Consider the following 57,671-nt stretch of genomic DNA (forward strand, 5'->3'; position numbering starts at 1 on the left):
CAGCCAACGGAGCGCGCGGTGGAGAACAGGTCAATCCGGCCGATGTGAAGCATTTTGAAATTCTGTTCTTCGGTCAGGGCATATTCGACGGAAAGCCCGGCTTCCTCAAACCATGGCTGATAATAATATCCCTGTATCCCGCCAAGGCGGTAGGGTTTGAGATCAGAGAGTTCTTCATAGTGAATGGCCGGTTTGCGACCCTTTGCGTTATAGGCAAAAAACGGGGAATCTTCGATATAGAGCGCATCAGAGAAATTGAATTTTCGCGCGCGTTCTTCGGTGCGGCGATAGGGCAGCGTGCCCCATGCTTCGAGATTTTCAACATCCTGTTCGCCGCGTTTCCAAGGTTTGAAATGAAATTCGAACGTGACATTCATTTCATGGCCGATGGCATCAAACAGATCGGGCAGGAAGCTTCCATCCGCGTCGGCGTGCGCATAGGGCGGGTAATCGTTGGTGACGATGACCAGCGTTTCGGTTGCGTGTGCCGATGGCAGTTCATGCGCGTTGGCGTGCGTCTGAGCGTTTGTCTGGGCGAGCAGCAAAAGGGCGGCTGCGAGCCCGATTTTGCGAAAAAATGTCATCCGCGTCCTTTTCCCGATGCCCCGGGGCGATTGGTTGCGGTGTTCTGTGGCGGTCGCAATTCAACCGTGTGTTTCATTGTATATGGGTAGGGCAGAAGAACTTTGCAGGGGGATGCAGGTTTGGCTTTGAGGTATCGGGCATAAAAAAAACGCGCCGCATGGGGGATGCGGCGCGTGAAGTCGGGCAGATGTTGAGGGAGGCAGGGGTTGAAGATCAGTTGGTGTTGGCGGCCTTCAAGATCAGGTCGGCAACAGCTTTGGGGTGGGAAACCATGACGACGTGGGAGGCACCATCAATCACGACGGTTTCCTGTGAATTGGCGCGTTGCGCCATGAATTCCATTGCCGCCGGCGGGATGTTTTTATCGGCCGTGCCATAGATGTGGTAGGACGGCAGGTCTTTCCATGCGGTATCGCCAGACGGCTCGTTCAATGCAAAGTCGGTGACCGGGCGTTGGGCAATCGCCATCAGGCGGGCCTTTTCAGCGGGCACGTCGGCGGCAAATTGCGCGTGGAATTTCGCCGGATCGATATAAAGATCATTCACACCGTTGCCGAGCGGAACCGGGGCTGCCAGGGCTTCGCCCAATGTGCCGCCGGGGAATTTTCCGGCCAGTTCGGCAATGGTTTCACCCTTTTCCGGGGCGAAAGAGGCGACATAGACCAGCGATTTCACATTGGCTGCACCGGTTGCGGCGTTGCTGATGACCGGCCCGCCGTAGGAATGACCAACCAGAACCACCTCACCCGGAATGCTGTCGATAAGCGAGCGGGTATAGGCGGCATCGCCCGAAACACTGCGCAGCGGGTTGGCAACGCTGATCACGCGATATCCTTCGTCCTGCAGGATCGGTGCGACACCGTCCCAGCTGTCAGAGGCGGCAAAGGCACCATGGACCAGAAGGATGGTCGGTTTGGTGTTGGCGGCGGCGGTCGCAGCAGTGTCGGCGGCAAAGGCCGGAGATTGAGCGGCCATCAGGCCAAAAGCAAAAGCGGTCGCCTTGAGCAGGTTTTTCACATTCAGCATTTTCATCTTCCTTTTCCCGGTTTCGCCGATGACCGGCCAAACGTTGTTTCGATGAAATGCTTGTAGCTGTGAATTTATGATCGCGCAATATTAAATCGTGTGCGATTAAATCACGTGCAATCACATAAGCGTGAGGTCGGTGTTATGGCCCGTGAGCGGGCGGGGCGGGTTCGAGGCCGCAAATCCCAAAGTTTGGGGATTGAAATTGCAGGGGGATCAAAAGGTCGGCAAAAGCAAACAGGCCCGGAGAGTTTGTCCGGGCCTGTTGCAGTTTGCGCGTGTTTTATATCGTTGCCTGTCTTTACGTCAGGCCGCTTTCACGGCGTTCAAGAACGTCTCGACTTTCTGGCGCAGGGTTTCGGCCTGTTCGGACAGGTCCCCCGATGCGGCAAGCACCTGTTCGGCCGCCGCACCGGTTGAGGCTGCGGCTTCGTTGACGCCGTGAATGTTTGAGGTTACCTCGGTGGTTCCGTCAGATGCTTCCTGAACATTGCGGTTGATTTCCTGGGTGGCGGCACCCTGTTGTTCAACGGCGCTTGCGATGGTGGCCGAAATTTCGCTGATTTCGGCAATTGTCGTGCTGATGGAACCGATGGCAATCACCGCTTCCTCGGTTTCGGACTGGATCATTGTGATCTGGCTGGTGATTTCGTCCGTCGCCTTTGACGTTGCATTGGCGAGGTTTTTGACCTCTGCGGCGACCACGGCAAACCCTTTTCCGGCCTCGCCCGCGCGGGCGGCCTCGATCGTGGCGTTAAGGGCCAGAAGATTGGTCTGGGCTGCGATATCGCTGATCAGGCCGACAACATCGCCGATTTTCTGGGCTGCTTCGGCAAGGCCGCGGACCTGGGCGTTGGTGCTTTGGGCTTCGGCAACGGCTTTGCTGGCGACCTGTGCGGACTGGCTTACCTGATGGCTGATTTCAGAAATCGAGGCGCTCAGTTCCTCGGAGGCGCTGGCCACCGTCTGTACATTGTTTGATGCCTGTTCGGCCGCGGCGGCGACAACCGTGGACTGGCGGCTGGTTTCCTCGGCAGTTGCGGTCATGGATGTTGCAGTTGCCTGCATTTCGGTCGCGGCAGATGCCACGGTTTTCAGGACTGTCGACACGTCGCTGTCGAAATCGTTGGTCAGTTTTTCGATCAGTCTGGTTCGCGCTGCCTGCTGTTTCTGGGCCTCGGCCTCTTGGGCGGCAAGTTCGTCGGCCTTGATCATGTTTTCCTGAAACACCAGAACGGCTTTGGCCATGTCGCCAATTTCGTCCTCATGATTCTGGCCGGGGATCAGGATGGTTTTATCGCCATCGGCAAGTTTGCGCATTGTCGTCGTGATCGCCACAATCGGGCGGGATATTCCGGCCCCGATGAACCAAGCGGCAACCATACCGACAATAACAGCGACAACGGCAATTATTTCGGTAACCACGATCTCGAACTCGATGTCGTTGATCGTCTGGTCCGCAAGTGCATTCTGTTCCTGCTTGCTGGCAATCCGGATCTCTTCGATTGCCGTTGCAATTCGGGCACCAATCACGTCAAGCTCACTTTCGATGATTTCCTGGCGCTCGGATGCATCATTGCTTGCGCTGAATTTATTCAAAGATGCAAGGAAAGCCTGAAAGTCCTGCTCTGCCTGACGGGCAGCCGCGATTTTGCTTTGACTGTCAAGGATGGCGATAAGCTTCTTGTTCATGTCAAGTGCGGTCGACAGCTTGCCGACGGCTTGCTCTCTTAGCGCGCTTGACGAATTGGTTTGATAGGTCGCAATGCTGATACGCGCATCCTGAATATTGGCAAGCACGTAGGATGACTGGTTCGATATTTCCGCCAGCTCGTGATATTTCGCGAAGTTATTTTCTGCGCGATAAAGGGAGAAGACGGAAATAATCGCCAAGACCCCCAAAAGCACGAGAATGATCCCGAACCCGCCAAATACTTTGTGGGATATCTTGATTTTACCCAAAAACGACATTTTAACTCACCATAGGTTTCGAGGTCCGAATTCATTGCGCACACCCTTTTAGTATAGTATTTACATCCATATGGATAGTGAAACAATACTTTGGTAGGTTTGGTTTATCACTGTGTGATGTTATTCACCTTTGGGTGAGGGCGAAAAAAAACGCGCCGCAAAGAAGGATGCGGCGCGTATGGGATGGCCCAAAGGACAACAGGTTTTTGAGAGATCAGAATTTCATCCTGAACCCGGCACCGAGGGCATGTTCGCGGCGGCTTTTGGAGATCGAGGGCTGATAATCGGCATAGAAGCTCCAGCCGTCGTCATCGGCAAGGGTCATGCCGAGATTGCCGACCAGTGTATCGCGGTCGGTTTCGCTGCCTGCGACCGTGAAGGAGGATGTGCCGGTAAAGGCCAATGTGGTGCTGTTGGCTGTCGGGCCAAGGTGATGGTCCCAGCCAAGCCGGAATTGCGGGATCAGGGTTTTGCCATTGCCGGTTTCAAACATGCCCGCCATCCTTAGCCCAAGGCTTGCGGTGCCGGTCAGGGTGCTGTCAGATGCGCGTGACAGATTGGCCGATCCGGCCCCGGTTTCGGTAAAGCCGTCATGATTGTTCCACAGCATGCCCAGCGCGCCATAGGGCGCAACCCGCCAGTTATGGGCAACGTCAAATCCCCTTGCCAGTTCAAGATTGGCATTGAGCGCGTTGTCGGTGTAATCCGCCGTGGCGGTACGATCAATGCCGCCAAAAACAAGGTTACGGCGGCTGTCATTTGCCGTTCGGGTCCATCCGGCCTGCCCGGAAAGCCGCAAATCATCCCCAAGGTCACGTGTGCCATAAAGCCCGGCCATGAAATTGCGACTATCGAGGGTGGCGTCCCGGCCAGCCTGACGGTTCCTGGCGTCGGCATAACCGAAATAGACCCCCAGAATGGTGGTGTCGGAAAGCTGTGTGTCAAAGCCGCCAACCATGCCGGTCCATTGGTAATCGGTGGTGTCGGCATTGCCATCACCATCGATCCGGCCGGTTGCGCCGATGGCCTGAAGCCAGATGGCGGAGGCGGACTGTGGCGCATTTTCAGTGCCCAGCGACAGCATGTTTGCGTCACTTGCCATCGGACCGGAACGGGCAAAGCCGGTAAGTTCGGCGGGGGACAGGGTGCTGGCGGCGACAAGGGACCCGCTGGTGGTTTGGGCAATGGTGCGGCTGCGGTTCAGATCGGCAAGGCGTGCGCCGATCTGGCCGGTGGCCTGATGGGTGATGCGGGCATTCATGGTGGGGGCAGCGGCAAAGATATCGCCCGAGAGCTGTTGATAGGCGTGCTGTGCCCCGGCATTCGTCAGGCCAAGAATGGCGTTGCTGATGGTGGTGCCGTCCGTGCCCGAAAGGTTGCCAACCTGGCCAGCGACGGCTTTTTGATTGGGGGTTGTGGCAATGTCGGTAAAGCCACTGGCGTTGCGGGTCAGTGTCAGGGAGACATCATTGCCGGTGCCGCCGACGGTGGAACGGGCGGCGTCATAAAAGGCGAGCTGATTGTCAATGGTTGCGAAATCGCCGGTAACCGCATCAACGCCGTCATTTTCGATGATCACGTAACTATAGGTGGTTTGACCGGTGAAATTGTTCCCCGATACGCCTTTGACCCGCAGGGTCGAGCCGGTGATATCGACCGTGCCATTGACAATGACCTTGTCGGAATTTCCGGCATCGTCCACCTCGATCTCGAGGATGGAACCGGCATTGAGGAGATAGGCACCATTGACGGTTTGTGTGCCGATGGAATTGCCCGGCGCATGAATGCCGCCCGATGAAATGGTGGTTGCCCCGACGGTTCCCGTGCCGCCAAGGGTGGCACCGTTCGCGACCGTGACGGCAGAGGCAATTGATCCATTGACCGCAAGGCGGCCCGCAGAAACGGTCGTGGTGCCGGAATAGGTGTTGGCGCCGCTGAGTGTGACGGTGCCGGTGCCGGTTTTGGTCAGCGCGCCGGTCCCGGCCAGAACGGCACTGATGGTGCCTGATTGGGTATCGAAGGTGCCCGATGATGACAATGTGCCGTTTGATACGGTTGCGCCATTGAGTGTGATGGTGCCGGTGCGGGTCTGTGTCGTCGTGCCGAGATCAAGCGTTCCACCGGTCAGGTTAAGTGCGCCTGCGGCATTTCCGAGTGTTCCCGATCCGGACAGGGATAATGTGCCCGCCGAAAGGTTTGTTGCGCCGGAATAGCTGTTGGCGGCACTGAGTGTCAGGGTGCCTGCGCCGTTTTTGGTCAGTGCCCAGCTTCCGGTGCCGCCCGATCCGGCCTGATCGGTGATGGTATTGGCAAGGGTTTGTGTATCGCCGGTATCAGGATTGAAGGTCAGGGTGCCGCTGCCTTGCAGGAAAACACCATCGCCAAAGGCAGAGCCGTCCTCGGCGGTGCCCGCCGCACCGGTTCCGCCGTTTCCGCCGGTGACAGTGTTGTTATTGACGGTCAGGGTTCCGGCGATGGTCAGGGTTGCGCCATCCATCACAAAGATGGCACCCCCGGCACCAAGGCCACCACCCCCGGCCGCCTGAGAGATGGTACCGCTTGAGACACCGTTGCCCGCGCCAAATCCGCCCTGACCGACATTGGCGACGCTGCCAAGGCCGCCACCACCGCCGCCGCCGCCAAAACCGCCATCGCCCCGGAATGCGCCACCCCCGCCGCCAAAACCGCCATTGCCGGCTTTGCCGCCGCCGCCGCCAAAGCCGCCATCGGGGTCGTCGGTGAACGTGCCATCAATGCCGTTGACACCGCCGCCGCCGACCGATTGGTCGCCGGAACCCCCGCCGCCGCCATTGTTGCCGCCCGTACCACCCCCGCCGCCAGAATCGGTGCCATCCCCACCGGCACCTTCGCCCTGGGCGATCCCGTCACCGCCATTGCCACTATTTGATCCACCGGTTGCCCCGCTGCCAAGGCCGCCGCCGCCGCCGTTAGTCGCCACTGACAACCGTGCCGCCATCGACCCCCCATGCCGCCGCCCCCGCCGGTGACCCCACTTGCGGTTTGTGCACCGCCATCACCGCCGGTTGCGGCGTTGTTTTGCGCGACAAGGTTGCTGATGGTGACATTGGCGCCATCCTTGACGAACAGGGCCCCGCCAAGCCCGGCACCGCCGCCTGCGGCCTGGCCGGCATCGCCGCCAGATGCAACCGCATTCTCGATGGTCAGGTCGTTGATTGCCACGGTGCCGGAATACACAAACAGGCCGCGAAAGGCGTTATTGCCACTGAGTGTATTGCCATTCCCGTTCAGCGTGATGTTGCTGTTAAGCGCGTTCAGGTCGCCGCTGGTCAGCGTGATGGTGCCAAGGCCATTTTGGACATCAATGGTGTTGGTGCCGCCCGCAGCATTGGCATCAAAAATCGCCTGACGCAGGGAACCGGCACCGCTATCGGCGGTGTTGGTCACATTGAACGTTGCGGCCTGTGCCGATCCTGCTGGTGCGGTGCATGACAGGATCAGGGGGACAAGGCCGTACCGGGCATGCGCAAAGATACCACGCCAGCAGGAGAATTGACGTGCCCGCCGGGATGGTTGATGCGGATCCATATGACAGCACGCCTTCGGTCATGAGAAATGATGATTTCTCAATCCTTTGGGCGACTTTTGCCAAGGGGACAACCCGCTATCTGGGGCCTTAGGCTTTATTCTGCGCAATCTGGATAAGGGGTTGCGCAAAGTGGATATTTGGCAGGTTTTTAAAAGATAAAAAGACCATCCGCCGGGCCGGATCATTCGGGATCAGTTTGCCGGTCTGGCATCGGCCCGTTGGGAGAGATCATCCATATAGGCCAGAAGATCGGCGATGGTTTCCGGCGTGAAGGTGAATTCCGGCATGGTCAGTTGATCGTGCGACACGGTGATGCCTTCGGCCAAGGCTTCTTCGAGGTTTTCAATCGGCCAGCGCTGGCCGAAGCTTGCGAGCGGTGGGGCGGTGGTGATTTCGGGGTCGGGATAGGGATCACCGGCAAATTCCATATGGCAGCGCAGGCAGGTCTGTTCTGCAATCGATTTGCCGCGCGCGATATCGCCCTGTTCCTCGCCGCGATGGGCCAGCTGGTTGCTGACGATCAGGAAAGTGGCGGCGGCGGCCCCGGTGATCAGGACGACGAGGCTGCTTTTGCGGATTCTGGTTTTCATGGCGGTTTCCCCTTTCTTGCTTGCGCGGAGTATAGCGCCATTTGGTAAAGGAACGTTTTCGAATGTGGCGGGGAAGATTGCGAAAGATATTGATAATCAGTCTTAATATCTGCTAGTGACGTTTCCGGTTTCCGATACGCCATTGTTTGTGCCGGTCCAGAAGGAAGATACGGCTTTGTCCGCGAACCCCAATGCCCTTGTTCTTTTCATGTCGCACCGTCCGGCGCTGGTGAATTATGCCAGCAGCATCACGGGCAATCGCGTGCAGGCCGAGGATCTGGTGCAGGAAGCGTGGTTGCGGTTTGACGCGGCATCGGACGGGCGGCTGATCGAGGATGCGACGGGGTATCTTTACCGGATCGTGCGCAACCTGGCGCTCGATAGCAAACGCAGGCTGGTGCGTGAAAGCCGCCTGACATCGGCGGGGGATTATGACGAAGCCGCCCGGACATCTCCCGATGTTGCCCCGGACCCGGAAACCGTCGCCCTTTACAAGGATGAATATGCGATTGTGATGGCGGCGATGGATGAATTGCCCGAACGCACCCGCATTGCATGCGAGATGCATCGGTTTGGTGGCGCAAAGCTTAAGGAAATTGCCGCCTTCCTTGGCATATCCGTGCCGCTGGCGCACAAGCTGGTGGCGGACGGGATCGAGCATTGCAAGCAGCGGCTGGATCAGGCATGAGCCGGGTTCACAATATTTATAGAAAAAAGTTCCGCAAATGCGTTTAGTAGTTGCAGGGATTTTGGCTTTGGTTTTTTTCGGGGCAGGCCGGTCCGCACCCGCAATTTGCGAGACCGACCGGGGATAGAGACGAGAATGGCAGCGAACACAGATGCGATCCCGCCGCAGGCCTCACGGGAGGCGACCGACTGGCTGATCCTGTTGCAGGAAGAGCCGGACGATCAGGATATTCTGCGTGCATTCGCGGCATGGTGTGATGCCGACCCGGCCCATATGCAGGCATGGAATGCAACCCGCCTGGCAGCCGATGTGATGGCGGCAGGTCTGCCCGAACATGCCGACCGATGGCAGCCATTTGTGCATGAGATGCGGGCGGGCGGTGAAGGATCATCTGTTTCATCATCATCGCGTAAAGACAATATTGTCCGCCCAACGTTCGGACGGCGAAAGATGCTGCTTGGTGGCGGGCTTGCAATTGCCGCATCGCTTTTTGCCGCCGTGGTCGGGCCGGGGATCGTTAGCCGTGCCGTGACCGGCTGGCAGGCCGATTATGTGACCGACACCGCCGAAATGCGGACCATCACCCTTGCCGATGCCAGCACGGTGACGATGGCACCGGAAAGTGCGATCCGGGTGCGGTTTGAGGCGGGGGAGCGCCATATCGCGCTTTTGGGCGGTGAAGCGTTTTTTGACGTGACGCCCGACCCCGAGCGGCCATTCCGGGTATCGTCGGAGGATGTCGATGTCACGGTGCTGGGCACCGGGTTTGATGTGCGGCGCAATGATGCCGGTACGCTGGTTGCGGTCGAACATGGATTGGTGCGGGTCGGATTTGATGCGATTAACCCGCCGGTTCATGAAATGCTTGAAGCCGGACAAAGTGCCAGTGTGACATGGCAGGGGGCGGTGGCGCGTGGCAGCCTTCCGGCCGGGCAGATCGCGAGCTGGCGACAGAACCAGTTGATTGCACAGGATCAGCCGTTGGGCACCGTGATTGACGGGTTGCGGCGTTATTATCCGGGCCGGATCATCATCACCGATGATGCGCTGGCGACCCGGACGGTGACGGGGGTTTATAACCTTGCCGATCCGCTGGCAGCCCTTCGCGGGATTGCGCGGGCGCAAAATGCCGTGGTGCGGCAGGTGACACCGTGGATTTTGCTGGTGTCGGCATCCTGAGAACGGCCTGAAACAGCCCGTTTGACAAAAATCTGAAAAATTTCCCGAAGTTTTTTTGAAAAAAATCCCCTCAGGCGCGTTTTGTGTTTTAAGCGCAAATGAGAAGCGTTTTTATTCTCATTTGCGATCATGGATATGACGCAGAACGGAGATGACGGAATGACCACAGGGGGTAAGGCGGGCATGCGGAGCCGCAGCAGACAGACGGTTTTCGCAGGCGCGCTTTTGGTGACAAGCGCATTGGTGCCGGTATTGATTGCGGCACCGGCGATGGCACAGCAACAGGTGGCGCAAAGCGGGGCGGGGGTCCTTGGCGCGTCACATGCGTTTGATATCCCGGCGCAGTCGATGACCAGTGCGCTGACGCAGTTCGGGCAGCAGTCGGGGCTTCAGATTACGGTGGATGGGGCGCTTGTGCGCGGGATTGATGCGCCTGCGGTCAGCGGCAGCATGACATCGCAGCAGGCGCTGGACCGGCTGTTTGCCGGAAGTGGCCTGAGTTACAATATTTCCGATGACGGCACGGTGGTGGTCGAGCAGATCGTAACCGGTGGGGCGGCCGAAGGCGAGGTTCTTGACCCGATCCGGGTGGAGGGCAATGCAGAGGCGGCCTATGGCCCGATGGGCCCGACACGCGACAGCGTTGTTGCCAGCCGGTCGCGCACCGCATCGAAAACCGATACGCCGATTCTGGATGATTCCGCGGCTGTTTCCGTTGTGACGCAGAAGGAACTGGAAACGCGCAATGTGCAGGATTTACAACAGGCCCTAGCCTATACATCAGGGGTTAATGTTGCAGAATACGGTGCAGATGTTCGATATGATTATTTCCGTATTCGTGGTTTTTATCCGGCAGGTGGGTATGGGAGTTTTACCGATGGTCTGGCGCGGCGCAGCTACAACTGGACCGCAAGTCGTTCTGAACCTTATGGCATGCAACAGATTGATGTCTTGAAAGGTTCGACATCCAGTCTGTTTGGCATGAATGCGCCTGGCGGTTTGGTCAACATGATCAGCAAGCGACCGCAGGACGAAGCTGGTGGCGAGGTTTTCACCACGTTTGGGCAAAGCCACCTGACAGTCGGGGGAGATGTGACAGGGCCGGTTGCGGAAGATAGCAACTGGACCTATCGCCTGACCGGACTTTGGCAGGATGCTGATCGGGCGGGAAGGGATTATTCACAGGATGATCGTACCTATATCGCGCCAGCTTTCACTTATAAGCCGAAAGCCGGAACCGAACTGACGATCCTGACCAGTTACAGCAAACGCGACAGCAATGTCGGACATGCTTTTCCTCCCGGTGTTGATGTCGATCCCGATACGTTCCTTGGCGAGCCGGATTTCGATGAATTCGATACCGAGCAATATGACCTTGGATATCAGATATCGCACCAATTGAGCGACCAGTTGCAGTTCCGTCAGAATGCCCGCTTTACGCATCTGACACTTGATCAGCAACAGGTTTATGTCAGTTCTTCCAATCCGGCGAGTAATCGTTCAGCGTGGTCGCTTGAAGGGGAAACGAACAGTTTTCTAATCGACAACCAGCTTGAATATGACACGGCATTTAACGCCTATCTTGATAGCAAGACGTTGGCTGGTCTTGAATACAGTTATGCTGATACGCAGGAGACGGCCCTGTCTGGCTCGGCGCCGCCGGTTGATTTCAATAATCCGGCCTATTGCGGTGTTGGCTGTATCACGCTCAGCCCGTGGACCGATCACGAGATCAAACAGCGCAGCTATGCCGCCTATGCGCAGGAACAGCTGACGATTGATCGGGACTGGATTGTGACCCTTGGTGGTCGTTACGATTATGTCCAGTCCGATCTTGAGAACTATTTCGGCACGAGCGAGGAGCATGACATGCATGCATTCACCTCACGTGCGGGACTGACCTACAAGGTGACGGAAGAAGTTTCTGTCTATGGAAATTATTCGGAATCCTTCCAGCCGGTGTATAGCAATGCAGCCGGGGTTGAGGGTGACCTTAAGCCACAGGAAGGCACGCAGTATGAAGTAGGCGTCAAATATCAGCCCAGTGAATTTGATGCCCTGTTTACCGTTGCGTTGTTCGACCTGACACAAACCAATCTGGTCAAATCGAATGGGGGTCTGCTGCAGGAGCAGATTGGCGAGGTTAATTCCCGCGGTGTTGAAGTTGAAGGCAAGATGAGCCTTACGGACCGGATGAACGTCACGCTAGCCTATACCTATCTGGATGCGGAAATTACTGAAGATGGAACTTCGGGGAATGAAGGAAACCGCCCCGATCATGTGCCGGAACATGCCGCTTCTTTGTGGATGGACTATACCATTCCTGAGCATGGGATGTTTGGTGATCTCACACTTGGTGGTGGGGTGCGCTATGTCGGTCAGACTTACGGGGATTCCGCCAACCAGTATTCAATGAGTTCCTATGCGGTGGCTGATGCAATGATCAATTATCAGGTAACCGACAGTGTCAGTCTTGCGGTCAATGCGAACAACCTGTTTGACCGGGAATACGTAGCATCGAACAATGGATTTTCGTCATTCTATGGCGATGGCCGCACGGTTCTGGCGACGTTGAAATATAGCTGGTAGGCCAAGGTGCTTTGAAGCATCCGCCGGTTTGCAAAAGACGGTCGTCCCATCGGGGCGGCCGTTTTTGGTTTGCGCATTTTCGCGCCGGGAGGAGGGAGGAGGTGAACTGGTTCACCGATAGCGGATTTGTGATTTGCCTGCCGATGCGGATTGCCGAAAACTTTTCGCATTCCTGCCACCAATCTCATGATTTCCGCCCCGGTTAATACCGAAGGGAGCCTGTGATGAACCGTTTGACGGCCAAAGATTTCTCGCCGCAATTGCTTGAGCTTTATGATTTTTATGCGCACGGGATCATTTCGCGGCGCGAATTTCTTGACCGGGCTGCGAAATATACCGTCGGCGGGGTCACGGCGATGTCGGTTCTGGCGTCGCTTAGCCCGGATTATGCGCTTGCCACACAGGTCGAGTTTACCGATCCCGATATTGTCGCGGAATATATCATGTATCCGTCGCCCAACGGCCATGGCGAGGTGCGCGGCTATTTCGTCAAACCGGCGAACGCGACCGGCAAGCTGCCCGGTGTGGTGGTGGTGCACGAAAATCGCGGGCTTAATCCCTATATCGAGGATGTCGCGCGCCGGGTGGCCAAGGCGGGCTTCATTGCCCTTGCCCCGGATGGTTTGACATCGGTTGGCGGATATCCCGGCAATGATGACAAGGGCCGGGAATTGCAGCGCCAGGTCGACCCGACCAAATTGATGAATGATTTCTTTGCCGCCATCGAATTCCTGACCGCGCATGAGGCGACCACTGGCAAGATCGGTATTACCGGTTTTTGTTATGGCGGGGGTGTTTCGAATGCGGCGGCGGTGGCTTATCCCGAACTGGGGGCGGCGGTGCCGTTCTATGGACGTCAGGCGGACGTGGCCGATGTGCCGCGCATTCAGGCGCCGTTGCTGTTGCATTACGGCGAACTGGACGAGCGGATCAATGAAGGATGGCCTGCTTATGAGGCGGCATTAAAGGAACATAACAAGGTCTATGAGGCCTATATCTATCCCGGCGCCAATCACGGGTTCCATAATGATTCAACACCTCGCTATGACGAGGAACAGGCGAAGCTTGCATGGGATCGCACGATTGCGTGGTTTAATAAACATCTGAGCTAGGCTGCGGTGCAGCCCGCACATTCGCAGCAGCCCGGCGGCCAATATTCCGCCGGGCTGTTTTGTTTTCGATCTGTGCTTGACGGGGACTGCTTTTACGATACATCATAAGTTACGTGATTCGATGTGGTTTGTGATGAAGGAGCATTTCCGATGCAGAACGCGACCGAAAGGGCGGAAAACCCGGTTGAATTCTGGGAAGATCATTACCGGACAAAAAAGACCGATTATTCCGGCAATCCGGGGGAGTTGCTGGTGCGGTATGTGGCCGACCTGACGCCGGGGCGGGTATTGGATATCGGCTGTTCGCACGGGGATGATGCGCTTTGGCTGGCCGGGCGGGGGTGGGATGTGACGGGGGCGGATATTTCGCAAACCGCGATAGAGCGGGCGCAGAAACGCTTGGTGGGGAGTGATTTTTCTGGCCGGGTTCTGTTTGTCGCCTGCGATCTGGAACGCGAAATACCGGACGGGGAATATGACCTTGTCACCGCATCCTATTTTCAGTCACCGGTCGCGCTTGCGCGGGCCGATATTCTTCGGCGTGCAATGGCAAAGCTGGTGCCGGGCGGATATTTCCTGTGTATCGCGCACGCATCGGCCCCGCCGTGGCGGAAGGGAAATGGCGAACATCAGTTCCCGACCCTTCAGGAAGAGCTCGACGGGCTTGATCTTAGACCCGATGAGTGGATTTTGCACAAGGCCGGGTACGCGGTGCGCAACGTTACCGGGCCGGAGGGGGAGAAAGCGGAAGTGAAGGATATCGTGCTGTTTTTACAGCGTGGTTGATTTCTGGCGACATGGAAAGGGCGGGGCCAATTGACCCCGCCCCAGACTGCTGACAAAGTCCTCGCCATTGGCGGGGACTTTTGATTCAATGGGGAATGCTTAAGAAACCCAGCCCACATCAAACCGAACTTGAGATGGTGACACTCGACAGTTTGGTCCCCAGCGATCATTTGCTTCGTAAGATCGATGCCGTGATCGATTTCAGTTTTATCCATGCGCGCGTGGCCGATTTGTACTGCGCGAACAATGGCCGTCCCGCCCTTGATCCGGTGATGATGTTTAAGGCGCTGTTCATTGGCTATCTGTTTGGCGTGCGCTCGGAGCGCCAGCTTGTGCGCGAGATTGAGGTCAATGTCGCCTATCGCTGGTTTTTGCAACTCAAGCTGACCGACAAGGTCTTTGATGCCTCGACCCTGTCGCAGAACCGGCGGCGTCGATATCATGATGCCAGTGTTGCGCAGGATATTTTTGACGAGATCGTCGAGCAGGCGATCAGGCACGGGCTGGTGGATGGTAAGGTTCTCTATACCGACAGCACGCATTTGAAGGCCGATGCCAACAAGAACAAATGGGACCGCGAAGTGGTTGCCAAATCGCGCGCGGCCTATTGGGATGATCTGGATCTGGCGATTGAGGAAGACCGGGCGGCTCATGCGAAAAAGCCGCTCAAAGCCAAGGAACGCCAGCCGGTTGAGAAAGAAACCAAGATCAGCCGAACCGATCCCGACAGCGGATATATGGTGCGCGACGGCAAGCCCAAGGGCTTTTTCTATCTCGATCACCGCACGGTCGATGGCAAGCTTGGGATCATTACCGACAGTTACGCCACCCCGGCCAATCTGCATGACAGCATTCCCTATCTCGACCGTCTTGACCGACAAAGGCAGCGTTTTGACCTTGATGTTATCGCCGTCGGACTGGATGCGGGCTATGCGACCGCCGCGATTGCCAAAGGCCTTGAAGATCGTGACATCCTTGGCGTGACGGGCTATCGCCGCCCGAACCTTCGGGAAGGCTACATCCCCAAACGCAAATACGTTTATGACCCTGAACGTGATGCTTATCGCTGCCCCGAAGGTCAGCTTCTGTCTTATGCGACAACCGACCGAAATGGATACCGCCATTATCACAGCGACCCGGAAAAATGCCGCACCTGTCCTGTGCTGGCTTCCTGTACCGCCAATGCCCACCACCGAAAAACTGTCACGCGCCATGTCTGGCAAGACGCCAGAGACCGGGCTGACGCCTATCGTCTGACAGAGTGGGGCAAGCGGGTTTACAAGCGCCGAAAAGAGACGGTCGAACGCTCTTTTGCAGATGCCAAACAGCTTCACGGTCATCGATATGCAAGGTTCCGGGGACTGATCAATGTCAAATGCCAATGTCTGCTGGCCGCCGCCGCCCAAAACATCAAGAAAATAGCCCTGGCTTTGGGCCCCAAGGGGCCAATCGCCGAGGGATAATCCCCTCGGCACACTCAAGCCAGCTTTCAAACACCTCTAAAAGCAAAACCCCGCCAAAATATGACGGGGTTTGTCAGCGGTCTGGGGCGGGGCCAATTGACCCCGCCCGTTGTTTTTCATTCGCGGAACTTTTCGTGGGCGGGGGCACCGCCACGACCGCGTTTGAGGCTGGGCAGGGCCAGCATGGCAAGCACGAAAAGGCCGGTTGCCAGTTTCAGATCGGGCGGGGGCATACCGGCGGCCAGGCAGAGCGACACCAGTTGATAATAGATGATCGCGCCGACAAACGGGGCGAGGAGCTGGCGAAAGATGCTTTGTTTGCCAACGATGGCCTCGCCGATCATGAGGGCGGCCAGACCGTTGATCAGGATGCCAAGGCCCATATTCACATCGGCAAAGCCCTGTGACTGGACCATAAGCGCGCCGCTGGTGGCCGAAAAGGCGCTGGCAAGGCCAACACCGCCGATGGTCGAAACCCAGACGGAAATGCCCTGGGCCTCTGCCATGGCCGGGTTGGCACCGACCGCGCGCATGGCTGTGCCCTTTTCGGTTTTGAAAAACCAGTTAAGCGCCACAAACACCGCCGCCCCGATGATCCCGGCAATGATGATCTTGGCCGCCGGGAAACCGGGGGTGACAAAGGGCGCCCAGTCAAACACCGAACCGGTGCCAAAGATCGACAGGTTCGATTTGCCCATGATGCGCAGATTGATGCTGTAAAGCATCGTCATCATCAGGATCCCGGCCAGAAGCGTGTGAATGCGAAACCGCAGATGGATGAGTGCCGTACAGCACCCGGCAGCAAAACCGCACAGAAGGGCCGCGATGATGGCGAGTGCCGGATTGACCCCGGCGGCAATCAGAACCCCGGCAACACAGCCGCCCAGCGGATAGGCGCCTTCGCTGGTAAGGTCGGGGAAATGCAGGGTGCGGAACGGGATCATGATGCCCATGACGACGAAAGCCAGGATCAGGCTTTGTGCCAGCGTGACCGGCACGAGCGCCACATAGCTTGTGAAGGTCGAAGAAAGGAATTCCATCATCAATCAGGCCCCCAGCAACATGGCGTCAGACTTGACCGAGAAATGATCGATCAGCTTTGCCACCGTGACACCGGCCTTTTCTTCGCCGCCGATTTCCAGTTTGACCTTGCCTGCGTCAAGCATGATGACGCGATGGCCGTAATCGACCGCGTGCTGCATGTTGTGCGTGACCATCAGGGTGGTGAGTTTAAGCGCATCAACCGCGCGCACGGTTGCCCCCATGACAAGATCGGCGGTGCGCGGATCAAGGGCGGCGGTATGTTCATCAAGCAACAGCAGATCGGGCGATCCGCCGACCGCCATGATGAGGGATAGCGATTGACGTTGCCCGCCGGAGAGCAGTTCAACGCGGGTATCAAGCCGGTTTTCAAGCCCAAGACCCAGGATCGACAGGCGTTCCTTGTAATCCGAAAGGCGTTTGGCATTCAGGCCACGGGCGAAGGTGCGGCTTTTGCTGCGCAATTCGGCCAGAAGCATGTTTTCGGCCACCGTCATGCTGGCGGCAGTGCCGAGCATCGGGTCCTGAAACACACGCGCAATGCGCATGGCGCGTTTATGCACGGGCATATTGGTGACATCATCGCCATTGATCAGGATCTGACCGCGATCAAGGGGCATTGCGCCGGAAATGGCATTTAGCATCGTGCTTTTGCCCGCCCCGTTGGAGCCGATGACAACACCGAATTCGCCGGTCTGGAGAGTAAGCGACAGGTCGTCCAGCGCGATCTTTTCGTCGGGCTGGCCTTTATAAAAGGTTTTTCGTGCAGACCGGATTTCAAGCATCCGTATCCTCCGTAAAGCAAAATTGGCGCCCCCCGGTGATGCCGGAATGCGGGGCGCCAACAAAAAGACGAGGCCGGAATTTATTCGACGATGCAGCCGCAATCGTTGAATTCGGCCGGGATTTCGATGCCAAAGGCGGCGGAGGCCTTTTTCGAAATCATCGGGGCGTGGTTTTCATAGGATGGTGCGGATGGCGGAATGGTCGCCGGGTCCTTGCCATTGAGGATTTCAGCCGCAATCTTACCGGCATTCAGGCCGACCTGTTCATAATCGACCGAGAAGCTGGCGGGTACGGTGCCATTGGCAACCGCCGAGCTATCGGAATTGACAATCGGAACGCCGATCTGACGCGCAGCGGCGGAAACCGCAGCAATTGCCGGCTGGATCAGGTTTGAGGCCGGGGTATAGATGACATCAGCCTTGCCCGCGACGGCGGTGATGCGTTGCTGAATGTCATTGACGTTATCGATGCCGACCGGAACAACGGTAAAGCCCGCGGCGGGGGCGAGTTCCTGAACCTTTTCAAGCAGGGCAACATCATTGGCTTCGCCCGGGTTATAGGGCACGGCAAGGCGTTTGGCATCGGGCAGGAATTTGTGGGTGAATTCAAGAACGGCTGCGATGTCCTGAAGATCGGACGCGCCGGTCATGCCTTCGTCGCCCTTATCCCATGACGGGACCAGTTTGGCGGCCACCGGATCGGTCACGGCGGAAAACACGATTGGAATGCCCGAACCCGCCAGTGCCTTTTTGGCGATCTGGGAGACCGGGGTGGTGATGGTATAGATCAGTTTGGGGTTTTCGGCCTGCAATTTCGCGATCATCTGGGGCACCAGAGACGCATCAAAATTGGTGTGGCTTTCGGAATAGACAACGTCCGTGCCCTCGGCAAAGCCGTTGGCGGCCATGGCTTCCTTGAAGCCCGCGATGGACGCGTTAAGCTGCGGATGTTCGCCGAAATTGGCAATGCCGACCCTGATCGGTTCGGCGGATGCGCTGTTCATGGCGGCAATCATTGTACCCGCGATCAGAAGGCCTGAAAGCGCACCGGATTTGAAAAGTTTCATTGAATGAGGCTCCCTGATTTATTGGGTCGGCATGTGGCAGGCCGACCGTGCCACCGGATCATGCGAAGTTCGGCATTATCCGTCAACAGGATGTCGCACAGGGCGCAAAGCATTGCCGGGAATGAGGGAGCATACGGACAGGGTATCTGAGCCCGGTCAGGAACGGATTGCAAAGGCCCGGCTGGAAATCGAAACCGGATTTCCGGACGGGTCTTTCATATTGGCGAATTGATAGCCATCCGCCTGATGGATCGGGCCGACATCAACGCCACGGGTCACCAGTTGCTTGCGGAAGGCGTCGACATTCTTGACGTCAAAGACCAGTTTGATCAGCGACTGGCCTTCTTTCTGGCCCTTGCCCGCGGGATGGAGCATCAGGATCAGCCCATCAAGGGCAGGCCTGAGTTCGACGATGCGGTCACCTTCGAGGCGGATGGCCTGATAGACGAAAAGATCGCAGTAGAAATGGACCATTTCGTCGATCTTTTTCGTGTAGATCACGATCCGGTTGCAGGTCGTCGGCATCAGGTTTTCCGTTGTTATCAGCTGCCACTTGCGGCGCTGAATACCGTTACGCCATTCACGACAATCCGGCCATCGCGCAACAGTTCGACATCGTAATTCGTCATGCCTTGTTGGCCGGGTTCACCGGCGGCAAGGCCATCGACGGCAAAGGGCACCAGCGCGCCCAGCAGGGTCGGGCTTTGCGGGGTGCCGATCAGGTCCTGAAGGCGTTCGCGTCCGATCAGGTCAAGGTCAAGCTGGCCTGCAAAGCCGTAGCGCGCGGCCTGCTGGGCGATGAATTCACCCTTGCCCAGTGCTTCGAGGCCGCGGCCTTCGACATAGATTTCATCAATCTTGACCGGGGCACCGTTATCGGCGGCCTTTTGCCAAAGCTCGTTGGCGATCTGGCGGCGGGCAGCGCGCGGCGCAAGACCGGTCAGCATATCATTGAAGCCCTTTTCAATGATGGGTTTGGCTTCGAGCCAGGGCAGGCCGGTGCTGCTGCTTTTGATGCGCACGGTGCGCGGTTGCAACAGGCTTGGCAGCCAAAGGCCATCATGGGCGTAGTCAAGATGGGTTTCGCCATTTTCGCCGGGATAGAGCAGGAAGCTTGTCGATTTTACCGCGCCGCGTTTTTCCCGGTTCGGGCCGGTCCATTCGGCGGCCTGCCAGGAAATCCGGGCTTCGTCAGGCAGCCATCGAATGACAAGTCCGTTCATCAGCCAGTGTTTGCGCGTGATCGGTTCATCGCCAATCAGGAAATCGGCGCCGCCGGTGAAATTGACCGCCGTGCCGTTTATATAGTTCCAGCGCAGGCTGCCGAGTGCCTTGCGCATGGTCAGTTCGCGCTGGTCACTGGTGGCATCGGCCAGCATCTTGCCGCGTTCGGGCAGGGCAATGTCGATATCGACCTGATTGGCGATATCGGTATCGCTTAGCGTTACCCGGACATCTTCAAGGGCCAGTTCACGCGCGGTGCTGTAGCCGCTGAGATCAAGGCGCACACCGTCATAGGTGAAGGTGACCGCACCGTTGCTGTTTTCCGCGGATGTTTCGGTTGCGGAAATGCCGTTTTGCATCAGGATTCCATCCATGATTTCGCGCGCCTTTTGCGTTTCAAGCGCAAAGGCATTTGCACCGGCGGCGCAAATGGAAATCAGAGAAACACCAATGCCGATGACAATACGGCGTACAGGCATGATCAAGACCCCTATGGGTAATGGTTTGAACGGTTCCATTGTTTAGCGCAAATTTGGTGAAGATGGGGCAGGGATTGTGGCGAGGGCAGGCGAAGCACAGCAGAAGGACACAAGTATGACATGGATCACATCTTGTCCTGGCTGTCATCTGGAAAGCATGGGGGCGTTGCCGGTCAGTCGGTGGCGCAGCCGATTTTGTCACGCTTGCTTTCGACGGTGACCCCACACAGGAAGACGTCGACGGCGCGTTTGACCCTTTTTGTGATCTCTTCCTCGCTGAGTTTCGGAGGAGAGATCATTTTCATCACCTGATTCTGCCAGTCGCCGACAATCATCGCATCGAAAATTTCGGCATAATGATCGGGATCGTCGATGACAAGATTACCAAGGTCATTCTGGCGTTTCAGGTAGTTTGCAAGGTGTTTGCGCGTGCTTTCGGGGCCGACTTCAAGGAACTTCTCAACCATTGGTATGAAATGCTGTCCTTCGGAGAACAGAATCTGCGTGAAGCGAACGGCTTCCTCGGTTAGTATCTTGGTCGATAGTTTAAAGGCGAAGTCGGTCAAAGCGTCACGAGGGGGGAGATTGGATTCCAGCGAAATATGCAATTCCGCGGAAAACGCCATGCACCGTTCTGTCATAACGGCAGTCAGCAACCCATCCTTTCCGCCAAATGCCTCGTAGAGAGTTGTACGGGAGCCACCGGATCGAGAAATTACGTCATTTAGCGTAACGCCAGAAAAGCCTTTCTCCAGCAGAAGCTGCCATGCAGCATCCATCATCGCGCGTCGCCGTGCGAAGCCGCGACTGGATTGTTTTCCTTGGGTTTCTGACGTTTCGCTCATGGTTTTTCGATCTTTTCTGTCGACGTTGTTTTTGGCTCTTGATCGTGCAGTGCACAATGTGTACTGTACCGTACAGTATTTAATAATTCAATGGCAAAGCTGCCTGATATTCCCCGGCACGGCAGCGCTGCTTACAGGACTGTGAGAAGGAAAATCATTTTGTCGATGCGATCTTGTTTGAAACTTGCAGGCGTTGCTGTGCTTGCATTGATGGTTGCGGCCTGTGACGAGCAGAAAGAAGCGCAACAGTCGGATGCCAGCGCACAGCAGCAACCGCAGGCAACGCCGGTTGGTACCGTGACACTTGAAGCGCAGACCGTCGGTCTGATCGAGGAAATGCCGGGTCGTACCGTTGCCTTCCGCAAGGCTGCGGTGCGCCCGCAGGTCGATGGTATCATCAAGGAACGCAACTTTACCGAAGGCGCGTTTGTTGAAGCCGGTCAGCAGCTTTATATGATTGATCAGGCCGTTTATATGGCGGAACTTGACGCGGCACAGGCGGAACTTGCCAAGCAGCGCGCGACACTTGATCAGACGACCAAAACCCGCAAACGATACGAAAGTCTTGTGAAAACCCAGGCGGTTTCCGAGCAGACCTTTGACGATGCGATTTCGGCAGAAGCCCAGGCAAAAGCCGCGGTTGCCGCCGCGCGTGCGCAGGTCGATCAGGCGCGGATCAATGTGGAATACACCACCGTAACCGCCCCGATTTCCGGCCAGATCAGTTCGTCTGATGTGACCGAAGGTGCGCTTGTGACCGCCAACCAGACCGAAGCACTGACCACGATCACCCAGCTTGACCCGATCTATGTCGATGTGACGCAGGCCGGTGGCCGGTTAATGAAGATCAAGCAGGCGATCCAGAACGGCCGCATTCAGGGTGTTGAAAACGGCAAGATCGAAGTTGCCCTGATCATTGATGCGACCGGTGTTGAATATCCCCATACCGGGACGTTGCAGTTTTCCGACGTATCGGTGAATGAAACCACCGGAACGATCCGTCTGCGCGCGGTTTTCCCGAACCCGGATGGTGTGTTGCTGCCGGGCATGTTCGTGCGTGGACAGGTGCGTCAGGGCAAGCTTGATGGGGCCTTCCTTGTGCCGCAGAAAGCCGTGATGCGCCGTCCGGATGGCACGGCATATGTTTACACCATCGGTGACGGCAAGGTCGTTTCCAAGGATATCCAGATCGAACAGTCGCAAGGCGAGAACTGGGTCGTGACAGACGGTGTTTCGGATGGCGAACAGCTGATCGTCGATGGCATTCAGCGTATCGCACCGGGGGCGCCGGTAACGGCGCAGCCTGTCGAGAATGCGAATGCTGGCCAGGGTGCCGCCCAAGGTTCAGCCCAGTAAGCTGACGATTAAGGACGATTTCTAATGGCAAAGTTTTTTATTGATCGCCCCGTCTTCGCCTGGGTTGTGGCCCTGGTGATCATGCTGGCGGGGGGGCTGTCCATTTTGCAGCTGCCGATCGAGCAATATCCGTCGATTGCACCGCCATCGGTGCAGATCGAGGCGACCTATCCGGGTGCTTCGGCGGAAACTGTTGAAAACACGGTGACGCAGGTCATCGAACAGGAAATGAACGGGCTGGATTACCTGCGCTATATGTCGTCGAACAGTAGTGCGACGGGGAGTGCATCGATCACCCTGACCTTTGAACCCGAAGCCGATCCCGATATCGCGCAGGTGCAGGTGCAGAATAAGTTGCAGGCCGCCATGTCGCGTCTGCCAAGCGAAGTTCAGCAGCAGGGCATCACGGTTTCGAAATCAAGCGGTTCGTTCCTGATGGTGGCGGGCTTTGTGTCGGCCGATGGCTCGATGAATGCCGAAGACCTTTCGGACTTTGTGGTATCGACCATCGAAGACCCGATTGCACGTGTGAACGGTGTCGGTTCGGTTCAGGTGTTTGGTGCGCAGCATGCGATGCGCATCTGGCTCGATCCGAACAAGCTGATTTCCTATAACCTGACGGTTTCCGATGTCAGTTCGGCAATCGAAGCGCAGAACACGGAAGTCACGGCCGGTCAGATCGGCGGTGCGCCATCCGTGCCGGGACAGCAGATCAACGCGACGATTACGGCGCAAAGCAAGCTTACGACCGTTGACGAATTCGCCAATATTCTGCTGCGTGTGAATACGGATGGTTCGCAGGTCCGTCTGGGCGATGTGGCGCGCATCGAGATCGGTGGCGAAAGCTACGAGGTCGTTGCGCGGTATAATGCACAGGCCGCTACCGGTATCGGTATCAACCTTGCGACCGGGGCCAACGCGCTTGACACCGCCGAGGCGGTGAAAGCCCGCCTTGAGGAGCTTAAACCTTTCTTCCCGCAGGGGATGGAAGTTGTTTATCCGTATGACACGACCCCGTTCGTCAAGGTTTCGATAGAGGAAGTGGTCCGGACCCTGTTTGAAGCCATCGCGCTTGTTTTCGTCGTGATGTTCGTGTTCCTGCAAAACTGGCGCGCGACCCTGATCCCGACGATTGCGGTGCCGGTGGTTCTGCTTGGTACGTTTGGCGTTCTGGCGGCGTTCGGATACTCGATCAACACGCTGACCATGTTTGGCATGGTGCTGGCGATTGGTCTGCTGGTCGATGACGCCATCGTTGTGGTCGAAAACGTCGAACGCGTGATGCATGAAGACGGCTTGCCGCCGCGTGAAGCAACGCGCAAATCCATGAGCCAGATTACCGGTGCGCTTGTCGGTATTGCGCTGGTTCTGTCGGCGGTGTTTGTGCCGATGGCGTTCTTTGCCGGGTCGACCGGGGCGATTTATCGCCAGTTTTCGATCACCATTGTTTCGGCGATGGTGCTGTCGGTGATCGTGGCGATTGTCCTGACACCGGCCCTTTGCGCGACCATGCTTAAGCCGTCCAAGGGCGATCCGCATGCCAAAAAGGGTTTCTTTGGCTGGTTCAACCGCGGGTTTGATAAAACCAACAATTTCTATCAGGGCAGTGTCGGCCATGTTGTGAACCGCAAATGGCGTTACCTGTTCGTTTATGGCATTCTTGTCGGGGCTTTGGCCTTCCTGTTCGTGCGTCTGCCGGGCTCGTTCCTGCCGGAAGAGGATCAGGGGATCATGTTCTCGATGGTTCAGCTGCCGGCCGGTGCCTCGCAGGAGCGGACGGTCGAGGTTCTCAAGAAGCTCGAAAAGCACTTCATGGAAGACGAGAAGGAAGTGGTGAACGGTATCTTTACCGTGGCTGGTTTCTCGTTTGCCGGGAGTGGTCAGAATGCGGGTATCGCCTTTGTGAACCTGAAAGACTGGTCGGAACGGACATCGCCCGGTCAGTCGGTTGAGGCGGTGATCGGGCGGGCCTATGGTGCCTTTGCCCAGATCCGCGAAGCCATGGTCTTTGCCTTTGCCCCGCCTGCGATTATCGAACTGGGCACGGCGAACGGCTTTGACATGCAGTTGGTGGACCGTGGCGGTGCGGGGCACGATGCCCTGATCGCGGCACGAAACCAGTTGCTTGGCATGGCGGCACAGGATCCGCGTCTGGTCGGGGTGCGTCCGAACGGCCTGAATGATACACCACAGTTCGACATCAATATCGATCAGGAAAAGGCAAGCGCGCTGGGTGTCAGTATTGCCGACATCAACCGCACGCTGGCAACTGCCTGGGGCTCAAGCTATGTCAACGACTTCATCGAGAAGGGCCGTGTCAAGCGCGTCTATATGCAGGCAGATGCGAAATACCGCATGATGCCCGAAGATATGGATCATTGGTATGTGCGCAACAGCCACGCTGAGATGGTGCCGATTTCGGCCTTCTCGACCACGCAGTGGACTTATGGCTCGCCGCGGTTGGAGCGCTTTAACGGTCTTTCGTCTGTCAATATTCAGGGGCAGGCGGCACCGGGCGTTGCATCGGGTGATGCGATGACGGCAATGCAGGAAATCGTTGCCAAGCTTCCGGGCGGCATCGGCCTTGAATGGCAGGGGCTTTCCTATGAGGAACGCGAAGCAGGCGAACAGGGCCCGGCCCTTTATGCCCTGTCGATGATCGTGGTCTTCCTGTGCCTTGCCGCACTTTATGAAAGCTGGGCCATTCCGGTTTCGGTGATGATGGTCGTGCCATTGGGCGTTTTGGGGGCCGTGATTGCAGCGCTGCTGCGCGGGCTTCCCGATGACGTGTACTTCCAGGTGGCGATCCTGACCACGATTGGTCTGTCGGCCAAGAACGCCATTCTGATCGTCGAGTTCGCGCGCGAACTTTATGATCAGGGGATGGGCCTGCTTGAGGCAACGGTCGAGGCCGCGCGCCAGCGTCTGCGTCCGATCATCATGACCTCGATGGCCTTCACGCTGGGCGTTCTGCCGCTTGCGATCAGTACCGGTGCCGGTGCGGGGGCGCGTATCGCGGTGGGGACCGGGGTGATGGGCGGCATGATTGCGGCCACGATCCTTGCGATCTTCTTCGTGCCGCTGTTCTTTGTGCTGATTGTTGGCACCTTCGCCAAAAGCCGTTCGAAACGCGGTGATGTGAAGGCGGCCCACGAACATCCCGCGGAATAAACCAAAAAGCAAAGCCGGTCTGAATTAACAGACCGGCTTTGTCGGCGCGCTCGCGACGGTTGCAGACTTGTCTGCGCAGTCCCCCGACCCCGCCGTTGCGCGTGCGTAAGAAGGGCTGGTGCATTGCACCAGTCCTTTTGTTTTGTCCCGACATGGTCATAAGGTCAAGCGGGTAATTTTCCCTACTCATTCGAATGGGTTTCAACTTTCAGGTGCTATTCCTTTGTATTGGATAGGCAAATTGGCGATTTCTGTTTCACTGATCTTGGTTTTTTTCAAGCAATTTAATTGCTTTTGCGTGTGTTCAAGTTGCATTGACATCTAAAAGTTTAGTTCGATAAATCTTTATTAGGGACAGTCGTTTGATTTGCTTAACAGGGGCATACTTTTATGAATAAAGCAGTGTTACGTGGCACGACCGCGCTCGTTTTGATGTCTTTACTTGCCCTTGGGGGATGTAACAAAACTACCGGCCAGACCGTTGGCTCCATCGTTGGGGTGGTTGGCGGAACGATACTTGGTGCACAATTCGGGAACGGCACGGGGCAGCTTGTTGCGACAGCGATTGGGGCAACAGCGGGTTATATGATTGGCGATTGGATCGGGGGAATGCTGGACCCGGCGGACGCCGAAGCCGTGCAGCAAAGAACCAATCAGACACTTGATGCCGGAAATGATGGCGAGGTGGTTACCTGGAACAACCCCGATACGGGGGCAAGTGCGGAAATTGTTCCGACCAACACCCGCCAGGTTGCAGCCAAGGTGGAAGTGCAGCGCCCGAAAGTCGTGGCAAGCCCGGTTGGTATGACGATTGTCGGTGAAGAGCGTGTGGTCACCAAGGGGGCCAATGTGCGTTCCGCGCCTTCGACGGATTCTGATGTCCTGACAGGATTGCGGGCAGGAGACCGGATCAATGCGGTTGGTAGTGTTGCCAACGGTAACTGGTATCTGGTGGGGCGTGATGGCAAGGCCATTGGGTATGTGTATCACACGCTTCTGGCAGAGCCGAATGTGATCCCCGATATGCAGATGGCCGCAGCAGATACGGCACAAGATCCCGAAGCAGCGAAGGTCGCCGAGGAAAAGGTTGTAGAACGCGATAGCGATGTCATTGATCTTGACGCAGAGTTTGAGACCGAAACCCTTATCGTGCAGACGACCTGTCGCGATGTTTCCATGACAGTAAGTGACGGCAGCGAGAGCGAGCAGAAAAACTATTCTGCCTGCAAGTCGCCGGATGGTGTCTGGGAGCTGGGTTGATGGGATATCGGCGTTTTATTTTGGCACCGCTGATGATATCAGCGGTGGCTTTGTCATTGCCGTTTGACGTTGAAGCGGCAGAAACGAAGCAGATCGCGCGGTCCTCGAAGCTTGGCATTGAGCTGTTTGGTGTGGGGGGTGATAATTGGTGCAAAGCGGATGCGCATTTGAAGCTTGCACGCAACGCCGACAGTCCTTTGGTCGATAAGGAAGAAACCCTTTTTCCGACAATCGCAAAGGTATTTGATGCGGAATGCCCGCAGATGGAAACCGCAAGGATCGAGGTAACCGACAGCGCCGGGACTCTGACTCGCGACTTCCGAATTGCGAAGGCCAGTGGGTGGGCTATTGCGCCTGAGGCTGCGGTGGGTGATCCCGCGCAAAAAACTGCGGAGGATGTGACGCCGAAAGACGATGCAGCGAAAGAAATAACCGAAGTACCGGAAGCGCCGCCAGCGCCGACTGTTGCAAAGCAGGAAAAGCCGGTTGTTGTTGAGAAGAAGCAACCAGATGTTAAGCCGGTTTCCTTGACGGCCGAGAATGTCTTTTGGCTTGCAGCGAAATATTACCCGGAAGCTTTAAATGATGATCGTGTGATTGATCAGTTAGCGTCAATAGATGGCTGCAAAGAATATAACGCGGTAAAAAACAATGAATTTGATTATCGGGACTGGCGGGAAAAGGTCAGGCCGGGGGTTTTGGTTAGTTCATTGGCCGCCGGTGACGTCTTTGAGTTTACCCTCGATTTTCGCGTCGACCGGGGCTACGACTTTGATACCTCTATGTTGGATATTGGAAGCTTTACTCCTCGGGCGAAGACTTACTCTCTGACTTGCAGGTATGATAACTTCAATGACAATGTAATTGCAGGGAAGGTGTCCGTTAGTTTCGAAGGGCTACCAGATAGTTTTAACCAAAAAATCTATTTGCCGGATGATTTAGGGCGTAGCGCGGTTGATCGACTGCAGGAAACGCGCAATGAAGTCCATGTTACTTATCGTGCACGGTTAAAGGATGGTGGGCTTGAAGACGAGCGTTGGAACCGGTTTTACAAGCTTAAAGCCGAATTCATTGATGTTAAAATCTATACCGGAAAGCAAAAGGATTATTTGCTGGTCCATCATGATGAGGCGAAGTTTGTTGCGGCGCGTGAACAGCATATGGCCGAAGTGAGGAAGGCCGCAGAAGAGCAGCGTCGGGCCGAGGAACAGCGTCTTGCTGCCCAGCGCAGCCATGAAGAAGAGCTGCGCCGTGTTCAGCAGGAACGCGAGGATGCGCAAGCGCAAAAGCTTTATGAAAGTCTTGCCGGAGATGGTGTCGTTCCGGCCAAGCTTGCGGCCCTGCATCACGATGGCAATCCGTCTTTTGACAATCCCTATGATATTGCCGCCACTGCATTTTCACGCGGGCGGAAATTCCCGGTTCGGGCTTTTGTGGAGGTCGGGGAGCGCGACAGTGTCGGTTATCGCGCCAAATGGCCATCGCGTGTCTATCTGACGGGGGAGGGGCTAGAAGAAGGTGATTGGTATTTTGTTTCCGGCATGGGGGACGGCCAGAAGATCGATGGCGCGCTTTATAGCGTTATATCAGTTGATAAGGCGACGAAATGTGATGGCCGGATTTGCATGAATAAAGAAGATGTTGCGGCTTATGTCCGGTCACAATATCCACAATGGTCAGGCGCAAGGGAATAGGTGTGGATATGGAACAGAATAATAATCATATGTCCGAGCCTTCCCGGAAAGGTCGCAAAAAAGTCGGGCTGATTGCAGCGTTGGTTGCGATTGTGGTTCTTGTGGGGGGATATTTCGCCTTTCAAAGTCATATCGCGAATGAGGCAGAAATCGAGATCGCCCGGTTCCTTCGTGAAAACCAACTTGATCGCGACATCCGTTATCGTGAAATCGATGCGTCCCTCATTGGGCAGAGCGTGACTTTGTATAACCTGCGACTGAGTTTGCAGGGAACAGAGGGCACTGTTGGGGCATTAACTGTTTCGAACTATGATTTGGACGAACGTAGCGGCCAGTTGAGAAGTGTCGATCTTCTGCTGGAAGACGTTGATTTTCCGATTGCAGCAAGTCCGTTCGGACTATTTGGCGGACCGTCGCCGTTTCTGATCGGAATGGACGCTATGCGAGGCGATATTGGTATTGAGTATGAGTATGATATCGCCAAAGGTGACGTGTTGGCGGCCGTTGAGGTTTCGATGCCTGATTTACTTGATGGTGAGTTCGAAGTCAGTATCAGCCGTTTCACGGCCCCACCAGTGGAGCGTTTTTCTGCGCGTGGCTTTAATACAATGGGGCGGATGCTTGATGACATGGGGAAGGCCGATTTGAATTCGGTTTCTCTGCGTTTGACGGATCGGGGGCTTAAAGACCGGATTGCAGAATATGCCAGTGTGGAAAGTGGGGCTGCTCTTGATGGGGCAGCCTATCGCAAAGAGCTTTTCCATAAGCTGGATCATCAAATTTCGGAAAATCCACCCCAAAGTCGGTTCGAGAATGACATGGCTGAGGTGGCCAAATCAGTACTCGATGCTTCCGGGGGGACTTTAAAAGTTGCCTATGAACCGCAGTACCCGACACCGTTTGAAGATATTGGTTCGGCTGTATTCGAGGTTATGTTTGGTGGCTTTGGGGGGCTTGGAAAACAGGCGCCCCGTAACCGTGATGCCTTGTCAGATATGATCGATCGCGATGTGTTGAAAATCGAGTTCGATAGCTGATTAAAAAAGGAAGCAGCCGTCAAAGGCTGCTTCCTCTGCTTCCTTGAAGCAATCTGGGCTAAAAATCTATTTCCGCACCAACACCGCCAAAAGCCTATCCAGGAACTTTTCGCAGCGCGCGAGTTGGTCGAGTTCGATGAATTCGTCGGGTTTGTGGGCCTGTTCTATGCTGCCGGGGCCGCAGACGACGGTGGGGATGTCGCCCATCGCCGAGAATACACCGGCTTCGGTGCCGAAGCTGACCTTGCCGGTGGTGTTCGCCCCGGTCAGTTCCATGACCAGTTTTGTGACTTCCTCGTCATCGCCGGTGGCAAGGCCCGGCATGTCGGAGACGACTTCGATTTCGACCCCGACATCGTCATAGGTTTCGCGCATTTGCGGGATCAGGGTGTTGTCGAGATAATCGAAGATCAGGCCTTTGAGTTCGTTGCGATCATGATTGGGAAGATTGCGGAATTCGAAATCGACATAGCAATTCTGCGGAATGATGTTGAGCTGTGTGCCACCATGGATCACGCCGCTGTGGAAGGTCGTGTGATTGGGCACGAATTCATCATCATGCGGGCCTTCATTGCGGAATTTTTGGCCAAGGCGGCGCAGGAACACCATGAATTCGGATGCGAATTCAACCGCATTGACACCTTCGCCCGGCAGCGACGAATGGCCCGACCGGCCGGTGAAATGTGCGCGGGCGGAATATTTGCCCTTGTGCTGGGTAATCACCTGCATGTTGGTGGGTTCGCCCACGATGCACATGGCGGGCTTATGGGGCAGGGCGTTGATCGCCTCGACCAGGCTTGGCACGCCAAGGCAGCCGACTTCCTCGTCATAGGTGAAGGCCAGATGGATCGGCACGCGCAGATCGGCATTTTTGAAGGTTTCTGCCTTGGCCAGCAGACAGGCCAGGAAACCCTTCATGTCGCAGGCCCCACGGCCATAAAGTTTGTCGCCGCGGATATCGGTGGTGAACGGGTCGGATGCCCAGTTCTGGCCTTCGACCGGGACCACGTCGCTGTGACCTGACAGGATCACGCCACCATCGACCGCCGGGCCGATGGTGGCATACAGGTTGGCCTTGCTTCTGGTTTCGTCAAACACGACCGCGCACAGATAGCCCAGACCTTCAAGATAGCTTTGCGCCTGTTCGATCAGGGCAAGGTTCGGGGTCAGGCTGACACTTGGATGGCTGATCAGTTTGGCAAGCCAGTCAAGGGTTGCGGCAGACGGCATGGCGGTGGTGTTGGCGGCACTCATTCGACGAATTGTTCCTTAAGAATGCGTTCTTCCAGATTGTGTTCGGGATCGAACAGCAATTTGATTTTCATGTTGCTGTCTTCGCGGATGATCACGCGTGAGACATCGCGAACCTCGGTATAATCGGCCACGGCGGAAACCGGACGTTTTTGCGGATCCTGCACATCAAAAACGACTTCGGCCCCATGCGGCAGAAGCGCGCCGCGCCAGCGACGCGGGCGAAACGGGCTGATCGGGGTCAGGGCCATAAGGCCGCTTCCCATCGGCAGGATCGGACCGTGGGCCGACAGGTTATAGGCCGTACTTCCGGCCGGTGTGCAGACCAGTGCGCCATCGCACACCAGTTCGGCCAGCCGTTCGACCCCGTCGATCTTGATGCGCAGTTTTGCTGCCTGCCGGGTTTCGCGCAGAAGCGAGACTTCGTTGATCGCAAGCGCGCACATGCTTTCGCCCTGCATGGTGTGGGCTTCCATCTGAAGCGGGTGCAGTTGCACGGTCTGGGCCTCTGCAATGCGTTCGGGCAGGTCCATTTCACGGAATTCATTCATCAGAAATCCGACCGTGCCCCGGTTCATGCCATAGATCGGCACCTTGCGCCCCATATAGCGATGCAGGGTTTCCAGCATGAAGCCATCCCCGCCAAGTGCGACAATCACATCCGCCGTTTCCGGTGAGACATGGCCATAGCGATGCTTTAACCGGTACATCGCGTCCTGGGCAATTTTGGTGTCGGCGGCGACAAAGGCGATGGAATGAATATGCATCTGCTTTCCGATCGAATGCGATCCTGTCATCGCATGCCACCATAATCGTGTCAGGGTGGCGTTGGGCGTGGTTCCGGGCGTGGTTCTGAACGTTTCCGGTTTTATTTCTGGCCGGATATGGGGGCCGTATCACCGGCCCGCAATCCCGTAATAGAGACTGGTTTACATGTAATTGCAAGGGGCTGCATCATCGCACGCGCGGGGATCGCGCGGGGATACTGTGCGCAAGGTCACGTTGGGTTCGATGTGCTCTCATATTGACCTTGGGGCAAAAACAGGGGAACCTTGGGCAGCCTTATCGAACATGGCACAAGATATAAAAATCATGAGCAAACCGCCCTTTAGCATTACTGCCGCACTGGCCCGGATTTCCCATCCGGATGATCCGGTCGATGAGGGCACGATTGAAAATGCCATTGCCGACCATGCGCAAAATGCGCTGGCGACGACCCGACAGCCCCGCAATCCGCAGGCAACCCGCAAGCTGATCCTTGATGCGGCGTTTTATGAAATCCGCATGGCCGGGTTTGCCGGGGCATCGATCAATCAGATCCTGGAACGGACCGGCACGACCAAGGGCGCGCTTTATCATCATTTCCCCGGCAAGGCCAAACTTGCCCATGCCGTGATCGAGGAATGCCTGCCGCAATATATTGATGATGTGTGGCTGCGGCCGCTTGACGGGGCGGATGATATCCTGCCGGTGATGATGGGGCAGGTGGATTGCCTTGGTACCAAGGATGCGCCAAAACTGCTTGAAGGCGGTTGTCCTCTGGCACGGCTGGCGTCGGGGGCGGCGGAACTTGATGAAAATCTGCGCAAGCGTATTGATGGGGTTTATCGATACTGGCGGCGCGGTCTGGCGCTGCATCTGGGCCATGGACAGTTCAATAAAACCATCCGCACCGATATCGAACCGTCATCGGTTGCGGAATTCATCATCGCCGCCCTGCATGGCTTCCTGACCCGCCCGCCTGCCTTGCGCAACAGCGAAACCCATGGCGCGTTTGCGCGCGAATATGCGCGGTATCTTAATGGGTTGCGGCCCTAGCGTTTAAAGGTTGCGGGGGATGCTCAAACACTAATGGCTGTCTTTATAACAAAAAATAACTGTTATTATATATTAATTGACATCAGATGTATGGTGATTATATAGATTTCACAAATTTCTAATTCACCACATCGGAGACAGGCCCCATGCGTTCTCTTATTCTTTCTGCTGCGGCAGCAGTGGCGATTGTCTTTGGCGGTGCGGCAGCACAGGCCGAGCGCCTGACAGAAAAGCCGCTGGTTGATGCCGCGTGGCTTTCGGACAATCTTGATAACCCGTCTTTGGTGGTTGTCGATATCCGGTCGCTGACCAAAGAAGGCAGCCCCTATGATGCCGGGCATATTCCGGGGGCGGTGTTTGCGCCCTATGGCAAGTTCGGCTGGCGCGCCAAGGTTGGCGATGTTGTCGGCCAGTTGCCGCCGGTTGATGTGATATCGGCCCGGATCGGCAGCCTTGGCATTGATAATGACAAACAGGTTGTTGTTGTGCCGGCCGGTCAGAACAGTTCGGATTTCGGTTCGGCGACCCGTGTTTACTGGACCTTTAAGGTGCTGGGCCATGATGCGGTTACCATCCTTGATGGCGGGCAGCGTGCCTGGGAAGCAGCCGGCAAGCCGGTTTCAACCGACGCGGTCGCCCCGCAGACCTTGGCATTCAATGCCAATTTCCGCCCGGAGCTTCTGGCGACGGCCGATGATGTTGCCAAGGCGCGTGAAAATGGTGTCGCGCTGGTTGATGCGCGTCCGTCGGCACAGTTCCGCGGCGAGCAGACCAGCCCCGTCGTGGCGCGTGCCGGTGCGATCCCCGGTGCGGTCAATATCGAACAGTCGGCGTTTTATGATGATCAGAAAGGCCAGTTTGTTGCATCCGATGTGATCAGCGGCCTGGTTGAAAATGCCGGTGTGTCGAAAGACGGTGATGAAATCACCTATTGCAATACCGGCCATTGGGCATCGGTTGCGTGGTTTGGCCTTTCGGAAGTGATGGGCAACAAAAACACCCGGATGTATGACGGCTCCATGACCGAATGGGCGGCTGATCCGTCGCGCGACGTGGTCGTTCCGGAATAATTCGGAAATACGGCGTAACACCCCTATAATACACGATGTTTTGACGGAACCGGGTTGCCCGGTTCCGTTCGTTTTCAGGTTTCCAGTCAGATAGAGCGTCACCACCATGTCTGAAACGACCCTTAATGTCCGTGCTTCGGGCTTTAGTTTTGACAAAGGGCCCGCAGCCGTCACGGCGATCCTGTTTGTGATTGTCGCGGTGCTGATTGCGCAGGCAGTCGATATCCATCAGGCCGCGCTTTATGGCCTTGGCGGGTTGCTGGGCATTGCCCTTTATCATGCGTCATTCGGTTTTACCGGTGGCTGGCGGCGGTTTTCGGTCGAAAAGCGCGGCCGCGCGATGCGGGCCCAGCTTTTGATGATCGGCATTGCCGCGGCGGCGTTTATTCCCTTGCTTGCCATCGGCGCACCACTTGGTACCCCGATTGTCGGCGCGGTGGCACCGGTTGGCGTTTCGGTTCTGGTCGGCGCGTTCATGTTCGGCCTTGGCATGCAGCTTGGCGGCGGATGCGGATCGGGGACGCTGTTTACGGTTGGCGGCGGCAGTGCGCGCATGTTGCTGACCCTTGTGTTCTTTATCGTGGGTGCTGTGATCGGCACCGCGCATTTGCCGATGTGGCTTGAACTGCCTTCCATGCCGCCCATGAGCCTCGGAACCGAATTTGGCATTTGGGGCGGGTTGGGCGTGACCTTTGCTGGTCTGGCTTTGGTGGCGTTGATCACGATCTGGGTTGAAAAACGCGCCCACGGTTCGATTGAAACCGCACCGGTGGCATCGCGTGCGGGCTTTGCCCGGTTGCTGCATGGTCCGTGGCCATTGGTCGGGACGGGTATCCTTCTGGCCGGGCTTAATGTTGCAACGCTTCTGAGTGCGGGGCATCCGTGGTCGATCACGTTCGGGTTCGGGCTTTGGGGGGCGAAGATCGCCCAAGGTATCGGCATTCCGGTTGAAACCTGGGAATTCTGGAACTGGGCCGGTCCGGCCAAGGCGCTTTCAAATTCGGTGCTGGCGGATAATACGTCGGTGATGAATTTCGGCATCGTGATCGGGGCGGCATTGGCGGCAAGCCTTGCGGGCAAATTCGCGCCCAAAGTGAAGGTGCCGTTTGCGTCGCTTCTGGCGGCGGCAGTTGGCGGGATTTTGATGGGCTATGGGGCGCGGCTGGCGTTTGGCTGCAATATCGGGGCGTTGTTTAGCGGCATTGCCTCGGGCAGCGTGCATGGCTGGCTCTGGTTTGTGATGGCCTTTGCCGGTAGCTGGATCGGTATTGCGCTGCGCCCGGTATTTGGCATGGACGGATTTAAAAAGTCATGAGCGAGAAAAATACAATCCTGTTTGGTGCGGTGTTCCTCGCGGCCAGCGGTGCGGTGGTGTTTGATCATTATCATCACACCAGCACGCCCGCCAATCCACCGGCAATATCCAACCCGGCCAACAGTCCGGCGGTCGGGTGTAATCCGTGTGCGGGTAATCCGTGCGGATCGAACCCTTGTGCGGCGAACCCTTGTGCCGCCAATCCTTGTGCGGGCTATAACCCATGTGCTGCGAATCCATGTGCCGCGAGTCCCTGTGCGGGTTATAATCCTTGTGCCGCAAATCCATGTGCCGCAGCGCCGTGCGGTGCCAACCCGTGTGCCGCATATAACCCGTGCGGCGCGGGAAACCCCAGTGCGGCGTTTAACCCGTGCGCAGCAGAAAATCCGTGTGCGGCATATAATCCTTGGGGGGCAGGGAGCCCTTGTTCTGCCAATTAGGAACAAGGATATTTGCAATCAAAACAAGCCCGCGCTGCTTAAGTGACGGGCTTGTTTGCAAAATAAGCGTGGCCCATGACAAACATGGTGTTTGACAAGCAGACAAAACTCTGCGCATGTTGCCCTTGTTATCTGATCGCTCCAGAAGCGTAGAGGGGACTTTATTGGCCTCGCCTGTTGAGTGATCTACCGGAAAACCGCATTGAAGGGCCCTACTACGCGGGCTTTTCCGAAAGAATATGCAAGGCGCAGAGCTGACGTAATACATTCAAGGGCCGATTCCCTTCCCTCTGCTGCCGCAATACCAAGAGATACTTTTATTTGACCCAATTTTCGGATCTCGGCCTGGCCGAGCCCGTCCTTCGCGCTCTCAAGCATGAAGGCTATGATGCGCCAACGCCGATCCAGGCACAGGCCATCCCATCTCTCCTTGAAGGCAAAGACCTTCTGGGGATCGCACAGACCGGCACTGGCAAGACTGCTGCTTTTGCACTGCCGATCTTGGACCGTCTTTCCAAAAACGAAACCCGTACCCCGGCGAAATCATGCCGTGTGCTTGTGCTGGCGCCGACGCGTGAACTGGCCGCCCAGATTGGCGACAGCTTCCGTGCCTATGGCCGCTTCATGAACACCACGGTTGCCGTTGTTGTTGGCGGGGTTGCGCATGGTCCGCAGATCAAGGCGATCACGCCGGGTGTTGACGTTCTTGTCGCAACACCGGGCCGTTTGCTTGATCACATTGATGCAGGCAAGCTGAAACTTAACAATGTTGATGTCGTCGTGCTCGACGAGGCCGATCACATGCTTGATCTTGGCTTCCTGCCGCCGATCAAACGCATTATCAAGATGCTGCCGCGTTCGCGCCAGAACCTGTTCTTCTCGGCCACCATGCCGTCGCAGATCGGGCAGCTTGCCGGTGATATGCTTTCCGATCCGGTCAAGGTTTCGGTGACCCCGGTTGCCACGACCCAGGAACGCGTCGAGCAGTCGGTCTATATGATCGAGAAAAATCGCAAGCGTCAGCTTCTGGCGGAATTGCTTGATAACCCGCTTTTCAAACGCACCCTTGTTTTCACCCGCACCAAGCGCGGGGCGGATCGTGTGGCGCGTCATCTTGAAAGCTGCAAAATCAGTGCTGCTGCGATTCATGGCAACAAAAGCCAGAATCAGCGCGAACGTGCCTTGAACGCGTTCAAGGATGGTCAGATCGGCGTTCTGGTCGCAACCGACATTGCCGCACGCGGTATTGATGTCGACGGTGTGACCCACGTTGTGAATTTCGAACTTCCGAATGTTCCGGAAAGCTATGTTCACCGTATCGGTCGTACCGCACGCGGTGGGGCCAGCGGTTCGGCGATTGCATTCTGTGATGAAGAAGAGCGCGGTCTTCTGCGTGATATCGAAAAAACCACCCGTCAGTCGATCCCGGTAATCGATCGTCGCGATGCAAAGGCAGCCGCCGAGCAGGACGCTATTTCAAAAGCCGAACGCGATGCCAATCCCGATCGTCGTGCCAGCAATGGTAACGGTAATGGGCGTGGCCGGAATGGCGGTGGTCGTCCGGGTGCAGGTGGCCGTAACGGTCAGGGGCGCAATGACGCCCGTGGTCGTAATGATCGCAATGACCGGAGCAATGATCGTCGTCGCACCGAAGAAACCACGCGCGATGTCGCCAGCGGATCGGAAAATTCCGGCCGTTACAAGGGCGGCATCAAGGGTGGTGCGGATCGTAACGAACGCAATGATCGCAATAACGAGCGTCCTGATCGCGCAGCGGCCCGTCCGCAGGCCCGCGACGGCGCGCGTCGTGACGGTCGTGACAGTCGCGATGCCCGTGATACCCGTAACGCCAATGGCGATAACCGGGTTCGGACACCGAAAAAGGTGACTTCGAACGGGACGGGCGGCGGTGACAACCGCATTGCATCCAACCTTTCATTCCTTGGCAGCTCGGACGAGCGCCGCACAACCGGCAACGGTGCGACTGCAAATGGTAAACCGGGTCAGTCCGGCAAACCGGCAACCCGCAACGCACGTCCGGGTCGTGCGCGCCCCGGCAAGCCAGTCGGTGGTCGTCCGGGCGCACGCCCGAATGGCGAACGCCGTTCTGAAAACAATTCCGGAAACCGCAGCAGGCGCGAAATCGCCTGAGGCAGCTTTCCAAACTGATTGGTGCATCCACGCGGGATGCGCCGTAACGCCAATCGACACTCTAAAGGAGATTTAAAGATGGCAACTGGTACCGTTAAATGGTTCAACGCAACCAAAGGCTTTGGTTTCATTCAGCCGGACGAAGGCGGAAATGACGTATTCCTGCACATCAGCGCCGTTGAACGCGCTGGTATGAACCACCCGCAGGAAGGCGACAAGATCAACTACGAACTGCGCACCGACTCACGTTCGGGCCGCGTTTCGGCTGACGATCTGACCGCTGCCTAATTCGGTTTGCCTTCGCTTGCGAAGGCGCTGATTTGCGAAACCCCCATCCGGGCAACCGGGTGGGGGTTTTGTTTTCGGGCCTGCTTTTTTATGGGCGCAGAAAGGCAATATTGGCCCGGGTCGCGGCACTGAGCACATGAAAGTGCATGGCATCGCGCGCACCCGATGGATTGCGGTCGCGTACATAGCGCAGGATCTGTTCATGTTCGCGCAACGGTGCCTTGATCGCGGCTGCATTGGCAAAGGGCAGCATCTGGTTTTCATGGATGGTCTGGGCGGCGGGAAAGATCGCAGCGGCAAATAACGGATTGCCCGATGCGGATAGCAGGATTTCATGAAATTCGGTATCGGCATTGGCGGCCGTGATCAGGTCGTCAGCCTCGAACGCGGTTTGCATGTCATCGATGCTGCGTTGAAGGACGATCAGATGATCGCGGGTGCGGGCCTGTGCGGCGAGGCCCGCGACATAGGGTTCTATGGCAAGGCGGAACTGATAGACCTGTGCGGCCTGACGTTTCTGATTGTCATCGCGTGGCATTCCGTCATGGGGATCGGCGACATAGGCGCCCTTGCCAGCCTGAACCCGGATCAGTCCCATGGCTTCAAGCGTTGCGAGCGCCTCGCGCAGGCTGGCGCGGCTGATGCCAAGGTCGGTTGCCAGTTCGCGCTGGGCTGGTAAAGAGTCGCCAGGACCTAAGCCGTTGCTTTTAATCAGGTTGCGAATGGCGCGTGCGGCGCGTTCCGGGGCGGTTTCAGTGCGTGTCATGCGTTTTCCATAACTGGTCTGACCAGTTGTATCAAAATTTATCCGGCGCAAAAATCCAATATATTTAAGGGTTATAGCTTTAATCAGCTTGTGATTTTTCGCAAGTGCGAAATTTACCCATAGACAATAGCATAAATTTTATGCAGTTATTTTATGCAGATTAAAAATAAGTCTAATAATCCACTTTCATACGGGTAGAGGCAAATGAACAAATTTCTGAAATCAACCATCGTCGCGATTGCCATGATTGCGGCCCCGCTGGCAGGCGTATCAGCAGGGGCACTTGATACCATCAAGGAAGCCGGCGTTTTGAAAGTCGCCGTGCCGCAGGACTTTCCGCCGTTCGGAAGCGTTGGCACCGACATGCAGCCCAAGGGCTATGACATCGATATGGCGGCCCTGATCGCAAGCGACCTTGGTGTGAAGCTTGAACTGGTGCCGGTCGCGTCCAGCAACCGCATCCCGTATCTGACCACCGGCAAGGTCGATCTGGTGATTTCCAGTCTTGGCAAAAACCCGGACCGTGAAAAGGTGATTGATTTCACCGATGCCTATGCACCGTTCTATAACGGCGTTTTTGGCCCGGCTGATATCGACGTCAAGGGTGCCGAAGACCTTGCGGGGCATTCGGTTGGTGTGACGCGCGGCGCGATTGAAGATCTGGAACTGACCAAAATTGCCCCGGCGGATCTCGAAATCAAACGGTATGAGGATAATAACGGCACGATTTCGGCCTTCCTTTCGGGCCAGGTTGACCTGATTGCGACCGGCAATGTCACGGCAGCGGCCATCATCGAACGCAACCCGCCGCGCAAGCCGGAGCCGAAATTCCTGATCAAAAACTCCCCTTGCTATGTGGGGCTGAACAAGGAAGAGGATGCATTCAAAGCCAAGGTCAACGAGATCATTGCGGCGTCGATTGCCGATGGCCGTCTGAATGCGATTGCCGAAAAGTGGCTTGGCATTCCGCTGCCGGAAAAGCTCTGATCCTGACTTGATTGACTGATGGCTTCACCCCTGACCGGATTGCTTGGTTTCAATGGCTTATGAATTCGATTTCGGTGCAATTGTCCCGCATTGGCAATTGCTGCTTGACGGGGTTGTTCTGACAACCGAACTGACCGTCATCGGAGCTGTGGTTGGCGTCAGTCTGGGGACTTTGGGGGCGTGGGCGCGCGCATCGCGTGCCCCCGTCATCAGCCAGATCGTCGGCATATATGTGGAACTGATCCGCAATACGCCGTTTCTGGTGCAGTTGTTCTTTATCTTTTTCGGTCTTCCGGCGCTTGGCGTGAAGCTAAGTGAATTTCAGGCTGCGGTTCTGGCAATGATCGTCAATCTTGGTGCCTATTCGACCGAAATCATCCGGGCGGGTATCCTTGCGATCCCCAAGGGGCAGATCGAGGCCGCCCAAAGCCTTGCGATGAACCGGGTGCAGATTTTCCGCTATGTCATTATCCGTCCGGCGCTCAAGAAAATCTGGCCGGCATTATCAAGCCAGATCGTGATTGTCATGTTGGGGTCGTCGGTCTGTTCGCAGATCGCGGCCGAGGAGCTGACCTTTGCGGCGAACTATATCCAGGCCGTCAATTTCCGTGCCTTCGAGGTCTATTTCGTGGCGACCGCACTTTATCTGGTGATGTCGGTATTGCTGCGCTGGGGTTTGAAGATATTTGGCAACTTCCTGTTTGAACGGCGCAGTCATGTCTGAATTCAGCCTTTGGGATATTGTTTATAATCTGCTGCTGGCCGCACGCTGGACGGTGTTGCTGTCACTTACCGCCTTTGTGCTGGGCGGGATTGTCGGGCTTTTGCTTTTGATGGTTCGGACCGCCGGTAATCCGTGGGCGATGCGACTGGTGCGCGGCTATGTCGAACTGTTTCAGGGCACGCCGCTTTTGATGCAGCTATTCATCGTGTTCTTCGGTCTGCCGCTGATCGGGATTGATGTGTCGCCCTGGATCGCGGCGATGTTGGGGTTAACGCTGTTTACCAGTGCGTTTCTGACCGAAATCTGGCGGGGGTGCGTTGAATCCATCGGGCTTGGCCAATGGGAAGCATCGGCAAGCCTTGGCATGAATTTCCGCCAGCAGATGCGCTATATCATTCTGCCGCAGGCGCTTCGTATTGCGGTGCCGCCGACGGTCGGTTTTTCGGTGCAGGTGGTCAAGGGGACAGCCGTTGCCTCGATCATCGGGTTTGTCGAACTGACCAAGGCCGGAACCATGATCACCAACGCGACCTATGCGCCCTTTACGGTCTATGGCTGTGTGGCCGTCATGTATTTCCTGATCTGTTTCCCGCTTTCGCTTTATGCCCGCCATCTGGAAGGAAAACTTCGTCATGTCGCTCGTTGAACTGCACGCTATCCACAAAAGCTTTGGCGAGCTCGAAGTCCTTAAAGGCATTGATCTTAAGATCGAGGAAGGGCAGGTGATTGCCCTGATCGGGAAAAGCGGGTCGGGCAAAAGCACGCTTTTGCGCACCATCAACGGCCTTGAAACCATCAATGACGGAACGATCATGGTGGCGGGCAAGAAGGTTGGTGACCGCGATACGGATGTGCTTACGCTTCGGCTTAACGTTGGCATGGTGTTTCAGCAGTTCAATCTGTTCCCGCATTACACAGCACTTGAAAACGTCATGCTGTCGCCGCAGGTCGTGAAAAAGCAGTCAAAGGCCGAGGCGAAAGAAGTGGCCGAGGAAATGCTGGCCAAGGTCGGGCTTGCCGACAAGATGATGCATTACCCCGATCAGCTTTCAGGCGGGCAGCAGCAGCGCGTGGCGATTGCGCGTGCCCTTGCCATGAAGCCACGTGTATTGCTGTGTGACGAGGTGACATCGGCCCTTGATCCCGAGCTGGTGAATGAGGTTCTGGCTGTCGTGCGCCAGCTTGCCGAGGAGGGCATGACATTGGTGATGGTGACGCATGAAATGCGTTTCGCGCGCGAGGTGTGCGATAAACTGGTCTTCATGCATCAGGGCCGCATTCATGAAAGTGGTGCCCCCGAAGACGTTTTTGCCAATCCGAAAACCCCGGAACTTGCCAGCTTTGTTGGTGGGTTGGCGTGATCGCAGCCGGACAGGCTGTGATGGTTTTGTGACATCCTGATCGCGGGACGCGGAAAAAATTTCACTCTTTTTAGTTGAAACGCTAGAACGGTTCTTTGATATCGCCACCCGATAACAAGGACATCAGTGAAATGCGCGACGGGGTTACAGGACCGGATAGTCCCAATGAACAGCCTGCCATGAATGCCATGCTGGCACGGCTTGACCGATATCCGTTGCTGGTTCTTGCACTGGTGCTGATCGGGGCGTTTGCAACAAGCTGTGTTGCTCCCCTGACCGGGCTTTATATTGTTGAAGGACTGGGCGAACCACCCTGGAAAACCAGCCTTGTTGCGATTGTGCAGGTTTGCGTCACGCTTTTGACCAACCGGGCATACGGGCGCGCGATTGATCGCGGTGTGCCGATCCGTTTCCTTGTGATCCCGAGTGTTACCTGCTTTGCCGCGGGTATGCTGTTGCTGGGTACTTTTCAGGTTTACTGGGTGTATCTGGCGATTGTGTCGGTGTTGCTGGGTGTCGGGTCCGGGGTTTTGTCGGTTGTCTATTCGTTTGGACGGCTCTTTGCCGAGCAGACCGGGCGCAATATCGCCAAATTCAATGGATTCCTGCGGATGCAGACATCGCTTGGCTGGATGGTCGGACCTGCGGTGTCGCTGACGGTTTTCGGGGCATATGGCTTTGCCGTGACCTATTACGCGATTGCGGCATTGGCGGTGATCTGGTTTGGCGTCTGTTTGATGGTTGTGCCTGCTGCGTTTCGGACCCACCATCCCGGAATGCTTGATCCCAATGCAAAGATTCCGTTCAATCGCGGGCTTTTGGTTGCCTGTATTCCGGTGTTCTTGCTGGGTTCCGGGAATGTGGTTTTTGTGTCGGCCATGCCGCTTTATTTCTCGACCGAGCTTGGTTTGATGCCGTCTGCAGCCGGTCTTGAGCTGACCGTTAAATGCTTTGTCGAAGTGGTGGTGATTTATTACTGCGCATCAATCATTCGCAAGGTCGGCGAACGCAAGGGCATGGTGATTGCAGCGATCCTTGCCATCATCTTCTTTGGGGCAATCCACAGTGCCGACAGTCTGGCCGATGTTCTTGTTCTGTCGGTGCTTGACGGGCTTTATTACGGCATCTTCGCAGGGATCAGCATGACGTTTGTTCAAAACTTTGCCCCCGAGCAGCCCGGTGTCGCGACCAGCTATTATATGAGTTCGCTTTTTGTTGGGGGACTGGTCGGCAATCTTTTGACCGGGCTTGTGGCCAGTGCATTTGATTTCCGCACGACAACACTTTTTGCCTGTGGCCTTGCGGCGATTGGCTGTTTTGTTTTGGTGTTGATGCGCGAAGCAAAGCATTCAGAGCGGACAATAGGGACAGCGTGAAGATGGCTTGACTTTCATCGTGTCCCGGCGATGATCGCGCCATGTCAGAACAAACCCAAAATACGCGCCCGCGTTTGTTTGTCGATGCCGATGCCTGCCCGGTGAAGGCGGAATGCGAACGTGTGGCCGAACGCCATCGTCTGGAAATGATCATGGTGTCAAACGGCGGTATTCGCCCGTCGCGCAATCCGTTGGTCCAGATCGTGATTGTGCCGCCGGAACCCGATGCCGCCGACGACTGGATTGCCGAAAATGCGGTTAGAAACGATGTAATCGTAACCAACGATATTCCGCTGGCATCGCGGGGGCTTGAAATCGGGGCGCGCGTGTTGCGACCCAATGGTCAGGAATTTACCGAGGCGAATATCGGCAATGCGCTGGCGGGGCGTGAAATTGCCGCCCATATGCGCGAAGTCACCGGGGAGCAGGGCCGCAATGCGGGCTTTACCCAGAAGGACCGGTCGCGGTTTTCCAATATGCTGGAAGTCACGATACAGGCCGCCCTACGCGGTTAAGCGCAAGGCGGCCTGCCACAGGTCCCGGCCGATCATCTGAGGGAGTGCGACCGGGCTTCCCCCCTGCGGAATGTGATATTCCTAGAACGGATAGTGGCGTTTGCCGCTTTGGATCGTGATCCAGCGCATTTCGGTGAATTCATCAATCGATGCCTGCGATCCGAAGCGGCCATAGCCGCTGGCTTTCACCCCGCCAAACGGCATCTGGGCTTCGTCCTGAACGGTCGGGCTGTTGATGTGGCAGATGCCGCTTTCGATCCGTTTGGCGACTTCCATCGCGCGCGGGATGTTGGTCGAAAAGACGGCAGATGACAGACCATATTCGCTGTCATTGGCGATGCGGACAGCTTCGTCTTCGTTACCGGCACGGATAACAACACAGACCGGGCCAAAGCTTTCCTCGGCATAAATCCGCATGGCGGGGGTGACGTGATCAAGCAGGGTCGCATCCATCAGCACGCCATCACGTGCCTTGCCGGAACCGGCGACCAGTTTTGCGCCCTTGGAAACCGCGTCTTCGACCAGCTCTTCGATCCGGTTGACGGCCTCGACATTCACGACACCGCCCAGAATATGTTCGGCCTTTGCCGGATCGCCGGCGGTCAGCGTTTTGGCCTTGGCGGCCAGTTTGGCAACGAAATCATCGGCAACCGCATTGTCAACGATCAGGCGTTCGGTCGACATGCAAATCTGGCCCTGGTTCATATAGGCCCCGAATGCGGCACCATTGACCGCTTCGTCAATGTCGGCATCGTCCAGCACAAGGAAAGGTGCCTTGCCACCCAGTTCAAGCAGAACCGGTTTAAGATGTTCCGCCCCCAGTTTGGCGATGATGCGGCCAACCCGGGTGGAGCCGGTAAAGTTGATGCGGCGCACTGCCGGATGGGCGATCAGGGTTTCGACGATTTCCGGGGCGTCTTCGGGGGCGTTGGTCACGACATTGATGACACCGGCCGGTGCGCCGGCTTCGACCAGGCATTGCCCGATCAGGCGATGCAGGGCGGGGCACAGTTCGGATGCCTTGAGCACCACGGTGTTGCCACAGGCAAGCGGCATGGCAATCGCGCGCGTGCCAAGGATGACCGGCGCATTCCATGGCGCAATGCCCAGAACCACGCCAACCGGCTGTCGAATGCCCATGGCCATCAGGCCCGGCGTGTCGGACGGGATCAGGTTGCCCTGAATCTGGGTTGTCATTGCACCGGCCTCGCGCAGCATATTGGCCGCAAGATGGGCGTTGAAACCGCCCCACATGCGGGTACTGCCGGTTTCTTCAAGGACGAGACGACCAAACTCGTTGCCTTTGTCTTCCATGATGTCGGCGGCTTTGAGCAAAATCTTGCGCCGTGCGCCCGGACCCATTTTTGACCATTCCGGGAATGCGGCGGCGGCGGCATCGGCGGCCTTGCGCGCATCGGCTGGGCTGGCGGCGGCAGCAGAGGTTGCGACCTTGCCGGTGACCGGGTTCTTGCGTTCGAATGTCCGGTTGCTGGTGGCATTCACGGCTTCGTTGTTGATCAATAGCTTGGCATCGTTCACGACGTTTCTCCTGATTTCTTCTTTATGTTCTGCTGTGCGGCGGCGAAAGGCAGCTTTGCGCCGGGTAAGACCCGGAAAGGTCTTTGGGCAGTGATTTCGGTTTTCCCGCTTTGGCGTTACCTCAGGAAGATGGATACAGAAAATCTGTTATCTACTTTGATGTTCAAAGTAAAAAAGTGACGTATCCTCCTGTCCGTTTACTCGCATGTGCAAAATAACGGAAACGCATTGTTCAATATGTCTTGTTGTTATTGGCGGTTGTTTTGACCGCAATATTAGTAAGCGCTGTAAGCGTTCCGATGTAAAGGTGGTCAAATTGACATTTTAAGACGAAAAATTGTACTATTTTACATATAACCATTTGGAATGTTTCAGGATCAAAAAGGCATGGTTTCGCCGGTGATTGCAAAAAATCAACACCCGGAAGCGTTTGGCATCCAACCGTTTGATGATCCAGTGCCGGTCACGACACAGGCAGTGATGTACCGTTTTGATCATGCATTGTCGTCCCAGGAATGGGTGATGAATGACCGGGCGCGTCGGGACCGGTGCCATGCGGTTTTGATGCTGTCGGGGCGGGCGCATATCCGGTTGCGTCAGGGCACGATTGATTGTCATGCCCCGGCACTTGTGTGGTTGCCGCTTGGCGAAACGCAGGCGATATCCGTCAATGCCGGGGCGGATGGATATCTGTTATCGGCGGCGGACGATCTGGTGGCGCGCCATTGCGGGGGCAGTTCAACCGGCACAAGTGTGCCGCCAGTGCCGGGCGGGGGGCTGCCGTTACGGTTTGCCGCCGATACGGTTCATAACGTCACCCCGGCGGAGGGCAGCAATAATCTGACGTTACTTGCGCGCAGCTTTGATGCGATCCGGGCGGAGCTTATGCAAAATGGGCTTGGTGCTGGGATCGTGGTTGGGGCGCATCTTCAGATCATCCTGACGATGGTTTTGCGACTGGCCAAAGGGATGATCGAACAGCGCGATAAACATCGCCCCGGATCGATCACGTTTCAGCGGTTTTTGCAGACGCTAGAGCTTCATTTTCGCGAACATTGGAACATTGCCGATTATGCCACGGCCCTTGGCGTCAGCGAGCGGCGGCTGGGGTCGGCGGTGATGCGGGCGACCGGAAAGCCGCCCCTGACACTCGTGCATGAGCGTGTCATTCGCGAAGCCTGCATGCGGCTGGAACAAAGTCCGCTGGCGGTCGCGCAGATCGCCTATGGGCTTGGTTTTCGTGATCCGGCCTATTTCAGCCGGTTTTTCAAACGTTACATGGGCGAGGCACCCGGCGCTTATCGCCGCCTGCGCCGGGCCGAGGAACGGGCGCGCGACCATACCTTTGCCGCGTGGCCATAAGGGGGGCGCAAGGCAATTGTCGCAGAATTGTCGCAAAGCCTCACCGTTTTTTGATGCTGCTTTGCAAACCAATTGCCATTTTTTGATCTTATTTGTCGTTTCACATCGTAACATTAATGAAACGTGACATCTGACAGGATTGATTGGTGAGAAAAGGCAGAAATTTCATTCTGGGCTTTCTGGCGATGCTTGTGCTGCCGTTTGGCATCAGCCTTGCGCAGGACCCGCCCGCCGAAAAGGCCGAAAAACGCCAGACATGGCGTAATGCACCGCGCCATTCATCGGGCGTTGCCGCCGATCCGGTGGCAAATGCCGATATTGCGATTGTGCAGGTCATGGCGGCCCATACTTATGGCTGGCGTGGTTATTTCGCGGTTCATCCGTGGATCATCTATAAGCGGGCTGGTGAAACCAGTTACACGCGATATGACGTTGTTGGCTGGGGCGGGGGCAATGTGGTGCGCAAGAATTATGCCTTGCCCGATGGGTTGTGGTTTGGCTCCGAGCCACAAATTCTGGCCGATCATCGCGGCGAGGGTGTCGATGATCTGATCGATCAGATCGAAGCCGCGATCAAGGATTATCCCTATCCGGATCAGTATCGCAGCTATCCGGGGCCAAACAGCAATACCTTTGTCGCCCATATCGGGCGCAGCGTGCCCGACCTTGATCTTGATATGCCGGCCAACGCGATTGGCAAGGATTTCCGTGCGATCACCGATCCAGTCGGATTGTCATCCAGTGGTCAGGGTATTCAGGCCAATCTTTTGGGGCTGCTTGGTTTTTCCATCGGTCTTGAAGAAGGGATCGAGTTGAACCTGCTGGGTCTTAACCTTGGCATTGATTTCAATCGCCCGGCCCTGCGTCTGCCGTCTGTCGGTAGGTTGGGCATGGATAATGTTGCCCCGGTTGGCGATGTCGAGACGGTTAAAGCCGCAGAAGCCGAAGAAGCAGCGGATGCCGACGGTGCCGGAACGCCAGCGTATTGAGAGCATGAACCAAACGACAAAGCCCCGCTCATTTTGATTTGGCGGGGCTTTGTTTTTTTAAGGGCTTCTATGGCGGATCAATCGGCGAGTTTAACCAGCATCTTGCCGGTATTCTTACCCTTGAACAGATCGATAAAGGCCTCGGGGGCGTTTTCCAGTCCTTTGATCACGGTTTCACGGCTTTTGAGCTGCCCACTTCGGACCAAATCGGCCCCTTCGCGCACGAAATCGGGGTAACTGCCCCAATGGTCGCTGACGATGAAGCCTTCCATCTTCGCGCGTTGTGTCGTTAACCTGAACAGGTTGCGTGGGCCGGGTTGCGGGGATTTGTCATTATAGTTTGAAATCATGCCGCATACGGCAATCCGCCCGCCAGTATTGATATGATCAAGGGCGGCCCCAAGATGCGCGCCGCCGACATTTTCATAATAAACATCAATGCCCTGCGGGGCGACTTCGCCAAGGCTTCCTGAAAGGTCGTCGGTATCGCGGTAATTTATTACCGCATCAACGTTCAATTCGGTGCGCAGCCATTTTGCCTTGTCCCTATCACCGGTCGATCCGATAACCCGGCATCCCTTGGCTTTGGCGAGTTGGCAAACCACAGATCCAACCGCCCCGGCGGCGGCGGAAACAAAGACGGTATCGCCCGCCTTGCAATTGGCGATCCGGTTCAACCCCACCCAGGCCGTCATGCCGGGCATACCAAGCACACCCAGAAACTTTTCGGATGGAATATCAGGCATATCGGGGATGGGATGCAGGTAATCACGTTCAAGCAGTGCATGGCTGCGCCAGCCGGTCATCGAGGTAACAAGCGACCCTTCGGCAAAGCGTGGGTCGCGGCTTTGCATGACCCGGCCAATCGCGTGGCCTTCAAGCGGGGCATTCAGTTCGAACGGCGGGATATAGCTTTTGCGTTTGGTCATGCGACCGCGCATATAGGGATCGACCGACATCCAGATATTTTCAATCAGGACTTCCCCGTCAAGCGGATTTGGCAGGACGCTGTCTCTTACCGCGAAGTCTTCCGTGGTGGGAACGCCATCGGGGTAATGTAAAAGGTGGATTTCCTTTGCTGCAATGCTCATCTGGGCCTCCTCGGTCGGTTTTATGCACGCTAAGATGTGCCCGACGTAGGATTCTGACCGTCATTTCGCAATGGCGGATTTCGGTCGAATTTCAAAAGCCCTTTGGTTTCAGGAGTGTTTCAGGGGTTAAGAAAATAAATCGATCCGTTGAGCAATGTAGCGAAGCCAACCCACAATGCATAGGGCACCAGAAGCATCCCCGCCAGACGATCAATCCGCCAGAACATCGCGCAATTGACAATGATCAGGATCAGAAGCGGGATGATATCGACCAGCCCGAGAAATGGTGACTGCGCCCCGAAAAACAGGAATGACCACAAAAGGTTCAGGGTCAGTTGGGCGGCGTAGATGGCAAAGGGGCCCTTTGCCCCGTAAATCCCGCGTTTAAGCCAGACGCGCCAGCCGCTAAAGGCGATCAGGAAATAAATCAGGCTCCATGCCGGACCAAACAGCCAGTTTGGCGGATTGAAAAACGGCTTTTCCAGTGTCGGATACCAGTCATGGACGCTGGTTGCCGTGACGGCCCCGCCTGCTGCCGAAATAATCAGACACAGCACCATGAACGCAATCAGGGCAAAGACGCGCGTGCGATGATTGGGCTTGAAGATGGTGCCGGTGTGATCGGTCATGGTTTTATCCCTGTCTGCCATTGGACATCCAATAGATCGGACCAGAAGGCTTATCCGCAAGAGGATGCCCGCCCGAACGACCGTGAAGCCATGATAAATATAGCTCCATAAGTGATTAATATCACAGCTGAAATATGTGTGAATATTGTATGCGCTGATATAGTCTGATTATTCTCACCGCCGGAAATGTAAAATAAGGTGCGCCGGTGGCGGGCTACTTGAAAAGAACAAAACGTTGCCAACATGTTGGCAACGTTTAGGCACTGGCTTATGGGGATGGAAATGTTCAATCTGAATTCAATGAAGATCGGCACGCGAATGCTGATCATCGTCGCGGGGGCGATCCTTGCGGCTCTGCTGGTTGGGGCGTTCGGTCTGACCGAATTGCGCAGCAATATGCTTGAAGATCGTAAGGCAAAAACCAAAAATCTGGTTGAATCAACAATCAGCCTGATTGGGCATTTCCATGCGATGGAACAGTCCGGCGAAATGACCACCGAACAGGCGCAAAATGCGGCCAAGGCGGCGGTGGCGGCCCTTCGGTATGATGAAACCAACTATTTCTTTGTGTTTGATTACACGCCGGTGGTTCTGATCCATGACATCAAGAAGGATCTTGTTGGCAAGAATCTGAGTGATGCGGTTGATGGATCGGGTAAACACCATTACCGCGAATTCGCCCGTGTCGCCAAAGAAGAGGGGCAGGGCTTTGTCGATTATACCTATCAGGTGCCAAAGTCTGACAAGCTCCGTCCGAAGCTTTCCTTCGTCAAGGCGTTCAAGCCGTGGGGCTGGGTTGTTGCCACAGGGATATACATTGATGACGTGAATGCCGTCTTCATGCAGAGCATGCTGGTGATGGGGCTGGTGGCATTGGCGGTCTTGTGTGCGGTTGTCGGTGTTTCGCTGATGATCAGCCGGGGCATTACCCGTCCGCTTTATGCCATTTCGGAAAACATGCTGCGTCTGTCGCAGGGCGATCACAAGATCGACGTCAAATATACCGATCAGAAAAGCGAGATCGGCGATCTGGCCCGCGCCATGGATATCTTCAAATCGAAAACAATCGAAATGGAAGAAATGCGCGAAGCGCGTGAAGAGCAGGAGCGTGTTGCCGAGGAAGAAAAACGCGCCGCACTTCGCAAAATGGCCGACAGTTTCGAGGCCAGCGTCGGGCAGGTGGTTGCACAGGTTATTCAGGCATCGGGTAACATGCAGCATTCCGCCAATGCGATGACCGATACCTCTAAACAGGTTGGTCAGCGTTCGACCATTGTTTCCGCAGCTTCGCAGGAAATGTCGAGCAACGTGGAAACCGTTGCATCGGCAGCCGAGGAATTGAGTGCCTCGATTGCGGAAATCAGCAATCAGGTCGCACAATCATCTTCCATTGCCAATGGTGCGGTTCGCACATCCGAAGACACCCACCAGAAGATCGAACTGCTGGCCGAGGCGGCAAACCAGATTGGCGAGGTCGTCTCGCTGATTACCGATATTGCCGAACAGACCAACCTTCTGGCGCTTAACGCTACCATCGAGGCGGCGCGAGCCGGTGATGCAGGCAAAGGCTTTGCCGTGGTGGCCAACGAGGTCAAAAACCTTGCCAACCAGACTGCACGCGCAACCGAGGATATCCGATCCCAGGTCGGTGATATTCAGGTTGCGACATCCAACGCGGTAACGGCCATTGCCGAGATTGCCGAAACCATCCGCCGTCTTGACGGTGCGACAACCACGATTGCAGCAGCCGTTGAAGAACAGGGTGCCGCAACCCAGGAAATCGCACGTAATGTCGAACAGGCAGCACACGGCACCCGTGATGTTTCGGAAAACATCACGGGCGTTTCTTCGGCCGCGGATGATGCTGAAAAGCTTTCGAACGAGGTGCTTGGCCTTGCCGAAGGTCTTGGACGTCAGGCGGCGGTTCTGAACGATGCCGTCGAAGCCTTCCTGGCCGAGGTTCGAAGCGCCTAAGCTGCGGGTTCGCAAAGATCATTGACGCCGCCAGCCTCGTGAAAAGGCTGGCGGCTTTTTTTATGCCGCGGTTTTGCGGCCCCAGACCGGGAAGGGATCAGGCAGGGATTTATAGCGGTCGGGTTCAAAGCTTCCGGCGTCCAATGCCGCGTCCTCGTCAATCAGGCAGGCGGCAAGGCGGGCGCGAAGGGTTGCTTCGTTCATCTGATCGGCAAGGCCGATAAAGACGATTTCCTGCCGACGGTCGCCGAAAGTCGGATCCCAGTTCGACAGCACCTTATCGCGCCAGTCATTGTTGTCGGGCCAGCGATCACGCGGTACCGCACACCACCATGTGCCAAGGGCCTCGTGCTTCACCGCAGCCCCGGCCTGACTGATTTCGCCAACCCAGTTGGGGCGTGTGGCGATCCAGAAATGCCCCTTGGCGCGGATAATGCCCGGCCATTCGGAATGGATGAAATCGTAAAAACGTTTGGGGTGAAACGGCAAAGGCGTGCGGAAGGTAAAGCTTTTGATGCCGTATTCTTCGGTTTCGGGCACATGATCGGCAAAGCCATATAGTTCCTTGGCCCAAAGCGGATGATCCTGCGCGCGGTCGAAATCAAACAGCCCGGTATTGAGGATTTCATGCGGATCAACCTGGCCATGATCGGTTTCGATGATTTTGGCATCGGCATTGAGCGCGCGAATGATGCCAAGCACGATTTTGCGTTCGTCTGCACCAATCAGGTCAAGTTTGTTCAGCACAATCACATCGGCAAATTCGATCTGATCGACCAGAAGATCGACGATGCTGCGGTCATCATCGTCGCCAAGGCTTTCGCCCCGGTCATTAAGGAAATCGGTACTGCTGTAATCGGCAATCATGCGCGCGGCATCAACAACCGTCACCATGGTGTCAAGTCGGGCAATATCGCCAAGAGACTGGCCGGTTTCATCGCGAAAATCGAACGTCGCGGCAACTGGCAAGGGTTCGGATATGCCGGTTGATTCGATCAGCAGATAATCAAACCGGCCTTCTTCGGCCAGACGGCGGACTTCGATCAAAAGATCGTCACGCAGCGTGCAGCAGATGCAGCCATTGGTCATTTCAACCAGCTTTTCATCCATTGCCGAAAGTGCTGCCCCGCTATCGCGGATCAGGTCGGCATCTATATTGACCTCGCTCATATCATTGACGATTACCGCGACCTTCAGCCCGGCGCGATTGTTCAGCACATGATTAAGCAGGGTGGTTTTGCCTGCACCGAGAAACCCGGACAAAACCGTAACAGGAAGGCGTTGCATGATGGTTCCTTTTAAATGTTATGTTATAACATAACATTTATTGGGTTTGGGATTACGATGCAACCGGTTTTAAATGCCCCCGCCCGAACGGGCAGGGGCATTGCGCATAACAAATTGGATCAGGTGTTTTGGGTGCTTCTGGCGGTTTGGCCGAACAGGACTTTTTTGTCCTCTTCGCTCATCTCGCCAGATCGCAGACCTTCGCCGGCCTTATAGGCCGCGATGGTTGCCGGGCGGGCTTGGATGTTTTCAAACCAGCGTTTCAGGTTGGGGAAGTTGTTCAGGTCCTGCTGCTGTTTTTCATGGCTGACAATCCACGGATAGCAGGCCATATCGGCAATCGAATAATCGTCCCCGGCGATGAAAGTGCGGCCATCAAGGCGCTTGTTCAGCACACCGTAAAGGCGGTTGGTTTCATTGACATAGCGCGTGATGGCATAGGGGATTTTTTCCGGCGCGTAACCGCTGAAATGATGGTTTTGGCCGGCCATCGGACCAAGCCCGCCCATCTGCCAGAACAGCCATTCCATTACGGTTTTCTTGGCCCGGACATCGGTCGGCAGGAACTTGCCGGTTTTTTCCGCCAGATATTGCAGGATGGCACCGGATTCAAAAACCGTAATCGGATCGCCGCCATCTGCCGGGTTCTGATCAATGATCGCAGGCATGCGGTTATTGGGCGAAAAGGCCAGGAATTCCGGTTTGAACTGATCCCCGGCACCGATATTGACCGAATGGATTTTGTATTCAAGTCCGGCTTCTTCAAGGAAAAGCGTGATTTTGTGGCCGTTCGGGGTTGGCCAGTAATAAAGATCAATCATGGGGCGAAGCCTCCTTTAACTTTCATGATGTGTGGCTCATCTCAAACTATGACCTTGCCAACACGTTTCTGATACGTCAATTTAAACTGATCGTTCCATAATTCAAGGGCAGGCGAAAAATACGGTTTCGCGCCCTTATCAGGAGACCCCGATGATCCGCTTTTACTTCCACCCGACCCCGAACCCGGCCAAGATTTCGCTTTTCCTTGAAGAATCTGGTCTGCCTTATGAAATCCATCCGGTCGACACCAAAAAGGGCGAACAGCACAGCCCGGAATTCCTGGCAATCAACCCGAATGGCAAGGTCCCGGCGATTGTTGACACCGACGGGGCGGGTGGCAAGGAAACCCGCGTTTTTGATTCAAACGCCATCCTGCAATATCTGGCGGAAAAGACCGGAAAGTTCCTTGGTACGGCGGAAGATCGCGGTGAATTGCTGTCATGGTTGATGTTCATTGCATCGGGCCTTGGCCCGTTTTCCGGGCAGGCGGTGCATTTTCAGCATGTGGCACCGGCGGGCAACGATTACGGTGTGAACCGCTATCGCAAGGAAATCGAACGCCATTACAAGGTGATGGATGATCACTTGGCCCAGCGCGAATTTGTTGTCGGTGACAGTTATACCATTGCCGATATGTCACTTTGGGGCTGGATCGAGCGGGCGGCATTCGTCATGAAAAATGATGCGCCGCTTGATCCTTATCCGAACCTGAAAAAATGGTATCAGGGCATCTGTACCCGCCCTGCGGTGGAACGGGCACGCAAAGTTGGCAGTGACCATGCCTTCAAATCGGAAATGGATGACGTTGCCAAACGGGCACTGTTCCCGTCGAATTACAGCTGATAGTCCGATTTTAACAAAAACACCCCCGGTAGATGACTGCCGGGGGTGTTTCGTTTCACATAGGGAAAGATCAATCAGTCGGTGTTTTTCTGTCCGAACTGCTTGTTGAAATGCAGGACGAGCAGAGTGACCGCCGCCCCCGAAAGCAGATACGCTCCAACGCCAATCGGGCCATAAGCCACGCAGAGCAGAAGGGCAATCAGCGGGGCGAAGCCGGCACCGAGCAACCATGCAAGATCGGATGTCAGGGCCGAACCGGTATAGCGATATTCACGTTTGAAGTTCGATGCCAGTGTCCCGGCCGCCTGACCAAAGCACAGACCCAGAACCGCAAAACCGCCCAGAACGATCATGCCTTCATTGATGATGTTATAGGCATAAAGCAGCGGGGTCAGGAGCGCACCGACCGCGATGATGGCCGCCGAATAACCCAGCAACCGGCGACGACCGATCTGATCGGCAATGAAGCCCGATGCGATAATGCCAAGCGCGCAAAGCACCGCTCCGACACCCTGGGTCAACAGGAACTGCCCCGGATTGGCCGGGGTGTAAAGCACGACCCAGCTAAGCGCGAAGACAGTGACCAGATGGAAAAGCGCGTAGCTGACGAGTGGCACAAGCGCGCCGAGAAGCACGGTCCGGCCGTGATGGCGGATGGTGTCGCGGACACGGACGGCCTGCAATTCATTCTTTTCAAGCAGGCTTCCGAATTCGGACGTTGCGACCAGACGCAGACGGGCAAACAGCGCCACCACGTTGATTGCAAAGGCAACAAAGAAGGCATAGCGCCAGCCGAATGCGAGGAAATCCTCGGGCGACAGGGTCAGGATCAGGTAGGCAAACAGCGAGGATGCCAGAATGAAGCCAAGCGGTGCGCCAAGCTGTGGCATCATGGCATACCAGCCCTTGCGATTATCAGGCGCGTTGAGTGCCAGCAGGGAGGCAAGACCATCCCATGCACCGCCAAGTGCCAGCCCCTGCGTAAAGCGAAGCACGCACAGCAGATAGATCGCAAACATGCCCGCACTGTCAAAGCTTGGCAAAAAGGCCATCGCGGCGGTTGAACCGCCCAGCAGGAACATGGCAACCGTCAGCTTTGTGCCGCGGCCATAGCGCCGGTCCACTGTCATGAAGACGAGGGACCCGATCGGGCGGGCGATGAAAGCCAGCGAGAATATAAAGAAGGAATGGATGGTACCGACGATCGCGCTTTCGCCGGGGAACAGGAGTTGGGGGAACACCAGCACAGAGGCGATGCAATAAACGAAGAAATCGAAAAACTCCGATGACCGGCCGATAATCACGCCAAGCGCGATCTGTCCGGGGTCGTTGACTGTGCCAGCCGAGTGTTGGCGTGCGTCGCGTTCCAGTCCAGAGGAGGTGGAGGTCGCTAAGGTATGAGTGGGTTGATTCACGCCTGTCTCCCTAATTATCTGACTTCATTGCTTCTCATTGGACCCATCTTGATTGGCCATCTTGATTGGATCGAGTCTAATTATAGACATGTGAATTGCAAACGTCAGTGTCAATTATTGTGTTGCGTTGCACAACGCATGGTTTACAGCTTTTTGATAATTATCATAAACACCAACCGATGTTTGGCGGCCTGCTTGACATTGTTGCGGCGCAGCTATAGCTAGTGAGCGAAATTTTCTGCTGGTGATCTTTAAGAAAAAAGTTCGCCAAATTTGTGTCTCTTCCGTGGAAGTTTGGAATTTTAATTCCTATATGCCGCTACGGTTGGGGTACGACGTGTGCCGGTCCGGTGGGCTGGTTATGCGGCTCGCAAGCATATGGTTGCTTGTGAGAACATCTTCCAGAGACAGACAAAGTAGAAGCGCATGCTCTCAAAACTTGCACGCGGCGTCGCAATTGCTTCTGTGTTCACGTTACTGACCGGATGTAATCTGGTCGTGATGGATCCGTCTGGCGATATTGCGTCACAGCAAGCCGACCTTATCGTTGTTTCCACGATCCTGATGCTGATCATCATCCTTCCGGTGATGGCGCTGACAGTGTTCTTTGCCTGGAAATATCGTCAATCCAATAAGGATGCAGAGTACGATCCTGAATGGCACCATTCCACCAAGCTGGAAATTGTCATCTGGTCCGCCCCGCTTGCGATCATTATCGCGCTGGGTGCGATCACCTGGGTCAGTACGCACACCCTGGACCCATACCGCCCGCTGGATCGTATCGATGCGGAACGTCCGCTTGAGAAAGATCACAAGCCGATGGTGGTAGAAGTCGTTTCCCTCGATTGGAAATGGCTGTTCATCTATCCCGAGCAAGGGATTGCGACCATCAATGAGCTGGCCGCACCGATTGATACGCCGATCCAGTTCAAAATCACCTCTTCGGGGATCATGAACTCCTTCTATGTTCCGGCACTGGCCGGGATGATCTATTCGATGGCCGGTATGGAAACCAAGCTCCATGCCGTGATCAACGAGGAAGGCGTCTATGACGGGTTTTCGGCGAACTATAGTGGCGAGGGTTTCTCGCATATGCGCTTCAAGTTCCACGGGCTGAGCAACGCAGGCTTTGATGACTGGGTTGCCAAAGTCAAATCCGATAGCGCCACTTTGGGCCGTTCGGAATATCTGGAACTTGAAAAGCCAAGCATTGCGGAACCGGTCCACTATTTCGGTAATGTCGATCCGGAACTTTACACGGCCATCCTGAATATGTGCGTCGATCAGTCGAAAATGTGCATGAACGAAATGATGCATATCGACAAAAATGGCGGTGGCGGTCTTGCGGGTATCTATAACGTTATGTCGCTGACATACGACACCCCGCGCGAACGTGGCAGCCAGCCTTTGCCGTTGACCGAATCATTCGTGGCAACGCTTTGCACGACGCCGACAGGCGGTCTGAGCCAGGAAATTTCTTCGATCCCGCTTTTTGAAAACGGGTCTGAAGACAGCCGGTTCAGCCCCGTTCCTGCCAGCGTATCGACAGGGTTCTGAAGCAGTGCCGGTTGATGTAAGTCGACCGGCCCTTCGCGGCTTGCGCACCGGCCCGGCCGGTGCGTTGCCGCATCGAAAAGAAGAGTAATCCGATGTTTTCAAATCCGGACCTTTTGCATTTTATATTTGGCCGGCTTTCACTCGACTCCTTCCCGATGTTCCACGAGCCGATCCTGGCTGTGACATTCGCGGGGGTTGTTCTGGGTGGTATCGTCGTTGTTGGCGCGCTGACCTATTTCAAACTGTGGGGTTACCTGTGGCATGAATGGATTACATCTATCGATCATAAAAAGATCGGTATCATGTATATCATTCTGGCTCTGATCATGCTTTTGCGCGGCTTTGCCGACGCGATCATGATGCGTGCCCAGCAGGCGATTGCCTTTGGCGATGTTGCTGGCTATCTGCCGCCCGATCACTACGACCAGATCTTTACCGCCCACGGCGTGATAATGATCTTCTTCGTGGCGATGCCGCTGGTGACAGGGCTTATGAACTTCGTCGTGCCGCTTCAGATTGGTGCGCGTGACGTTGCCTTCCCGTTCCTGAACAATTTCAGCTTCTGGATGACGGCGGCGGGTGCGA

Annotated in this window: 49 protein-coding genes (2 of these 49 cut by a window edge); 28 read left to right on the top strand and 21 right to left on the bottom strand. The window is 56.0% G+C overall.

Going from position 1 to position 57,671, the window contains the following annotated elements:
• The 6 genes from TH3_RS05020 to TH3_RS05045 form a co-directional block, all read right to left on the bottom strand.
• Positions 1 to 584, bottom strand: partial view of a substrate-binding periplasmic protein gene (locus tag TH3_RS05020; RefSeq protein ID WP_007092459.1) — the 5' portion only. 220 nt of this gene lie to the left of the window's left edge; 584 of the gene's 804 nt are visible here — the first part of the coding sequence; its start codon is at positions 582 to 584; the stop codon falls past the left edge of the window.
• 214 nt (positions 585 to 798) lie between these two features.
• On the bottom strand, positions 799 to 1,617 hold the full coding sequence (locus TH3_RS05025) for an alpha/beta fold hydrolase (protein WP_007092460.1): 819 nt from the start codon (positions 1,615 to 1,617) through the stop codon (positions 799 to 801).
• 300 nt (positions 1,618 to 1,917) lie between these two features.
• Positions 1,918 to 3,582 carry a methyl-accepting chemotaxis protein gene (locus TH3_RS05030; protein ID WP_007092461.1) on the bottom strand — a complete coding sequence of 555 codons (1,665 nt, stop codon included), beginning with the start codon at positions 3,580 to 3,582 and terminating at the stop codon, positions 1,918 to 1,920.
• 214 nt (positions 3,583 to 3,796) lie between these two features.
• Positions 3,797 to 6,079 carry an autotransporter outer membrane beta-barrel domain-containing protein gene (locus tag TH3_RS22280; protein ID WP_083676755.1) on the bottom strand — a complete coding sequence of 761 codons (2,283 nt, stop codon included), beginning with the start codon at positions 6,077 to 6,079 and terminating at the stop codon, positions 3,797 to 3,799.
• Positions 6,079 to 7,149, bottom strand: a complete 1,071-nt coding sequence (locus TH3_RS23415; protein ID WP_267958670.1) for a hypothetical protein — start codon at positions 7,147 to 7,149, stop codon at positions 6,079 to 6,081. Before TH3_RS23415 ends, TH3_RS22280 begins: the two co-directional genes overlap by 1 nt.
• A gap of 192 nt (positions 7,150 to 7,341) precedes the next feature.
• Positions 7,342 to 7,740 (bottom strand): c-type cytochrome, encoded by a 399-nt coding sequence (locus TH3_RS05045; RefSeq protein ID WP_007092522.1) that lies wholly within the window; start codon positions 7,738 to 7,740, stop codon positions 7,342 to 7,344.
• 175 nt (positions 7,741 to 7,915) lie between these two features.
• Between TH3_RS05045 and TH3_RS05050 the strand changes: the two genes are divergently transcribed.
• The 6 genes from TH3_RS05050 (at position 7,916) to TH3_RS05075 (ending at position 15,557) form a co-directional block, all read left to right on the top strand.
• On the top strand, positions 7,916 to 8,428 hold the full coding sequence (locus TH3_RS05050) for a sigma-70 family RNA polymerase sigma factor (protein ID WP_007092523.1): 513 nt from the start codon (positions 7,916 to 7,918) through the stop codon (positions 8,426 to 8,428).
• A gap of 135 nt (positions 8,429 to 8,563) precedes the next feature.
• Positions 8,564 to 9,607, top strand: a complete 1,044-nt coding sequence (locus tag TH3_RS05055; protein WP_007092524.1) for a FecR family protein — start codon at positions 8,564 to 8,566, stop codon at positions 9,605 to 9,607.
• Positions 9,608 to 9,766: 159 nt separating this feature from the next.
• Positions 9,767 to 12,196, top strand: coding sequence for a TonB-dependent siderophore receptor (locus TH3_RS05060; RefSeq protein ID WP_007092525.1), 2,430 nt, complete (start codon positions 9,767 to 9,769; stop codon positions 12,194 to 12,196).
• Between the two features lie 224 nt (positions 12,197 to 12,420).
• Positions 12,421 to 13,308, top strand: a complete 888-nt coding sequence (gene yghX, locus TH3_RS05065; RefSeq protein ID WP_007092526.1) for a YghX family hydrolase — start codon at positions 12,421 to 12,423, stop codon at positions 13,306 to 13,308.
• Positions 13,309 to 13,458: 150 nt separating this feature from the next.
• Positions 13,459 to 14,094, top strand: coding sequence for a class I SAM-dependent methyltransferase (locus TH3_RS05070; RefSeq protein WP_007092527.1), 636 nt, complete (start codon positions 13,459 to 13,461; stop codon positions 14,092 to 14,094).
• Positions 14,095 to 14,189: 95 nt separating this feature from the next.
• Complete coding sequence (locus TH3_RS05075) at positions 14,190 to 15,557, top strand: IS1182 family transposase (protein ID WP_040059618.1); 1,368 nt, start codon at positions 14,190 to 14,192, stop codon at positions 15,555 to 15,557.
• Positions 15,558 to 15,673: 116 nt separating this feature from the next.
• Here TH3_RS05075 and TH3_RS05080 read toward each other — a convergent pair whose 3' ends face one another.
• From TH3_RS05080 to TH3_RS05105, 6 genes are all read right to left on the bottom strand, one after another.
• Positions 15,674 to 16,600 carry an ABC transporter permease gene (locus tag TH3_RS05080; protein ID WP_007090705.1) on the bottom strand — a complete coding sequence of 309 codons (927 nt, stop codon included), beginning with the start codon at positions 16,598 to 16,600 and terminating at the stop codon, positions 15,674 to 15,676.
• Positions 16,601 to 16,603: 3 nt separating this feature from the next.
• On the bottom strand, positions 16,604 to 17,383 hold the full coding sequence (locus TH3_RS05085; protein WP_007090706.1) for an ABC transporter ATP-binding protein: 780 nt from the start codon (positions 17,381 to 17,383) through the stop codon (positions 16,604 to 16,606).
• An 80-nt stretch (positions 17,384 to 17,463) separates the two neighbouring features.
• Positions 17,464 to 18,450, bottom strand: coding sequence for an ABC transporter substrate-binding protein (locus TH3_RS05090; RefSeq protein WP_007090707.1), 987 nt, complete (start codon positions 18,448 to 18,450; stop codon positions 17,464 to 17,466).
• 156 nt (positions 18,451 to 18,606) lie between these two features.
• Entirely contained in the window at positions 18,607 to 18,975 is a 369-nt protein-coding gene (locus tag TH3_RS05095) for a VOC family protein (protein WP_007090708.1), read from the bottom strand.
• Between the two features lie 17 nt (positions 18,976 to 18,992).
• Positions 18,993 to 20,153, bottom strand: coding sequence for a hypothetical protein (locus TH3_RS05100; RefSeq protein ID WP_007090709.1), 1,161 nt, complete (start codon positions 20,151 to 20,153; stop codon positions 18,993 to 18,995).
• A gap of 173 nt (positions 20,154 to 20,326) precedes the next feature.
• The gene (locus TH3_RS05105; RefSeq protein WP_276525153.1) at positions 20,327 to 20,935 is read right to left on the bottom strand and encodes a TetR/AcrR family transcriptional regulator; all 609 of its coding nucleotides are present in this window, start codon (positions 20,933 to 20,935) and stop codon (positions 20,327 to 20,329) included.
• A gap of 228 nt (positions 20,936 to 21,163) precedes the next feature.
• Between TH3_RS05105 and TH3_RS05110 the strand changes: the two genes are divergently transcribed.
• The 5 genes from TH3_RS05110 to TH3_RS05130 all read left to right on the top strand — a co-directional run bounded on the left by TH3_RS05110 (position 21,164) and on the right by TH3_RS05130 (position 29,516).
• Positions 21,164 to 22,354: an efflux RND transporter periplasmic adaptor subunit gene (locus tag TH3_RS05110; RefSeq protein WP_007090711.1), complete on the top strand. Its 1,191-nt coding sequence runs from the start codon at positions 21,164 to 21,166 to the stop codon at positions 22,352 to 22,354.
• Between the two features lie 24 nt (positions 22,355 to 22,378).
• Entirely contained in the window at positions 22,379 to 25,525 is a 3,147-nt protein-coding gene (locus TH3_RS05115) for an efflux RND transporter permease subunit (protein ID WP_007090712.1), read from the top strand.
• A gap of 390 nt (positions 25,526 to 25,915) precedes the next feature.
• A complete protein-coding gene (locus tag TH3_RS05120) occupies positions 25,916 to 26,785 on the top strand; it encodes an SH3 domain-containing protein (RefSeq protein WP_007090713.1) in 870 nt (289 codons plus the stop codon).
• A complete protein-coding gene (locus tag TH3_RS05125) occupies positions 26,785 to 28,479 on the top strand; it encodes a hypothetical protein (RefSeq protein ID WP_007090714.1) in 1,695 nt (564 codons plus the stop codon). Before TH3_RS05120 ends, TH3_RS05125 begins: the two co-directional genes overlap by 1 nt.
• A gap of 8 nt (positions 28,480 to 28,487) precedes the next feature.
• The gene (locus tag TH3_RS05130; RefSeq protein WP_007090715.1) at positions 28,488 to 29,516 is read left to right on the top strand and encodes a hypothetical protein; all 1,029 of its coding nucleotides are present in this window, start codon (positions 28,488 to 28,490) and stop codon (positions 29,514 to 29,516) included.
• A 66-nt stretch (positions 29,517 to 29,582) separates the two neighbouring features.
• Here the strand turns inward: TH3_RS05130 and argE are convergent, their stop codons facing one another.
• Together argE and TH3_RS05140 are read right to left on the bottom strand one after the other, a co-directional pair.
• Complete coding sequence (gene argE / locus TH3_RS05135) at positions 29,583 to 30,770, bottom strand: acetylornithine deacetylase (RefSeq protein ID WP_007090716.1); 1,188 nt, start codon at positions 30,768 to 30,770, stop codon at positions 29,583 to 29,585.
• A complete protein-coding gene (locus TH3_RS05140) occupies positions 30,767 to 31,534 on the bottom strand; it encodes an NAD kinase (RefSeq protein WP_037992041.1) in 768 nt (255 codons plus the stop codon). The genes argE and TH3_RS05140 overlap by 4 nt, the downstream gene beginning before the upstream one ends.
• 325 nt (positions 31,535 to 31,859) lie before the next feature.
• On the opposite strand from TH3_RS05140, the gene TH3_RS05145 reads away from it, so the two are divergent.
• The 5 genes from TH3_RS05145 to TH3_RS05165 all read left to right on the top strand — a co-directional run bounded on the left by TH3_RS05145 (position 31,860) and on the right by TH3_RS05165 (position 37,849).
• A complete protein-coding gene (locus TH3_RS05145; protein ID WP_110252816.1) occupies positions 31,860 to 32,585 on the top strand; it encodes a TetR/AcrR family transcriptional regulator in 726 nt (241 codons plus the stop codon).
• Positions 32,586 to 32,731: 146 nt separating this feature from the next.
• The gene (locus TH3_RS05150; RefSeq protein ID WP_007090719.1) at positions 32,732 to 33,655 is read left to right on the top strand and encodes a sulfurtransferase; all 924 of its coding nucleotides are present in this window, start codon (positions 32,732 to 32,734) and stop codon (positions 33,653 to 33,655) included.
• Between the two features lie 106 nt (positions 33,656 to 33,761).
• Positions 33,762 to 34,970, top strand: coding sequence for a YeeE/YedE family protein (locus TH3_RS05155; RefSeq protein WP_007090720.1), 1,209 nt, complete (start codon positions 33,762 to 33,764; stop codon positions 34,968 to 34,970).
• A 761-nt stretch (positions 34,971 to 35,731) separates the two neighbouring features.
• Positions 35,732 to 37,561, top strand: coding sequence for a DEAD/DEAH box helicase (locus TH3_RS05160; protein ID WP_007090721.1), 1,830 nt, complete (start codon positions 35,732 to 35,734; stop codon positions 37,559 to 37,561).
• Positions 37,562 to 37,639: 78 nt separating this feature from the next.
• Positions 37,640 to 37,849 (top strand): cold-shock protein, encoded by a 210-nt coding sequence (locus TH3_RS05165; RefSeq protein ID WP_007090722.1) that lies wholly within the window; start codon positions 37,640 to 37,642, stop codon positions 37,847 to 37,849.
• Positions 37,850 to 37,937: 88 nt separating this feature from the next.
• Here TH3_RS05165 and TH3_RS05170 read toward each other — a convergent pair whose 3' ends face one another.
• A complete protein-coding gene (locus TH3_RS05170; RefSeq protein WP_007090723.1) occupies positions 37,938 to 38,615 on the bottom strand; it encodes a FadR/GntR family transcriptional regulator in 678 nt (225 codons plus the stop codon).
• A 204-nt stretch (positions 38,616 to 38,819) separates the two neighbouring features.
• Here TH3_RS05170 and TH3_RS05175 point away from each other — a divergent pair, with 204 nt between their 5' ends.
• The 6 genes from TH3_RS05175 to TH3_RS05200 all read left to right on the top strand — a co-directional run bounded on the left by TH3_RS05175 (position 38,820) and on the right by TH3_RS05200 (position 43,578).
• Positions 38,820 to 39,602, top strand: a complete 783-nt coding sequence (locus TH3_RS05175) for a transporter substrate-binding domain-containing protein (protein WP_007090724.1) — start codon at positions 38,820 to 38,822, stop codon at positions 39,600 to 39,602.
• Between the two features lie 52 nt (positions 39,603 to 39,654).
• The gene (locus TH3_RS05180; protein WP_007090725.1) at positions 39,655 to 40,326 is read left to right on the top strand and encodes an amino acid ABC transporter permease; all 672 of its coding nucleotides are present in this window, start codon (positions 39,655 to 39,657) and stop codon (positions 40,324 to 40,326) included.
• Positions 40,319 to 40,972: an amino acid ABC transporter permease gene (locus TH3_RS05185; RefSeq protein WP_007090726.1), complete on the top strand. Its 654-nt coding sequence runs from the start codon at positions 40,319 to 40,321 to the stop codon at positions 40,970 to 40,972. Before TH3_RS05180 ends, TH3_RS05185 begins: the two co-directional genes overlap by 8 nt.
• Positions 40,959 to 41,687 carry an amino acid ABC transporter ATP-binding protein gene (locus tag TH3_RS05190; RefSeq protein ID WP_007090727.1) on the top strand — a complete coding sequence of 243 codons (729 nt, stop codon included), beginning with the start codon at positions 40,959 to 40,961 and terminating at the stop codon, positions 41,685 to 41,687. The genes TH3_RS05185 and TH3_RS05190 overlap by 14 nt, the downstream gene beginning before the upstream one ends.
• Before the next feature lie 131 nt (positions 41,688 to 41,818).
• The gene (locus tag TH3_RS05195; RefSeq protein ID WP_007090728.1) at positions 41,819 to 43,063 is read left to right on the top strand and encodes an MFS transporter; all 1,245 of its coding nucleotides are present in this window, start codon (positions 41,819 to 41,821) and stop codon (positions 43,061 to 43,063) included.
• Positions 43,064 to 43,104: 41 nt separating this feature from the next.
• A complete protein-coding gene (locus TH3_RS05200; RefSeq protein WP_007090729.1) occupies positions 43,105 to 43,578 on the top strand; it encodes a YaiI/YqxD family protein in 474 nt (157 codons plus the stop codon).
• 81 nt (positions 43,579 to 43,659) lie between these two features.
• On the opposite strand, the gene TH3_RS05205 is transcribed toward TH3_RS05200, so the two are convergent.
• The gene (locus TH3_RS05205; protein WP_007090730.1) at positions 43,660 to 45,117 is read right to left on the bottom strand and encodes an aldehyde dehydrogenase; all 1,458 of its coding nucleotides are present in this window, start codon (positions 45,115 to 45,117) and stop codon (positions 43,660 to 43,662) included.
• Between the two features lie 387 nt (positions 45,118 to 45,504).
• On the opposite strand from TH3_RS05205, the gene TH3_RS05210 reads away from it, so the two are divergent.
• Positions 45,505 to 46,479, top strand: a complete 975-nt coding sequence (locus TH3_RS05210; RefSeq protein WP_007090731.1) for a helix-turn-helix domain-containing protein — start codon at positions 45,505 to 45,507, stop codon at positions 46,477 to 46,479.
• A gap of 146 nt (positions 46,480 to 46,625) precedes the next feature.
• Positions 46,626 to 47,468: a DUF3750 domain-containing protein gene (locus tag TH3_RS05215; protein WP_007090732.1), complete on the top strand. Its 843-nt coding sequence runs from the start codon at positions 46,626 to 46,628 to the stop codon at positions 47,466 to 47,468.
• A 77-nt stretch (positions 47,469 to 47,545) separates the two neighbouring features.
• Here the strand turns inward: TH3_RS05215 and TH3_RS05220 are convergent, their stop codons facing one another.
• The gene (locus tag TH3_RS05220; protein WP_007090733.1) at positions 47,546 to 48,559 is read right to left on the bottom strand and encodes an NADP-dependent oxidoreductase; all 1,014 of its coding nucleotides are present in this window, start codon (positions 48,557 to 48,559) and stop codon (positions 47,546 to 47,548) included.
• Positions 48,560 to 48,678: 119 nt separating this feature from the next.
• Positions 48,679 to 49,188 carry a TspO/MBR family protein gene (locus TH3_RS05225; RefSeq protein ID WP_007090734.1) on the bottom strand — a complete coding sequence of 170 codons (510 nt, stop codon included), beginning with the start codon at positions 49,186 to 49,188 and terminating at the stop codon, positions 48,679 to 48,681.
• Positions 49,189 to 49,470: 282 nt separating this feature from the next.
• Here TH3_RS05225 and TH3_RS05230 point away from each other — a divergent pair, with 282 nt between their 5' ends.
• Positions 49,471 to 51,162 (top strand): methyl-accepting chemotaxis protein, encoded by a 1,692-nt coding sequence (locus TH3_RS05230; RefSeq protein WP_040060594.1) that lies wholly within the window; start codon positions 49,471 to 49,473, stop codon positions 51,160 to 51,162.
• Between the two features lie 60 nt (positions 51,163 to 51,222).
• On the opposite strand, the gene zigA is transcribed toward TH3_RS05230, so the two are convergent.
• Together zigA and TH3_RS05240 are read right to left on the bottom strand one after the other, a co-directional pair.
• Positions 51,223 to 52,449 (bottom strand): zinc metallochaperone GTPase ZigA, encoded by a 1,227-nt coding sequence (gene zigA, locus TH3_RS05235; RefSeq protein ID WP_007090736.1) that lies wholly within the window; start codon positions 52,447 to 52,449, stop codon positions 51,223 to 51,225.
• Between the two features lie 119 nt (positions 52,450 to 52,568).
• Positions 52,569 to 53,270, bottom strand: coding sequence for a glutathione binding-like protein (locus tag TH3_RS05240; RefSeq protein WP_007090737.1), 702 nt, complete (start codon positions 53,268 to 53,270; stop codon positions 52,569 to 52,571).
• A 151-nt stretch (positions 53,271 to 53,421) separates the two neighbouring features.
• On the opposite strand from TH3_RS05240, the gene TH3_RS05245 reads away from it, so the two are divergent.
• On the top strand, positions 53,422 to 54,114 hold the full coding sequence (locus TH3_RS05245) for a glutathione S-transferase family protein (protein WP_007090738.1): 693 nt from the start codon (positions 53,422 to 53,424) through the stop codon (positions 54,112 to 54,114).
• Between the two features lie 74 nt (positions 54,115 to 54,188).
• Here the strand turns inward: TH3_RS05245 and TH3_RS05250 are convergent, their stop codons facing one another.
• The gene (locus TH3_RS05250) at positions 54,189 to 55,529 is read right to left on the bottom strand and encodes an MFS transporter (RefSeq protein ID WP_007090739.1); all 1,341 of its coding nucleotides are present in this window, start codon (positions 55,527 to 55,529) and stop codon (positions 54,189 to 54,191) included.
• Between the two features lie 426 nt (positions 55,530 to 55,955).
• Between TH3_RS05250 and cyoA the strand changes: the two genes are divergently transcribed.
• Both cyoA and cyoB read left to right on the top strand, forming a co-directional pair.
• Positions 55,956 to 57,086, top strand: coding sequence for a ubiquinol oxidase subunit II (gene cyoA / locus TH3_RS05255; RefSeq protein ID WP_007090740.1), 1,131 nt, complete (start codon positions 55,956 to 55,958; stop codon positions 57,084 to 57,086).
• Positions 57,087 to 57,178: 92 nt separating this feature from the next.
• Positions 57,179 to 57,671: the 5' end (the start) of a cytochrome o ubiquinol oxidase subunit I gene (cyoB, locus tag TH3_RS05260; RefSeq protein WP_007090741.1), read on the top strand. Its footprint extends 1,517 nt past the window's final position; only the first 493 of its 2,010 coding nucleotides appear in the window; it begins with the start codon at positions 57,179 to 57,181; the stop codon falls past the right edge of the window.

This window comes from Thalassospira xiamenensis M-5 = DSM 17429 (assembly GCF_000300235.2).
GTDB lineage: Bacteria > Pseudomonadota > Alphaproteobacteria > Rhodospirillales > Thalassospiraceae > Thalassospira > Thalassospira xiamenensis.

What these genes read in the sequence shown, in the direction of transcription:
- TH3_RS05025 (WP_007092460.1), bottom strand. Translation starts at nt 1,617, where the DNA reads ATGAAAATGCTGAATGTGAAAAACCTGCTCAAGGCGACCGCTTTTGCT.
- TH3_RS05030 (WP_007092461.1), bottom strand. Translation starts at nt 3,582, where the DNA reads ATGTCGTTTTTGGGTAAAATCAAGATATCCCACAAAGTATTTGGCGGG.
- TH3_RS22280 (WP_083676755.1), bottom strand. Translation starts at nt 6,079, where the DNA reads ATGGATGGCGCAACCCTGACCATCGCCGGAACCCTGACCGTCAATAAC.
- TH3_RS23415 (WP_267958670.1), bottom strand. Translation starts at nt 7,149, where the DNA reads ATGGATCCGCATCAACCATCCCGGCGGGCACGTCAATTCTCCTGCTGG.
- TH3_RS05045 (WP_007092522.1), bottom strand. Translation starts at nt 7,740, where the DNA reads ATGAAAACCAGAATCCGCAAAAGCAGCCTCGTCGTCCTGATCACCGGG.
- TH3_RS05055 (WP_007092524.1), top strand. Translation starts at nt 8,564, where the DNA reads ATGGCAGCGAACACAGATGCGATCCCGCCGCAGGCCTCACGGGAGGCG.
- TH3_RS05060 (WP_007092525.1), top strand. Translation starts at nt 9,767, where the DNA reads ATGACCACAGGGGGTAAGGCGGGCATGCGGAGCCGCAGCAGACAGACG.
- yghX (WP_007092526.1), top strand. Translation starts at nt 12,421, where the DNA reads ATGAACCGTTTGACGGCCAAAGATTTCTCGCCGCAATTGCTTGAGCTT.
- TH3_RS05070 (WP_007092527.1), top strand. Translation starts at nt 13,459, where the DNA reads ATGCAGAACGCGACCGAAAGGGCGGAAAACCCGGTTGAATTCTGGGAA.
- TH3_RS05075 (WP_040059618.1), top strand. Translation starts at nt 14,190, where the DNA reads ATGCTTAAGAAACCCAGCCCACATCAAACCGAACTTGAGATGGTGACA.
- TH3_RS05080 (WP_007090705.1), bottom strand. Translation starts at nt 16,600, where the DNA reads ATGATGGAATTCCTTTCTTCGACCTTCACAAGCTATGTGGCGCTCGTG.
- TH3_RS05085 (WP_007090706.1), bottom strand. Translation starts at nt 17,383, where the DNA reads ATGCTTGAAATCCGGTCTGCACGAAAAACCTTTTATAAAGGCCAGCCC.
- TH3_RS05090 (WP_007090707.1), bottom strand. Translation starts at nt 18,450, where the DNA reads ATGAAACTTTTCAAATCCGGTGCGCTTTCAGGCCTTCTGATCGCGGGT.
- TH3_RS05095 (WP_007090708.1), bottom strand. Translation starts at nt 18,975, where the DNA reads ATGCCGACGACCTGCAACCGGATCGTGATCTACACGAAAAAGATCGAC.
- TH3_RS05100 (WP_007090709.1), bottom strand. Translation starts at nt 20,153, where the DNA reads ATGCCTGTACGCCGTATTGTCATCGGCATTGGTGTTTCTCTGATTTCC.
- TH3_RS05105 (WP_276525153.1), bottom strand. Translation starts at nt 20,935, where the DNA reads ATGATGGATGCTGCATGGCAGCTTCTGCTGGAGAAAGGCTTTTCTGGC.
- TH3_RS05110 (WP_007090711.1), top strand. Translation starts at nt 21,164, where the DNA reads ATGCGATCTTGTTTGAAACTTGCAGGCGTTGCTGTGCTTGCATTGATG.
- TH3_RS05115 (WP_007090712.1), top strand. Translation starts at nt 22,379, where the DNA reads ATGGCAAAGTTTTTTATTGATCGCCCCGTCTTCGCCTGGGTTGTGGCC.
- TH3_RS05120 (WP_007090713.1), top strand. Translation starts at nt 25,916, where the DNA reads ATGAATAAAGCAGTGTTACGTGGCACGACCGCGCTCGTTTTGATGTCT.
- TH3_RS05125 (WP_007090714.1), top strand. Translation starts at nt 26,785, where the DNA reads ATGGGATATCGGCGTTTTATTTTGGCACCGCTGATGATATCAGCGGTG.
- TH3_RS05130 (WP_007090715.1), top strand. Translation starts at nt 28,488, where the DNA reads ATGGAACAGAATAATAATCATATGTCCGAGCCTTCCCGGAAAGGTCGC.
- argE (WP_007090716.1), bottom strand. Translation starts at nt 30,770, where the DNA reads ATGAGTGCCGCCAACACCACCGCCATGCCGTCTGCCGCAACCCTTGAC.
- TH3_RS05140 (WP_037992041.1), bottom strand. Translation starts at nt 31,534, where the DNA reads ATGCATATTCATTCCATCGCCTTTGTCGCCGCCGACACCAAAATTGCC.
- TH3_RS05145 (WP_110252816.1), top strand. Translation starts at nt 31,860, where the DNA reads ATGAGCAAACCGCCCTTTAGCATTACTGCCGCACTGGCCCGGATTTCC.
- TH3_RS05150 (WP_007090719.1), top strand. Translation starts at nt 32,732, where the DNA reads ATGCGTTCTCTTATTCTTTCTGCTGCGGCAGCAGTGGCGATTGTCTTT.
- TH3_RS05155 (WP_007090720.1), top strand. Translation starts at nt 33,762, where the DNA reads ATGTCTGAAACGACCCTTAATGTCCGTGCTTCGGGCTTTAGTTTTGAC.
- TH3_RS05165 (WP_007090722.1), top strand. Translation starts at nt 37,640, where the DNA reads ATGGCAACTGGTACCGTTAAATGGTTCAACGCAACCAAAGGCTTTGGT.
- TH3_RS05170 (WP_007090723.1), bottom strand. Translation starts at nt 38,615, where the DNA reads ATGACACGCACTGAAACCGCCCCGGAACGCGCCGCACGCGCCATTCGC.
- TH3_RS05175 (WP_007090724.1), top strand. Translation starts at nt 38,820, where the DNA reads ATGAACAAATTTCTGAAATCAACCATCGTCGCGATTGCCATGATTGCG.
- TH3_RS05180 (WP_007090725.1), top strand. Translation starts at nt 39,655, where the DNA reads ATGGCTTATGAATTCGATTTCGGTGCAATTGTCCCGCATTGGCAATTG.
- TH3_RS05185 (WP_007090726.1), top strand. Translation starts at nt 40,319, where the DNA reads ATGTCTGAATTCAGCCTTTGGGATATTGTTTATAATCTGCTGCTGGCC.
- TH3_RS05190 (WP_007090727.1), top strand. Translation starts at nt 40,959, where the DNA reads ATGTCGCTCGTTGAACTGCACGCTATCCACAAAAGCTTTGGCGAGCTC.
- TH3_RS05195 (WP_007090728.1), top strand. Translation starts at nt 41,819, where the DNA reads ATGCGCGACGGGGTTACAGGACCGGATAGTCCCAATGAACAGCCTGCC.
- TH3_RS05200 (WP_007090729.1), top strand. Translation starts at nt 43,105, where the DNA reads ATGTCAGAACAAACCCAAAATACGCGCCCGCGTTTGTTTGTCGATGCC.
- TH3_RS05210 (WP_007090731.1), top strand. Translation starts at nt 45,505, where the DNA reads ATGGTTTCGCCGGTGATTGCAAAAAATCAACACCCGGAAGCGTTTGGC.
- TH3_RS05220 (WP_007090733.1), bottom strand. Translation starts at nt 48,559, where the DNA reads ATGAGCATTGCAGCAAAGGAAATCCACCTTTTACATTACCCCGATGGC.
- TH3_RS05225 (WP_007090734.1), bottom strand. Translation starts at nt 49,188, where the DNA reads ATGACCGATCACACCGGCACCATCTTCAAGCCCAATCATCGCACGCGC.
- TH3_RS05230 (WP_040060594.1), top strand. Translation starts at nt 49,471, where the DNA reads ATGTTCAATCTGAATTCAATGAAGATCGGCACGCGAATGCTGATCATC.
- zigA (WP_007090736.1), bottom strand. Translation starts at nt 52,449, where the DNA reads ATGCAACGCCTTCCTGTTACGGTTTTGTCCGGGTTTCTCGGTGCAGGC.
- TH3_RS05240 (WP_007090737.1), bottom strand. Translation starts at nt 53,270, where the DNA reads ATGATTGATCTTTATTACTGGCCAACCCCGAACGGCCACAAAATCACG.
- TH3_RS05245 (WP_007090738.1), top strand. Translation starts at nt 53,422, where the DNA reads ATGATCCGCTTTTACTTCCACCCGACCCCGAACCCGGCCAAGATTTCG.
- cyoA (WP_007090740.1), top strand. Translation starts at nt 55,956, where the DNA reads ATGCTCTCAAAACTTGCACGCGGCGTCGCAATTGCTTCTGTGTTCACG.